The sequence below is a fragment of the Jatrophihabitans lederbergiae genome, from assembly GCF_031845305.1.
Taxonomy (GTDB): Bacteria; Actinomycetota; Actinomycetes; order Mycobacteriales; family Jatrophihabitantaceae; genus Jatrophihabitans_A; species Jatrophihabitans_A lederbergiae.
This window is the reverse complement of record NZ_JAVREH010000008.1, coordinates 56,460-113,588: the sequence shown is the minus strand read 5'-3', so window position 1 is coordinate 113,588 and position 57,129 is coordinate 56,460. Positions and strand designations below refer to the sequence as shown.

Genomic DNA, 57,129 nt, shown 5'->3' with positions numbered 1-57,129 from the left:
GTCTGGCGGCCTCCGAGCCCGAGGCCCGTCCGGTCGAGGAGCCGAGCGGACGCGCGGGTGCCCGGGTCGCCAGCTACGCGGCCGCCGTCGCGGCCCGCGGGACGCTGGCCAGCCGGCTGCGGATGTCCAACCCGCTCGGCGAGGTTGTGTCCACCGCGTACCAGGCGCAGGCGCAGCGGCATCGCAACGGCCTGGGCATCAGCTCCATCGCCTGATTGCGCCACGCGCCGGCCGTAGTCGCCACCGGATCGGCAGCAGTGGCGCTGGTGATCAGCCGGAACCGGATGTTGGCGGATGTGCCGACCGCCGACGTCATCGTGGTGAACCCGACCCACGTGGCGGGCGCTGCGCTATGACCCGGTGCGGCGGCGCGCCGCGGGTGGTGGCCAAGGGGGCCGACCATGTGGCGGCGCGGATCCGGGAACTGGCGGACAAGAGCCGGGTTCCGATGGTGCAGGACATTGCCCTGGCCAGGACGCTCTACCAGGTCTGTGACATCGGGCAGGAGATCCCGGCCGACATGTACCAGGGCGTGGCCACGGTGCTGGCGTTCGTGCTGCGACTCAAGCGCCGCGGTTCGGCGGCCGGCACGCACCGGCTGCTGGCCGCCCGGTCTGAGCCCGGACGGGTTGGTCACCGCCTTATATCACCGGCCGTCCGGCCGGGCGCAGGCCAAGGACCGTTCCGCGCCGCAGGACGAGGCCGGCCAGCGGGTCCAGTAGTTCTCCGGCGTGCCACCTTCCGGCGGTAGCGACGGGGTGGGACAGGATGGGCGTATGACCGACGAGCCAACACCGCGCCGGACCAGGAGCTTCGGCCCGGCACTCACCTTCCCTGCCGCACTGGACGCCCTGCGAGCCATCGACGCCAGGGCCAAGCCGAACCTGAAGCGGGCCGTTCCCGCCGTCCTGATCGCGTTGGCGGCCTTCTCGATCGGCGACCACTTCGGCGGCGTCGAGCACACCAGACGCACCCACTTCGCCGTGTTCGGCCGGACGCTGGACCTCAGCAAGGGGCAGCTCTCGCTCGTCGTGGTGGGGCTGGCGGTCGTGTTCATCATTGCCGGGATCGTCGGTACCCGCTCGGTCGCCGGGGAGCTCGCCAGGGTGAGCGAGGCGCACGGCGGGGTGGCCGCGGGCTCGGCGGTGCGGCTGATCTGCATGATCCTGGGCTACGGCACGGTGCTGCTCGGCCTGCTCGGGCTGCTCAACGTGAACCTGGGAAACCTGCTGGTGGGCGGCGCGGTGACCGGCGTGGTCTTCGGTATCGCCGCCCAGCAGACCCTGGGGAACTTCTTCGCGGGCCTCGTCTTGCTGTTCGCCCGGCCCTACGTGCCGGGGCAGCGGGTGAAGATCCGTAGCGGTGCCATGGGTGGCCCCTTCGACGGCGTGATCCTCGGTGCGGGCTTGATGTACACCACCATCGACACCGACGAGGGCATCGTGTCGATGCCGAACTCGGGGCTGCTGGCCGCCGCGATCGGGCCGTCGGACCCACCGGAGCAGGCCGACGGTGGGCAGGCCGACGGTGGGCAGGCCGACGGTGGGCAGGCCGACGGTGGGCAGAAGGACGCCGGCCGGCTCAAGGATGCCGACCGGCTGAAGTAAGAACGAGCTGACGTGAGAGGGCCCGCGCACCCACGGGGGGTGGAGTGCGCGGGCCGTCTAAGCCCCCGTCGAGGCCTTGGGTGATTCTGCCGGTCGTAAGGGCCGTTCGTAAAGATCTGGCTGCAATCAATCTGTGCCGTTATCCATCCGTGACCTTTGGCTCACTACGCTCATGGCGGGTCCAGCCGCCGAGCTCAAAGGATCGCGACGCTGGGGTTCAATGCATTCCACTGCAAGCGTCAGGAGTCGGTCAGCGGATAGGTCGATCACCTTCAAGCCTCAGGCATGTCGTCTCTGGTCCGATAAGAACTGGTGTCCCACTTCCGTCGACTGATCGCGTTCCTGCTCGTTGCCGTGGTTGCCGTGACGGTCGCCTTACTGGGCGCCTTTCAGGTCCAGCGAACCGGGGCCACCCGCGCCGCCGCCCGTACTGACAGCGCGGTCGCCGTGCTGACCGCATGCTGGATCAGGAGACCGGCGTCCGAGGCTTCCTCTACACCGGCGAGGAGCAGTTCCTCGAGCCGTACCTGAGCGGGCGCGCGACATACGAGCAGGCCCGTATCGAGGTGATCCGCGCTTCGGCCGGCGATCCGGAGTCGACCAGCCTGGCGTCTGCCGAGGATAGCGCCGCGCGCAGATGGCAGGCGTACGCCGAGCAGACCATCCAGCGCCGGCGGGCGAACACGGCGGCGCACGTGCAGGTGGCCCAAGCGCAGCAGGGCAAGAAGGAGATGGACCAGTTCCGCGCCCTGAACGCCGAAGTCCGGAATCGGCTGGCCATCCGCCGGGACGCCTCGCTGCGCCGGTCGGCGTTGTGGTCGACCGCTGTCGTCGTCGTACTGGCAGCGCTGTTCGGCCTGGTCGGCGTGCTCGCGGTCCAGCGGGTGGCCAGGCGCGCACTGTCCTTCAGTGAGACCGAGGTGAAATACCGCATTCGTCAAAGGGAATTCTCTGACCTGATCCAGGCAGTCGACAGTGAGGCTGAGGCGCACCAGCTGGTTCGCCGGCACCTGCAACGCTCGCTGCCCGGCGCCAGCGCGACGGTGCTCATCCGCAACAACTCGGACAACAGGCTGGGCGCCGCCACGGAGTTGCCGGCGGGCTCGGTGCTCGCCGAACCGCTGGCTGCGGCGGAGCCCCGCGCGTGCCTGGCGATCCGGCTGGGACGGGCACACCAGGACGGCGCGGACCACGACGAGCTGATCTCGTGCGCCGTCTGCTCGAAGGTGCCCGGGACGGCGACCTGCGAACCCCTGCTGGTGGGTGGCAAGGTGATCGGATCGGTGCTCGTGGAGCAGGCAACGCCGCTGGCGGAATCGGACCGGCGCGGCCTGATCGATACCGTGGCTCAGGCGGCGCCGGTGCTCGCGAACCTCAAGACCATCGCGATCGCCGAGAGCCGGGCGTCGACGGATGCCTTGACCGGCCTGCCCAATCGTCGCTCGATGAACGACACGCTCAAGCGGATGGCCGCCCATGCCGGCCGCAGCAGTGAGCCGCTGGCCGCGATCGCCTTCGACCTGGACCACTTCAAGTCGGTCAACGACCGGTACGGCCATGAGGTCGGTGACGCGGCATTGTCGGCGGTGGGTGAGTGCCTTCGCGATCATCTGCGCGAGAGCGACTTCGCCGCACGCATCGGCGGTGAGGAATTCCTGGTGCTGGCGCCTGCCACGGACGTGGAGGGCGCGAGGGTGCTGGCCGAGAAGCTGCGCGAGGCACTCCTGCGGGAAGAGATTCCTCAGCTGTCGCAGCCGATTACCGCCAGCTTCGGTGTAGCGGTGCTGCCGCACCACGCCGGTAACGCCGAGGCGCTGCTCAGACGAGCCGACCGCGCCAGCTATCTGGCGAAGGAGCGCGGCCGCAATCGCGTCGAGGTGGCGATCAACGAGGAGCCCGCGCAGGCCGTCGTGGCCGATGTTCGGGAAGCCGGTGCTTGACGAAGCCGGTGCTGTCTGGAAGGAGTCGAGACTGGGGGCGCGCCCCGGAGTGGGAGAATGAGAGGTGTGAATTCCGAAGAGGACGTCTACCGCTCCGGCTTCTGCGCGTTCGTGGGACGTCCGAACGCCGGCAAGTCGACGCTGACCAACGCGCTGGTCGGCTCGAAGATCGTGATCACCAGCGACAAGCCGCAGACCACCCGCCGTGCCGTACGCGGGGTGCTCAGCCGTCCGGACGGCCAGCTCGTGCTGGTGGACACACCGGGCCTGCACCGCCCGCGCACGCTGCTCGGCCAGCGGCTCAACGACGTCGTCCGCGGCACCCTGGCAGACGTGGACGTGATCGGGTTCTGCCTTCCAGCGGATGAGAAAATCGGTCCCGGTGACCGATTCATCGCGGCCGAGCTGAGCCAGCTCAAGGCGCCCGTTGTCGCCATCGTCACCAAGACCGACCGGGCATCCAAGCCCCGCATCGCGGAGCAGCTGATGGCCGTCGGGCAGCTGGGGGAGTTCGCCGAGGTGGTGCCGGTGTCGGCCGTGGCCGGCGAGCAGGTGGACCTGCTGGCGGACCTCCTCATCGCGCGGTTGCCGACCGGACCGCAGCTCTACCCCTCCGAGGTCCGCACCGACGAGAGCGACGAGAGCAGGATCGCCGAGCTGATCCGCGAGGCCGCGCTGGCCGATGTGCGCGACGAGCTGCCGCACTCCATCGCGGTGACCGTGGAAGAGATGAACCCACGGGACACCGAGGGACGGCCGCCGCTGCTCGACATCTTCGCCACCCTGCACCTGGAGCGCACCAGCCAGCGGCCGATCATCCTCGGCGCCGGTGGCAGCCGGCTCAAGCGGATCGGCACGGACGCCCGCCACGGCATCGAGGAACTGCTCGGGCAGCGCGTGAACCTCAAGCTGCACGTGTCGGTCATGGGGGAGTGGCAGCGCGACCCGAAGAAGCTCGATCGGCTGGGTTTCTAGCGACCGTGCTGAACCGCTACCGCGCCGCCTTCGCCTTTCCCGGAGCCACCGCCTTCTCGGCGGCCGGCTTCCTGTCCCGGGCCTCGATGGCGATCTATCCCATCGCCATGGTCCTGATCATCTCGGGCCGCACCCATGCCTACGGTTTCGCGGGCCTGGTCAGCGGCAGCTACGTGATCGGCGGTGCCCTGGGAAACCCGATCGCCGGACGGCTGGTCGACCGGCTCGGCCAGCATCGGGTGCTGCCCCGCTTTCTCGCCGGGCACCTCGCCGCGACCGCCGTCTTCGCCGTGCTGATCACCGTCCGCACACCGCTGTGGACGTTGCTGCTTCCGGCAATGCTGATGGGGGCATCCCTGCTCAATATCGGCGCGCTGATCCGCGCCCGGTGGTCCTACGTCTGGCCGGCGGACCCGGGCCGGCGCTCGACCGCGTATTCGGTGGAATCGACCATCGACGAGGTCATCTTCGTGATCGGACCGCTGGTGGCCACCGTGCTGGCGACCCACGCCAGCCCGCTGGTCACCCTGGGGCTGGCGATGGCGCTGATCGCCGCCGGGTCGCTGTGGCTGGCCTCTCAGCGCGGAACCGATCCGCCGCTACGGGTCCGCGGTCCGGGCGAGCGGCCGACGTTTGCGCTTCGGAGCCGGGGCATGCTGCTCATCACGCTGGTGATGGTGTTCATGGGCGCCGTCTTCGGCAGCGCCGAGGTCGTCATGGTCGCCTTCTGCGGCCAGCACGGTCAGCGTGCCAGCGCCGGCTGGGTCGTAGCCAGCTTCGCGGCGGGTTCAGCCGCCTCGGCCATCCTGTACGGCAGCCGGCACTGGCGGACGCCGCTGCTGCGCCGGTTCGTACGGGCCGCGTTGGTGTTCGGTGTGCTGCCGTTTCTGTACCTGGTACCGACCACGCTGCCGGTACTGGCGGTCTGCACGTTCGTCGTGGGCATGGGCATCGCCCCGACCCTGATCAGCGGCTTCGGGCTGGTGGACTCGATCGTGTCGGCTGACTCGCTCACCGAGGGCTTGACCTGGATCGGCACCGGCCTGTCGGTCGGGTACGGCTTCGGTGCGGCCGCGGTGGGCGGGATTGCTGACCGGCACGGGGCGCACGTGGCGTTCTGGGTGCCGGTGGGTTGCGCGCTCGTCTCGGCCGGGTTCGCGCTGGCTCTCGCCACGCGACTGCGAGCTCCGGCCGGCCCCCCTGTAGCGCCGGCCGTCGACCGCCGCATCAGCGCCGGGTTGAAAGCCGATAGCCGGCGGCGCGGTTGAGTCGTCGGAGAACGGGATTGTCACCTGCTTCTGCCACCATGGTGGCGTGCCGCTCTACCGCGACGAAGCCGTTGTCCTCCGCGTCCACAAGCTGGGCGAGGCCGACCGGATCGTCACCCTGCTCACCCGCCGGCACGGCCGGATCCGGGCCGTGGGCAAGGGCGTGCGCCGGACGACCTCGCGGTACGGCGCCAGGCTCGAGCCGGGCAGCCACATCGACGTCCAGCTGCACACCCGCACCGCCGAGCCGGATGCCGAGCGCGGGCACGTCCGGCACAACGGGCTGGACCTCATCACGCAGGTCGAGAGCGTCGACAACTACGGCGCCCGGGTTGCCCAGGACTACTCCGCGTGGACGGCTGCTGTGGCCATCTGCGAGACCGCCGAGCGGCTCACCCCCGAAGAGGGCGAGCCGGCGCTGCGCCAGTACCTGTTGCTGGTGGGCGCCCTGCGCTCGCTCGCCGACCGGGACCACACCTCGTCGCTGATCCTGGACGCATTCCTGATCCGGTCGATGTCGCTGGCCGGGTGGGAACCCGCCCTGAGCGGCTGTGCGGTGTGCTCGGCGCCCGGGCCGCACGCCGCATTCAACGTCCCCGCCGGCGGAGCGGTGTGTCCGACCTGCCGGCCGGCCGGCTCGGTCCGTCCGCAGCCGGAATCGCTGCTGCTCATGTCGGCGCTGCTCGGCGGTGACTGGGCAACCGCGGACGCCGCGCTGGCCAGCCTGAGCCGCGAGGTCAGCGGGCTGATCGCCGCCCACCTGCAGTGGCACCTCGAACGTGGCATCCGATCACTGCCGCTGGTCGATCGCTGACTGCCCCTCCGGCCCCGCGGCCGGCAATGCCGGGGTGGAGCACGGGCCGTACTACGGTTGGCGGATGCCTCTGACCGCGACCTGGCCCGATCCGCCGGCGCACCCGTCGGGCGCTCGGCCGCCGGCCATCGATCCGCAGCTGGTGCCCCGCCACGTCGCGATCGTGATGGACGGCAACGGACGGTGGGCCAATGCCCGCGGGCTCCCGCGTACCGAGGGGCACCGTGCCGGTGAGGCCGCCCTGATGGACGTGCTCTACGGCGCCATGGAGCTGGGCGTCGAGGTGGTGTCGGCGTACGCCTTCTCGACCGAGAACTGGCGGCGGTCCCCGGACGAAGTCCGGTTTCTGATGGGCTTCAACAAGGAGGTCATCCGGCGCCGCCGCAACGAGCTGAACCAGTACGGCGTCCGTATCCGGTGGGCCGGCCGCCGTCCGAGATTGTGGCGCAGCGTGATCAGCCAGCTGGAGGACGCCGAGCAGTTCACCGAGCGCAATGACCGGCTGACCCTGCAGTTCTGCGTGAACTACGGCGGCCGAGCCGAGGTCGTGGACGCCGCCCGCCGGATCGCCGAGGTGGCTGCCGCGGGCAAGCTCAATCCCGCGAAGATCGACGAGAAGCTTTTCCAGCGTTACCTCGACGAGCCGGACCTGCCCGACGTGGACCTGTTTCTCCGGACCGGCGGTGAGCAGCGGACGTCCAACTTTCTGCTGTGGCAGTCGGCCTATGCGGAACTGATGTTCATAGACACCCCCTGGCCCGACTTCGACCGGCGGCACCTGTGGTCGGCCTGCGAGAGCTATGCCAACCGCGACCGCCGCTTCGGCGCGGCTATCGACGCGGCAGCGTCCGATGATCCCGGCGCGGCAGCGTCCGATGATCCCGGCGCGGCAGCGTCCGATGATCCCGACGCGGCAGCGCAGACGGCGGATCAGACAGTGAGTGGAGGCCGCGCGTGATCGCGATCCTGCAGTTCCGTCCGTCCGGGACCGCCGAGGAGTTCCTGGACTCCGCCCAGGCCGCGCTGCGGGCGCTCGCCGTCCGTCCCGGCTTTCTCCGGGGCAGCGTCGGCCGGGCCACCGATGACGAGAACGCCTGGGTGCTGCTGACGGAATGGGAGTCCGTCGGCGCCTACCGCCGCGGCCTCGGCGGCTACGACGTCAAGCTGATCGCGACCCCGCTGATGGCCCAGGCGCTCGACCAGCCCAGCGCCTTCGAGCCGCTGGTCAGCATCGACAGCGAAGGAGCGGAAACCTCCCAGGGCAGCGACCGCGCCGTGGACGCCGACTGGGTGGCGCGAACAGACGCGGCTGTGCGGACCGTCGACGGCTAGCGCCCACAGCCGGCTGCCAGCCAGTGAGGGAAAGCTCGGTAGCTTGTTCGCCAGGCAAGCAAGGCCGTTACCGAGAAGGCAATCCGAGGTGGGGGGTGAGTGGTGACCCGGGCAGCATCGCCTGAGCCAGGTCGTTCACCGCTGCTGTCCAGCCGCGCCCTCACCGTCGCGCGCCGGTTGGCGGTGTCCCTCTGGGCTGTCGCGCTGCTGTATTGGACGCATCGGGTCGGCATCACCTTCGATCGCAACACCGTGCTGATCTACGTCTGCGCCGGACTGTTCGCGGCCAGCATCGGCCGCCGTGGCGTGCTGAGCGTGCTCCGTGACTGGCTGCCCTTCGTCGCGGTGCTGGTGGCCTATGACCTCACCCGGGGCGCGGCGGAACTGCTGGGCCGGCCCACCGAGTGGCACCTGCAGCTGGATTTCGACCGCTGGCTGTTCCGGGTGGACCCGACTGTCTGGTTGCAGTCCCACTTGAAGGAGCCCTTCCCGCCCTGGTGGGAAATGGGAGTCAGTCTGGTCTACGTCTCGTACTTTCTGGCGCCCTACGCCGTGGCGGGGGTGCTGTGGCTGCGCGACCGGGCGGCCTGGCGCCGGTTCGCGTTCCAGTTCGTGGCGATCTCGCTGCTCGGCCTGATCGGCTTCATCGTCTTTCCGGCAGCGCCGCCGTGGGCAGCCGCGCAGTGCACCTCGGCCCAGGTGGCCGGCGGTCCGTCGGAGCCCAGCTGCATCGATGCCAAGGTCGGGACGGTGACGTCCGGCGGCATGCTCGGCTCGGTCCACCCCATCCACAGCGGCGCCGCCCCGTACGTCGAGCGGGTGGCCACTCGCGGCTGGAACCGGCTGGGCATTCCGCAGGCCAAGGCGCTGATCGACGAGGGCCAGGCGGGGGTTAATCAGGTCGCGGCGGTGCCCTCGCTGCACGCCGCGATCTCGGCCCTGCTCACGGTGTTCTTCTGGCCCCGGGTGCGCAGGCGCTGGCGACCGCTGCTGGCCTGTTACGCGCTGGCGATGGGGTTCTCGCTGGTGTATGGGGCTGAGCACTACGTCTTCGACATCCTGCTGGGCTGGCTGCTCACCGGGGTGGTGACGTTCGGTTTCCATCGCTGGGACGTCCGGCGGCGACGGGCCAGGGACCTCGCCGCGGCTGCACAGAACGAGCTTGGGCGTACCGATATCCTGGACGGGTCGCTACTCACCCATTCCTGATGGAGTTGCCCACAGTGCCCCTTGATCGAAATGATGCCGTCGTCAGCCTGTCGAAGCGTCGTGGCTTCGTCTTTCCGGCTGCCGAGATCTACGGCGGAACTCGCTCGGCGTGGGACTACGGGCCGCTGGGCGTGGAGCTCAAAGAGAACCTGCGCCGGCAGTGGTGGCGCACGATGGTCACCAGCCGCGATGATGTCGTCGGCCTGGATTCCTCGGTGCTGCTGCCGCCCGCCGTCTGGGAGGCCTCAGGCCACCTGGCCACCTTCTCCGACCCCCTGACCGAGTGCACGAACTGTCACCGGCGCTTCCGCGCGGACCACCTCGAAGAGGGCTACGAGGCCAAGAAGGGCCGCCCGCCGGAGCACGGCCTGGCCGACATCAGCTGCCCCAACTGCGGCAACAAGGGCACCTGGACGGAGCCGCGGCAGTTCTCCGGCATGCTCAAGACCCATCTCGGCCCGGTCGAGGACGAGTCGGGCCTTGCCTACCTGCGTCCCGAGACCGCGCAGGGCATCTTCCTGAACTTCGCCAACGTGATGACGACCTCGCGCAAGAAGCCGCCGTTCGGCATCGCCCAGACGGGCAAGTCCTTCCGGAACGAGATCACGCCGGGCAACTTCATCTTCCGCACCCGCGAGTTCGAGCAGATGGAGATGGAATTCTTCGTCGAGCCGGGCACCGACGAGCAGTGGCACGAGTATTGGCTGGACGCCCGCTGGAACTTCTACACCGACCTCGGCCTGAACCCCGAGAACATGCGGCGCTTCGAGCACCCGAAAGAGAAGCTGTCGCACTACTCCAAGCGCACCGTCGACATTGAGTACCGGTTCCGTTTCGGTGCCAAGGAGTTCGACGAGCTCGAGGGCATCGCGAACCGCACCGACTTCGACCTCAAGACGCACTCGAAGCACTCCGGTGTCGATCTGAGCTACTTCGACGCCAGCCGCGGCGAGAAGGGCGAACGGTACTTTCCCTACGTCATCGAGCCTGCCGCCGGCCTCACCCGGGCGACACTGGCGTTCCTGCTCGACGCCTATGTCGAGGACGAGGCGCCCAATACCAAGGGCGGTGTCGACAAGCGCACCGTGCTGCGGCTCGACCCGCGGCTGGCCCCGGTCAAGGCCGCGGTGCTGCCGCTGTCGCGCAACGCCGACCTGTCACCGAAGGCGCGCGATCTCGCCGCCGCGCTGCGAAAGAACTGGAACGTCGAGTACGACGAGACCCAGGCCATCGGCAAGCGCTACCGCCGCCAGGACGAGATCGGCACCCCGTACTGCATCACCGTGGACTTCGAGACCCTCGAGGACCAAGCCGTGACCATCCGCGAGCGGGATGCCATGACCCAGGACCGGGTGGCGCTGGACAAGGTCGAGGGCTACCTCGCCCAGCGCCTGATCGGCTGCTGAGCGGGCACGCATGACCATGACCGAGCCGGTGACAAACCGCGTCGAGCCAGTTTCGGTGCCGCTGAAGCTGGGCGACCGGATCACCGTCGACCCGCCGGTCGTCCTGGCTCCGCTGGCGGGCATCACCAATGTGGCGTTCCGGCGGCTGTGCCGCGAGTACGGGGCTGGGCTCTACATCTCCGAGATGATCACCTCCCGGGCGCTGGTGGAGCGCAATCCCAAGACGCTGCAGATGGTGGCCTTCGCCGAGGACGAGACGCCGCGCTCGATGCAGCTGTACGGCACCGACCCCGAGATCGTGAGTCGCGCCGTGCGGATGGTGGTGGCCGACGACCTCGCCGACCACGTCGACCTGAACTTCGGCTGCCCGGTGCCCAAGGTCACCCGGCGCGGTGGCGGCGCGGCGCTGCCCTGGCGGATCAACCTCTTCGACGACCTGGTCACCGCTGCCGTGAAGGCTGCCGACGGGCAGCTCCCGGTCACGGTGAAGATGCGGCTGGGAGTGGACGCCGATCATCTGACCTACCGCGACGCGGCCTTGCGCGCTCAGGACGCCGGCGTCGCCTACGTGGCCCTGCACGGCCGGACGGCGGCTGAGTTCTACGGCGGCCAGGCCGACTGGGGCCCGATCGCCGAACTCGCCGAGCTGCTGGACATTCCGGTGCTGGGCAACGGTGACATCTGGGAGGCGGCCGACGCCGTCCGGATGATCCGCGAGACCGGCTGCGCGGGCGTGGTCGTCGGCCGTGGCTGCCTGGGCCGTCCGTGGCTGTTCGGCGACCTCGCCGCGGTGTTCGCCGGCCAGCAGCAGACCTTCCTGCCGGGGCTGGACGAGGTTGCGAAGGCGATGTTCCGCCATGCCGAGCTGCTCGGCGAGTGGCTCGGTGAGGAGCGCGGCGTGGTCGACTTCCGCAAGCACGTTGCCTGGTACCTCAAGGGATTCTCGGTCGGTAGCGAACTGCGCAAAGCGCTGGCGATGGCCTCGAGCTTGCCCGAGCTGAGCGACCTGCTGCACCAGCTCGACCTGAGCCAGCCCTTTCCGGCGGACGTGCTCGGCCTGCCCCGCGGCCGGACGTCGGGCGCCCGCAAGGTGAGCCTGCCGGAGAACTGGCTGGCCGACCGGGAATCGCGGGCGGTGCCGTTCGGTGCGGAGCTCCCCGACTCCGGCGGCTGAGCCGCCCAGTGGGCCGGGCCGGCTGAGCCGCCAGTGGGCCGGGCCGGCTGAGGACGGTCGAGACGATTGTCACGTCCGCGCAGTGTGCGCTGTGTCGTTAGCCTCAGACGAGCCACAGGTTGGTCTTCGGACAGCGACCGAAACCGCTTACCCCGCTTAGGGTTCGCCCAGGTGTCCGTCTAACGAATCGGTGGTGGTGGCGCGAGATGACCAAGTTTGTCTACGACTTCGCTGAAGGCAACAAGGACCTGAAGGGTCTGCTCGGCGGCAAGGGCGCCAACCTCGCCGAGATGACCAACATGGGCCTACCCGTGCCGCCGGGGTTCACCATCACCGCCGAGGCCTGCCAGGCCTTTCTGGCCAACGGTCGCGAGCCTGCCGAGCTGTCGGCCGAGGTCACCCAGCATCTGGCGGCGCTCGAGGTCCGGATGGGCAAGAAGCTCGGCCAGACCGACGATCCACTCCTGGTGTCGGTGCGCTCGGGTGCCAAGTTCTCGATGCCCGGAATGATGGAGACGGTCCTCAACATCGGCCTCAACGACCAGTCGGTGCGCGGGCTAGCCGCGCAGGCCGGCAACGAGCGGTCCGCCTTCGACTCCTACCGCCGGCTGATCCAGATGTTCGGCAAGACCGTCCTGGACATCGACGGCGACCACTTCGAGAACGCCCTGGACGAGGCCAAGACGGCCAAGGGCACCACCAACGACCTGGACCTGGACGCCGAGGATCTGCGCAAGCTGGTCGAGACGTACAAGCAGGTCGTCGTCGAGCAGGCCGGACGGGAGTTTCCGCAGCACCCGCGCGAGCAGATGGACCTCGCCGTCCGGGCGGTCTTCGACTCCTGGAACGCGCCGCGGGCCATCCTGTACCGCCGCCAGGAGCGCATCCCCGCAGACTTGGGCACCGCCGTCAACATCTGCTCGATGGTGTTCGGCAACCTCTCCGAGGACTCCGGCACCGGCGTCGCGTTCACCCGCGACCCGGCCTCCGGGGCCAAGGGCGAGTACGGCGACTACCTGCAGAACGCCCAGGGTGAGGACGTCGTCGCCGGCATCCGCAACACGCTGTCGCTGTCGGACCTCGCCCGGCTGGACCCCACGAGCCACGACGAGCTGATGGGCATCATGGCTCAGCTGGAGGAGCACTACCGCGACCTGTGCGACATCGAGTTCACGATCGAGCGCGGCAAGCTGTGGATGCTGCAGACCCGGGTCGGCAAGCGGACCGCGGCGGCCGCGTTCCGGATCGCCACCCAGCTGATCGACGAGGGCCTGATCGACGAGCACGAGGCACTGCAGCGGGTCACCGGAGCGCAATTGGCCCAGCTGATGTTCCCGCACTTCGACGACACGGCAGCGCACCGCAAGATCGCCCAGGGGATGAACGCCTCGCCGGGTGCGGCCGTCGGCAAGGTCGTGTTCGACTCCTACACGGCGGTCAAATGGTCCCGCTCCGGTGAGAAGGTCATCCTGGTCCGCCGCGAGACGAACCCGGACGACCTGAACGGCATGATCGCCGCCCAGGGCATCCTGACCAGCCGCGGCGGCAAGACCAGCCACGCGGCCGTCGTCGCCCGTGGCATGGGCAAGACCTGTGTCTGCGGCGCCGAGAGCCTGAAGGTCGACACCAAGGCGCGGCACTTCACCACCTCCGACGGCACCGTCTACGAAGAGGGCACCGTCATCTCGATCGACGGCACGTCGGGTGAGGTCTTCCTGGGCGAGGTCCCGGTGGTCGACTCGCCGGTGGTCCGCTACTTCGAGGGCGAGATCGATCCGGAGGGAACAGGCGCCGACGATGCGGGTGAACTCGTCAAGGCGGTGCACCGGATCATGCGGGTCGCCGACGGCGGCCGCCGGATGTCGGTCCGGGCCAATGCCGACACCGAGCCGGACGCCGCCCGGGCGCGCCAGTTCGGGGCGCAGGGCATCGGGCTGTGCCGCACCGAGCACATGTTCCTGGGCGACCGCCGCTCGCTGGTCGAGGCGCTGATCCTCGCCGACACCGACTCCGAGCGGGAGCGCCAGCTGGCCGAACTGCTGCCCCTGCAGCGCGAGGACTTCAAGGGACTGTTCGAGGCGATGGACGGCCTGCCGGTGACGATCCGGCTGCTGGACCCGCCGCTGCACGAGTTCCTGCCCGACATCACCGAGCTGTCCGTCCGGGTCGCCGTCGCCGAGGCGCGCGGGGAGCCGCGTGAGGGCGACCTGCGGATGCTGCAGGCGGTACACAAGCTGCACGAGCAGAACCCGATGCTGGGGCTGCGCGGGGTGCGGCTCGGCCTGGTCATCCCGGGCCTGTTCGCCATGCAGAGCCGGGCGATCCTCGAAGCGGCGGCCGAGCGGGTGCAGGCGGGCGGGGTGCCCCGGGTCGAGATCATGGTGCCACTCGTCGGCGCCGTCCAGGAGTTCGAATCGGTCAAGGACGACATCGTCAAGGTGGCCCGCGACGTCCGGGCCGAGACCGGCGCGCACCTGGAGTACCTGGTCGGAACCATGATCGAGCTGCCCCGGGCCGCGCTCACGGCCGACCAGATCGCGGAGTCGGCCGAGTTCTTCTCCTTCGGCACCAACGACCTGACCCAGACGACCTGGGGCTTCTCGCGGGACGATGTCGAGGCGGCCTTCTTCTCGCACTACCTGGAGAAGGGCATCTTCGGCGTGTCGCCGTTCGAGTCCATCGACCGGGAGGGGGTTGGCGAGCTGGTGCGGATCGCGGCCGAGAAGGGGCGCGAGCGCCGTCCGGGGCTGAAGCTGGGCGTGTGCGGCGAGCACGGCGGCGATCCGGAATCGGTGCACTTCTTCGACGAGGTCGGCCTGGACTACGTGTCCTGCTCGCCGTTCCGGGTGCCGGTGGCGCGGCTGGAGGCCGGCCGGGCGAACGCGCAGGCCGGCGCCGGAAACGGCCGGGACTCTCGCTGAACCGCGGGGCGTTGCGGGTAATCTCGGCATCGTGCCCCGTCGTCTGTCCCGAATCGCTGCCGCGGCGGTCGCCGCGGCACGTGCCGGTGTCGAGCAGCGGCGAGCGCCGGATGTGCCGCTGGGCCGGCGCGAGGGGCCCACTGTGCTGCCGGGCAACCAGCTGCTCAAGACGATCCTGAACGAGTACGGTCTGCGCTCGATGATCGACGACGACGGCGACCTCACCGTCCGGTGGGAGAACTTCAGCGTCTACTTCTTCCACTACGGGCAGGACGAAGAGGTGCTGCAGGCGCGGCTGTACCTGAACCGCCGGTTCGATGTGGAGCTGCGCCCGACGCTGGCGCTGGTGCTGGACGACTGGAATCGCAGCAAGCTCTTTCCCAAGGCTTACACGGTGCTGCCCGATGACGGGCTGGTGGGCATCTGCGCCGAGCAGGCCTTCGACTTCGAGGGCGGCATCAGCCGGCAGCAGCTGAAGTTCACGGTCGGCATGTGGCTGCAGAACCTGCAGCAGTTCGCCGACTGGACCGAGGAGCACGTCTGAGGACGTCTCGCTTCGGCCGCTTCCGCTACGACGACCTCGACCAGGCCCGCTGGCTGGTGGAGTCGCCCAAGCGCGGACAGGTCGGGGCCGACTACCCGGACAAGCGGAACGCGGACGAGCGGGGTCCCTTCGAACGCGACCGTGCCCGGGTGCTGCATTCCTATGCCTTCCGGCGGCTGGCTGACAAGACACAGGTGGTGTCACCGGGTCAGGATGACTTTCCCCGTACCCGGCTTACCCATTCCCTCGAGGTGGCCCAGATCGGGCGCGAGATGGGTGCCGAGCTAGGGTGCGATCCCGACATCACCGACGCCGCCGGGCTGGCGCACGACCTCGGGCACCCACCGTTCGGGCACAACGGTGAGGACGCTCTCAACTCGGCTGCGGCCGGAGCAGGTGGCTTTGAGGGCAATGCCCAGACACTGCGGATCCTCACCCGGCTCGAGGCCAAGACGGTGTCCGACGACGGCAGGTCCGCCGGCCTCAACCTGACCCGGGCGACGCTGGACGCTGTGTGCAAGTACCCCTGGGCCGCCCGCGAGGGCACCCGCAAGTTCGGCGTGTACGGCTCGGACCTGCAGGCCTTCGAATGGTTGCGCGACGGCCGCGAGCCGGGCCGGCGCTGCCTGGAGGCCCAGGTGATGGACTGGGCCGACGACGTGGCCTACTCCGTCCACGACGTCGAGGACGGCGTGCACGCCGGTCACATCCGGCTGGCCGACCTCGACGACTCCGACGAGCGGCAGGCGCTGTGCGAGCAGGCCGCCGAGTTCTACTCCGCGCGACCGGCCGCCGAGCTGGCCCCGATGCTCGAAGGCTTGCTGCGGCTCGAACCGCTGCGCGACCTGGCCGGCTACGACGGCTCGTTCCGCGCGCAGGCGGCCGCCAAGCGGGCCACCAGCGAGCTCACCGGGCGGTTCGTCGGCGCCGCGGTCGGCGCCACCCGCGCCGCGTTCGGGGATCCACCGTTCGGCCGGTACCGGACCGATCTGGTCGTCCCGGCCGAGGTGGCCGCGGAGTGCGCACTGCTCAAGGCCATCGCGCTGCGCTACGTGATGCGGCGCGCCGGCGTCGAAACGGTGCTGTTCCGTCAACGGGTGATCCTTCTCGAATTGGTCGAGGAATTGCTGCGGCTGGGGGAGCGGGGCCTGTCGCTGGCGCAGCGGGACAGCTGGCGAGCCGCCGCCGACGATGCCGAGCGGCTGCGGGTGGTCATCGACCAGGTCGCCCAGCTCACCGACTCGTCCGCGCTGGCCTGGCACGAGCGGCTGTGCACAGCACGGGGTCGCTAGCCGGGCTGCGAGCCTAGACTCAGACGCATGGCCGGACGGATTCGCGACGAGGACGTCGCGGCGGTCCGCGAGCGTTCCAACATCGCCGATGTGATCGGTGAGCACGTGCAGTTGCGCAACGCAGGCGGTGGCAACCTCAAGGGAATCTGCCCCTTCCACGACGAGAAATCCCCTTCACTGTCGGTGTCGCCGGGGCGCAATTTGTTCCACTGCTTCGGGTGTGGCGCCGGTGGCGACGTTATCCGGTTCGTGGAGCGGATCGAGCACCTGTCCTTCACCGAGGCGGTCGAGAACCTCGCCTCCCGGGCCGGCATCCAGCTGCGTTACGCCGAGGGGAGCACGGGCGCCGGCCGGCCGGCCGGCCAGCGCGCCCGGCTGGTCGAGGCGCACACCCAGGCGGCGGCGTTCTATGTCGAACAGCTGGGTACGCCCGATGCCAAGCCGGCGCGCGACTTCCTGATAGAGCGCGGCTTCGACGCCCAGGCCACCCAGCAGTTCGGCTGCGGCTACGCCCCCGGCGGCTGGGACACGCTCAGCAAGTACCTGCTCGGACGGGGCTTCTCGCCGGCGGAACTGACCCTGGCCGGCCTGTCCCGGGAGTCCAACCGGGGCTCGCTGATCGACCGCTTTCACCGCCGGCTGCTCTGGCCGATCAAGGACGTCAGCGGGGACGTCGTCGGCTTCGGGGCGCGTCGCATCCACGACGACGACAAGATCGAGGCCAAGTACCTCAACACCCCCGAGACGCCGCTCTACAAGAAGAGCCAGCTGCTGTACGGCATGGACGTCGCCAAGCGAGAGATCGCCAAGCAGCACCAGGCGGTCATCGTCGAGGGTTACACCGACGTGATGGCCTGCCACCTCGCCGGAATCACGACCGCGGTGGCGACCTGCGGCACCGCGTTCGGGGCTGAGCACATCAACGTGATCCGGCGGCTGCTGATGGACAACGATGCCTTCTCGGGTCAGGTGGTGTTCACCTTTGACGGCGACGCAGCTGGGATGAAGGCTGCCGAGCGGGCGTTCGCCGACGAGCAGAAGTTCATGGCACAGACGTTCGTGGCGGTCGAGGCCAGCGGCAAGGACCCGTGCGAGCTGCGGCAGAGCGGTGGTGACCCCGCGGTGCGGGCGCTGATCGAGGCCCGCATTCCACTGGTCGAGTTCGTGCTCCGCACCACGGTCACGCGCCACAACCTGGACTCCGCCGAGGGACGGGTTGCGGCGCTGGACAAGGGGATTCCGCTGGTCGCCATGATCAAGGACCATGCGCTGCGGGACGAGTACGCACGGGTGCTGGCCGGCCTGGTGGGCGTGGACGATCCGATGCGGGTGGTCGGCCGGGTGCGGGGCCAGGTCCGCTCGGCCGAGCGCGGCGGTCAGAGCAGTGGCGGCGGCACTCACGCGGGCGGTAACCATGGCGGCAGCAATCGTGGGGGCGACGGCGGGGGTGGCCGTCAGCCCGTCCAGTCCCAGCAGACGTTCGACCGGCCCGCTGTGACCGGGGTGCCGCCGAAGATGACGCAGTCCGAGCGCGAGGTGATCAAGGCCGCGCTGCAGCTGCCGCAGGTGGTCGGCAAGCAGTTCGACGAGCTGGGCTCGCTGGCCTTCATGGTTGCGGTGCACCAGCAACTGCAGGCCGCGATCGCGGCGGCCGGGGGAGCGGCGGCGGCGGCCACCGGGCCGACCTGGGTGGCCACCGTGGCCGAGCACCTGCCGCCGGACTCCGAGGCCAGGGCTGCGGTGAACGCGCTCGCCGTCGAGCCGCTGCGCTCGGGCGCCGACGCCCAGCCCCGCTACGCCGAGGCGATGGTCATGAACCTCGCCGAGCAGGTGGTCGCCCGCGAGGTGGCACAGTTGAAGTCCAGGATGCAACGGCTCGATGCCGTCGCCGATGCCGAGGAGCAGGGCCGGTTGTTCGCGCAGTTGATGCAGTTGGAACAGCGACGCCGCGAGATGCGGAACCGGGCTATCGGCGGCGGCTCCTGATGGCGCTCTTGCCGCGGCGGGTCAAGCCGCCGGCTGCCCTGCGCAAGCTGCTGGACTCCGACGAGCGCATCCTCGCGGTGGCCGACCTCTCGGGCTCGCCGGCAGTGGTCGCCACCCAGCGAGGACTGTGGCTGCCGGTCGAGACCGGTTGGCGGCGGGTGGACTGGGACCAGGTCGTCAAGGCGACCTGGTCCGAGGACGGCATGCACGTGATCGAGGGCGTGGTGGACGAGCAAGGCATCGTGTCCGACCTTCCCGAGGCCACCATCCGCTTCAGCGAAGCCCGGAACCTGCCGACGGTGGTACGTACCCGGGTCGAGAGCAGCATCGGCCGCTGGGAGCAGGTACGGGTGCCCGGTGGAACCGGGCGGCTCGTGGGACGGCGGGTGCCCGGCGCCGACGGCTTGCGCTGGACCGCTCGGCTCGACACCGGGACACCGAACTCGCCGGCTGCCCGAGAGGCCCTGGTCGACTACCTCGGCCAGGTCGCCCGGATGACTCCTGAACAGCTGTTCCCCGGCGGCTGATCTGGGGGTGCCGTTCCAGGAGCGGTGCCGGTGTGACGGTGCCGTTCTAGGCGCGGTGGCCGTTCGAGCCGACGCTGTCCGACATCGCCTCGTCGGAGGGGTACCCACCCTGCGTGGTCCGGCCGGACATGCGGGCCCGGGAACCGCCCTTGAGCTGGCGCTTGGCCCGCTCGGCCGCCTCGAACGCCTGTGCTTGCAGCACTCCGGCGGTGGCCTGGATCGTCTGGCTGCCGGCCACCCGGCGGGCCACGGCGACGATGTTCTCGTAGCGTTCGCGGCCGGCTCTGGCGCCCAGGACGTAGCCGATGATCATGCCGATGATGAGCGAGGGCTTCATGGTCTGGCTGCCTTTCGTCGTGTCGCGGTCACCCAAGTCTGCCTCTGCGGCGGGGGGCGGCGCGAGGCCGGGTCGGGATGCGATATTCTTCTCCGCGTTGCCTGTTCGGCCCCGGGCCGGACGAGCAGCACGCGTGGTCCCCCGTAGCTCAATTGGCAGAGCATTCGACTGTTAATCGAAGGGTTACTGGTTCGAGTCCAGTCGGGGGAGCTGAAGGCCCCGGAATCCGGGGCCTTCTTGCATTCCGGACTCGATCAGTCATCTTTTAGTGATGACGGAGGTGATCTGTTGGTCGTCCACCGCTGCCGGTGGGAACCACCGGCAAGACGCTGTTCGTCTCGATGTCCAAAGGCCAGATCCAAGCCCGCGCGAAGTTCCGGGACTTCGACGGCCGCATCCGGCTGGTCGCCAAGCACGGCCGCACGCGCGCCGCGGCGGAGCGGGCGCTGAAGATTGAGCTGACGAACCGGCAGACGCCCGGCGGCTCCAGCGTGATCGCCGTCGCTGCTAACCCGGTCCGTGACTCGTCCGCGCGGATCAGCGTCGGCAAGAAGTCGCCCGGGCTCTGACGCCGGAGGAAACGACGACGCTGGTCGGTTGGCTGCGGCGAACCAGTGTGCCGTCGCTCTCGGCATCCCCGACCTCGTCGACTGGATGCTCGCGACGGGCTGCCGCATCGGCGAGGCCCTCGCGCTGCGTCACACCCTGGCCACCCAAGCGATCAACCGCGGGATGCGCCTGGAAGCGATCGCCGCGCTGCTCGGACACCGCAGCATGGAGATGACCCTCGTCTACGCCCGCATCGCCAACCGCGTCGTCGCCGACGAACACCAAGCCGTCAGCGCGAAAATCGACACCCTCTACGGGCCGCAGATCGGACAGGATCGAATCGAACTCATACGCCTGCGCCACATTGCGCGGAGACCCATCCAACTGGCTACCCAGATCGGACAGGATCGCTCAGGATCACCAGTGGAGAGACCGCCAGAGGAAGGACCACCGGCAGGGAATCGGGGAAGGTCAGTTTGTTCTGGGCGCGACCGGGTAGGGCGCGAAGTCGGTCCGGTTGCGGTCGATGGACAGGGTGTGTCCGAGGGGCGGGAAGGCCCGCTGGGCGCAATCGGGACGCTCGCACATCTTGCATCCCATGCCGATCGGCGTCACTGCCTGCTTGTCGTCGAGATCCAGTCCCGCGGAGTAGACCAGCCGCCCGGCGTGCCGAACCTCGCAGCCCAGGCCGACCGCGAACGTCTTGGACGGGGCGCCGTACCGGCCGGCGCTGCGGGTCACCACCCGTGAAACCCACAGGTAGCGACGGCCGTCCGGCATCTCGGCGACCTGGGTGAGCACCTTGCCCGGCTGGGTGAACGCCTCGTACACGTTCCAGAGCGGGCAGGTTCCCCCGGTCCGCGAGAAGTGAAAGGGCGTCGCCGAGATCCGCTTGGATACGTTTCCGGCCCGGTCCACCCTGACGAACGAGAAGGGCACGCCGCGGTCCTTCGGCCGTTGCAACGTGCTGAGGCGGTGGCAGACCGTCTCGAACCCGACCTCGAAATATCTGGCCAGCCGTTCGATGTCGTAGCGGTATTCCTCGGCCTTGGTCCGAAAGGCCTCGTAGGGCAGGATCAGCGCCGCGGCGAAGTAGTTCGCGAGCCCGATCGTCATCAGGGCATGGGTGTCCGCGCCCATCATGCCCGCGTTGTCGGCAAGTTCGGTCAACATCCGCTCGAACTCCAGCAGGGCCAACTGCCGGGCCAGCCGAAACGCCTGCTGGTTGGGACGCAGGTTGGCCGCCACGGTGAGTACGCCGGACTCCGGGTCGAAACGGTGCAGGGCGCCGAGGGACTCCTGATCCCCTTCGACCAGACGCAGCCGGTGTTGCTGCTTGAGTCGGTTCGCCAACGCCGACAGCAGCTCACCCCGGCGTGCCGAGAGCTCGTTGGCCAACCGTTCGGCCGCGGTGTCCAGTGACCCGATGTAGGTGTGGCTGTAGAAGTAGTCGCGGACCTGCTCGTACGGCAACAGCGGCGCGGATTCCTCGGCGCTCAGCTGACCCAACTGTTCGAGCGCCTGCTGATGGAGCCGGTGCAGCTTGACCAGCGCCTGCGCGATCTTGGGCTGTGACCCGACCAGCTCGCTGACCTCGCGGTCGTTGGCGGTGAGGCCGAGATCGTTGCCGATCAGGGTCTCGTGCACCTCGGCGATCAACCGGGTCGTGTCCTGGGCCGAGAAGAAGCTGGCCTCGATCCCGAAGACGTCCGAGATCCGTAGCAGCACCGGCACGGTCAGCGGGCGGGCGTTGTGTTCGAGCTGGTTGAGGTAGCTCGGCGAGATCCCAAGCGCTTTCGCAAGGTCGACCTGCGTGAGATGTCGTTCCTCGCGCAGCTGACGTAATCGCCCGCCCACCATTGCCCGTGCCATTGACGAATGGTAGCCCGCACTCTGCAAAACACAAGCTTCGCAAGATTGGCAAATCTGGCGATGCAATTGGAGGAATTTCGCAAGCGGCACACCTTTCGCCTGCGCGGCCGGAGATCGCATGCTGTTCCCATGCCGACGGCGATCAGCCGTCCCACCAAGGAGGATCAGCATGACACTCGACGCCGACAAGCTCACACGCCGCTGGCAGGACGAGCCGCGCTGGGCCGGTATCCGCCGCGACTACACCGCCGCCGACGTGGTGCGTCTGCAGGGCAGCGTCATCGAGGCCCGCACCCTGGCCGACCTCGGTGCGCGTCGGCTGTGGGATCTGATCCACGACGAGGACGACTACGTCCACGCGCTCGGCGCCTCCACCGGCAACCAGGCCGTGCAGAGCGTTCGTGCCGGGCTGCGGGCCATCTACCTCTCGGGCTGGCAGGTCGCGGCCGACGGCAACAGTGCCGGCCAGACCTACCCGGATCAGAGCCTGTACCCGGTCAACTCGGTCCCGGACCTGGTGCGCCGGTTGAACAACGCTCTCGTGCGGGCCGACCAGATCGCGGCCTCCGAGGGCGACGAGTCGGTGGAGAACTGGTTCGCCCCGATCGTCGCCGACGCCGAGGCCGGCTTCGGCGGACCGCTCAACGCGTTCGAACTCATGAAGGCCATGATCGTGGCCGGTGCGGCCGGCGTGCATTGGGAGGACCAGCTGGCAGCCGAGAAAAAGTGCGGTCACCTCGGCGGCAAGGTGCTGATCCCGACCAGCCAGCACATCCGCACCCTGAACGCGGCCCGGCTCGCGGCCGACGTGAGCGACGTGCCCAGCGTGATCATCGCCCGCACCGATGCCGAGGCGGCGACGTTGCTCACCAGTGACATCGACGAACGCGACGCGCCCTTCGTCACCGGCGAGCGGACGGCCGAGGGTTACTACCGGGTCCGCAACGGGCTCGCGTCCTGCATCGCCCGCGGCATCGCCTATGCGCCCTACTCGGACCTGTTGTGGATGGAGACCTCGACCCCCGACCTCGAGGTCGCACGGAAGTTCGCCGAGGCGGTCAGGGCCGAGTACCCGGACCAGCTGCTGGCCTACAACTGCTCGCCGTCCTTCAACTGGCGGGCCAACCTCGACGACGCCACGATCGCCAAGTTCCAGCGCGAACTCAGCCACATGGGCTACAAGTTCCAGTTCATCACGCTGGCCGGATTCCACGCGATCAGCCACTCGATGTTCGACCTCGCTCGTGGCTACGCCGAGACCGGCATGAGCGCCTACGTCCAGCTCCAGGACCGCGAGTTCGCGAGCGAGCGGGACGGCTACACGGCGACCCGCCACCAGCACGAGGTGGGCACCAGCTACTTCGACCTCGTCAGCACCGCGCTCAACCCGGCCGGTGAGACCACCGCGCTGCACGGCTCGACCGAAGAGAGGCAGTTCGTCTCATGACTCTGACCAGCACGATCCAGGTCGCGCCTCCCGACGACAGTCGGCTGGCCGAGATCCTCTCCCCCGAAGCCATCGAGTTCGTCACGACGTTGCACAACCGGTTCGCGGCCTCCCGCTGCGATCTGCTGGCCGCGCGGCGCGAGCGACGGGCCGAACTGCTCGCGGGTGGGACCCTCGACTTCCTTCCCGAGACGGCAGTCATCCGCGAGGATCCGTCCTGGCGGGTGGCCCCGCCCGCGCCGGGACTCGTCGACCGCCGCGTGGAGATCACCGGTCCCACCGACCGGAAGATGACCATCAATGCGCTCAACTCGGGCGCCAAGGTGTGGCTGGCCGACTTCGAGGACGCGAACTCGCCGACCTGGTCCAACATGGTCGACGGCCAGCGGAACCTGCGTGACGCGGTGAGTCGCCACCTCGAGCTGGTCAACGACGACGGCCGCCGCTACGTCCTCGGCGACGACCTGTCCACGATCGTGGTGCGCCCGCGCGGGCTGCACCTGGTGGAGAAGCACGTCCTGATCAACGGCCACCCGATCTCGGCGAGTCTCTTCGACTTCGGCCTCTATCTCTTCCACTGCGGCCGCCTGCAGATCGACGCCGGCTGCGGGCCCTACTTCTACCTGCCCAAGGTGGAGCACTACGAAGAAGCCCGCTGGTGGAACGAGGTCTTCGTGATGGCCCAGGACATGCTCGGGCTGGCGCAGGGCACCATCCGCGCCACCACGCTCATCGAGACCATCACGGCCGCCTTCCAGATGGAGGAGATCCTCTACGAGCTGCGCTACCACTCGGCCGGCCTGAACGCCGGGCGGTGGGACTACATCTTCAGCATCATCAAGAACTTCGGTGACCGCCCCGAGTACGTGTTGCCCGACCGTGCGGCGGTCGTGATGACCGTCCCGTTCATGCAGGCCTACACCGACCTGCTCGTGGCCACCTGCCACCGTCGCGGCGCGCACGCGATCGGAGGTATGTCCGCGTTCATCCCGAGCCGGAACGCGAAGGCGAACGCGGTGGCCTTCGCCGCGGTCCAGCAGGACAAGCAGCGGGAGGCCAACGCCGGTTACGACGGGTCCTGGGTGGCCCACCCGGGGCTGGTGCCGGTGTGCCGGGAAGCGTTCACCGACGTGCTCGCAGACACCCCGAATCAGCTCCAGCGCCAGTTCACGCCCGAGGTGACCGCGACTGAACTGCTGGCCATCGACCAGACACCCGGGCAGGTCACGGACGCGGGCGTGCGGCAGAACGTGACCGTCGCGTTGCGCTACCTGCAGGCGTGGCTGCAAGGTGCCGGTGCCGTGGCGATCGACCACCTGATGGAGGACGCCGCCACCGCGGAGATCTCACGCTCGCAACTCAGGCAGTGGGTCAGGCTGGAGACGGCGCTACCCGACGGCCGGCCGATCACGGCGGAGCTCGTGAACGAGATCATCGACACCGAGTTCGACCGGCTCACCTCGGCCGGGGAGCAGGGCATCACCGGGTCACCGGTCGGCCTGAGCAAGGCCCGCGAGCTGTTGCGCACGCTCGTCTTCGCCGACCAGTCGACCGAGTTCTTCACCACGGCGGCCTATGGCGCGAACCTGCTCGACCAGCCAGCGTCGCGCCGGCGTGGGGCCGCCTGACCTCGGGGCTCTCGGGACAGGTCCCGGCTCGGCAGCACGATCAGATCGGGTCGTGCCTGCCCGATGACCTCCACGCTGACGGGCGAGGCGATGAAGACTTGCGGGCCGATCACCGGGGCTGATCTCGGATTGGCTGGAGAACACCATGTGAAGCTGGTAGTTCACCTTCCCGGCGCCCGTCGACGACGCCCCGGGGGTGGGTGGCTGCCGAAGTTGGCGACGACGATGGGGACGTGCCTGCGCTGGATCCACACGCGGCCAATAGGAGCGCGGCTGCGGCGTTGGGGTGTCGCGGCATTGCGTCTCCGTGTTCGAGTGGACGCGCAGGCCGCCCAGAGCGTCTCTATTTCTTCAGTCGGCGGCTGCCGCCGTGCCAGTCCTCCTGAGCGCCGACAGCGCCCTCGGTGACCCCGAACGCGGCCAGTTGCGGCTGTTCCCGCAGGCTCCGTTTCAGCTCGGCGAAGCCGGGAAAGGATGCCAGGCCCACGACGTGATCCCACAGGCGTACCGCGTCGTCCTCGTTCGGCAGGCGGCTGATCACCGGGCCGAAGAACGCCACACCCGTCGGCGGCTGGAAGTGAATGATCGGTGTCCCGACGTCCTTGCCGGTCAGCGACAGCGCCTCGTCGGTCTCTGAGCGGATCACCGCATCGAAGCTGGTGTCCTCCAGGGCGTCGGCCAACGAGGTGGGCACGCCGGCTTCGGTGAGGATCGGCTCGAGGAACGAGCGTGTGCCGCGACGTTCCCGTAGATCCGTCTCATTCACGGCTTCCGGCGGGGTGTCGAAAATGTGCGCCCCGTACGCCTCATACAGCCGGCCGACCGCGGAGGGACCGAACTCGGTCCGGGTAGCCGCAGCGACCCGCAGTAACCGCAGCCCAGCGGTGTGCCCGGCCTCGTACTCGGGCGGGAACTGCGCGTCATAGTCCACGTCGGCGTTGATGAGACGCAAGGAGATGAACCGCCACTGAACGGCGTAGTCGCGTTGACGCATCACGCTGCGGACCCATTTGCTGGTCATCCACGCGAACGGGCAGACCGGGTCGAAGTAGAAGTTGATGTCGGGGTTGCTCACCTCGTCGAGGCTAGCGCGCAATGCAGGCCGCCGGCTCCGCAGGTCGGTATTCACGCGGCGCGGCCTACGGCGCCTGCCGCGTGGTCAGCGCGTCAGGACGGCGTGAAGCTAGGGCGTCAACCTCCGGAGCGGACTCGGCATGGCGGTGGCAGGCCCCTGACACGCCTGTGAGGTCGTCCGGCGGGTGCCGCCGTTGGCTCAGCGGATGGTTCTGCGGTAGAGCTTCAGGAGGTCGTGTCGGCTCGTCGAGTCCCGATCGCCGGGCCAGCCCTGCCAACGACGTCGATGGTGGTGCGGATCTGGGCGAGGTACTCGGCGCAGTGCGGCAGCCTGCGAGATGCCTCTCCAGCCGCGGCCGCTGATCTGTCGGGAGCGCGTCGTCGAGGTAGGCGGTGCGCGGCCGAGGCCGACAGCGAGCAGGCGCCGCAGCGCCAGATCGCAGCGCTCCACGCCGAGCTCGCCGGGGTCAAGGCGCTGCTCAAATCGTGAACCGCTTCGCCGTAGTACCCGCCACCTCGACGCAGTGAGCGATAGCGGTAGGCCCCGAACCGTCGGTGAAGACCGCAACTTGCTAGCAGCGGGGTGCATGTGCCCGGAGCAGGACATCCCCAGCTGGCGAGCGAGCACGGCATGCTGGTGCCATGCCAACGATGCCGCGGTTGCCGCGTTACCGCCTGGGCGCGCGGGTCTATGACGTCGTGTCGATGGAGCAGTTGGTGTACCGGCCGGGCCGGCGTGCCGCGATCGAGGCGCTTGCGCCGGGGGCCGGGGCGCGAGTGCTGGACGTGGGGTGCGGGACAGGACTGAACCTCCCGTTGCTGGCGGACGCGGTGGGGCCGGCGGGTGAGATCGTAGGCGTCGATGCCAGCGCGGCGATGCTGCGCCAGGCCGGCAGCGGATCGCACGACACAGCTGGTCGAACGTGACCCTGTCCGTGGGCGACGCGGCCCAAGTGGGCACGCTCGTGCATGGTGACTTCGATACGGTTTTGTTCACCTACTCGCTGTCCGTGATCGCCGATTGGCGGGCGGCGTGGCAGCAGGCGTGGGCGCTGGTGCGTCCCGGCGGACGGGTCGCAGTCGCCGACACGTCCCTGCCGATCGGTCCGTGGTCGCTGTTGTCTCCGCTGGCCAGGCTGGCGTTGCTCAGCGGCGGCGTGGACGCATCCCGGCAGGTCTGGCAGCAGGTTCTCACCGACACCGAGCACACGACGCACCGGGTGATGACCGGCGGCCACGTCCATGTCGCGGCCGGGACCAAGCCTTCGACGACAGCACGGGTGGCCCGGTGATGTGGTTCGGGAAGGGTCGCCCGCGCCCACCGGGTTGCCCTGGTGTGATCAGCGCGCCGACGGACAGCCCCGCGCAGCGTCAGCATGCGTTCCGCACTTACGTCGAACCTGAGATCGAAGTGCTGTTGCGGGTGGCACAGACCCTGACCGGGTCGTGGGCGGACTCGGAGGACCTGGTTCAGGACACCCTGATCCGGGCCTACCGGGCCATCGAGGGCTTCGACGGCGCGCACCCGCGGGCGTGGCTGCTGACGATCCTGCGTCACACCTACCTCAACTCCCACCGCAGGCAGCGTCCTGATCTGGCGCCGGAGATCACCGACCTGGACGGCCAGCGGCCGGCGTTCGGCGCTGCCATCGCCGCTAGCCCGGAGCAGACCGTGACTGACCAGGTCCTGGATGACAGCGTCGAGACCGCATTGGCAGCGCTGGATCCGAAGTTCCGGACGGTGCTGCTGCTGATCGACGTCGATCAGCTCACCTACGCCGAGGTCGCCGACCTGCTCGACATGCCGGTCGGCACCGTGATGTCGCGGCTGTCCCGGGCCCGCGACCGGGTCCGCACCGACCTTCGTTCCAACCCCGAATTCCGGAGAAGCCGATGATGTCCTCGCTTTCGACGATGCTGACCTGCCACTGGTCGGCGCGCCGCATCCAGCGCTACCTCGACGCCGACCCTGCCGCCCTGCTCGAACCGGGCGAGGTGCAGCGTCTGGAGGCACACCTGGCGACGTGTGAGAAGTGCGCGGCCGCAGCAGAGGAGTACCGCGGTGTCCGCCGCGCACTGACCCGCTGGTCCCAACGGCGGATGCCCGCCCCGGCGATCACGGCCCGGGTGCGGCTGGCTGCTGAGCGGTTGATGGCTGAGGACGCGGGATGACCTTCGATGTCGCCACGCTGCCCGAGCCCGCGCTGAACCCCTCACACTGGGAGTCGGACGACCTGATCCCGCCGGACGGCAGCGCGTGGGACCTGTTGGTGATCGGGGGCGGAACCGCAGGCCTTGTCGCTGCCAAGACCGCGGCCGGCTTCGGCGCTAGCGTGCTGCTCATCGAGCGGGACCGTATCGGTGGGGACTGCCTGTGGACCGGGTGCGTGCCGAGCAAGGCGCTGCTGAGCGCTGCGCACGCCGCTCACGACGCGCGGACCTCGACTCGCTACGGCATCCACGTCGACGGTGTCACGGTCGACTTCCCCGCGGTGATGGCCCATGTCCGTCGCGCGATCGCCACTATCGAACCGACCGACTCGCCTGCGGCGATGCGCGCCGCCGGCGTCTCGGCGGCGCACGCTTCGGCCCGGTTCACCAGCCCGCAGGCTGCGATCGTCGACGGTCACCAGGTCCAGTTCCGGCAGGCCTTGGTCGCCACCGGCGCCGCGCCGGTGATGCCCCCGATCCCCGGCCTGGCCGACGCCGCTCCCCTGACCAACGAGTCCGTGTTCGGCCTGACGCAGCTGCCGGGCAGGTTGCTGGTGCTCGGCGGCGGCAGCATCGGCTGCGAGCTCGGCCAGGCCTTCGCCCGCCTCGGGTCCCGGGTGAGGATCGTCGAGGCCGCCGAACGATTGCTCGTCCGGGAAGACGCCGACGCCGCGGCGCTGGTCACCCAAGCGCTGGCCGGTGACGGAGTCGAGGTGCGAACCGGGGTCGCGGTGACCGCGGTCCGCCCGGATGGCTCGGCCTGGGTGGCCGAGCTCGACGACGGCACCGAGATCGGCTTCGACGCGGTGCTGGTCGCGGTCGGGCGGCGCCCACGCACGTCGTCCCTCGGCCTGGACGTCGCCGGCGTCGAACTGGATGAACGGGGCTTCGTCCGGGTCGACGCGCGGCTGCGGACCACGAACCCGCGGATCTGGGCGGCCGGGGATCTCACCGGTCATCCGCAGTTCACCCACACCGCCGGGGTGCACGGCAGCCTCGCCGCCAGCAACGCCGTGCTCGGCCTACGCCGCCGGGCGGACGTCGCGAGCCTTCCCCGGGTGACGTTCACCCAGCCCGAGGTGGCCGGGGTCGGGGTGAGCTTGGAGCGGGCCCGGGCGCTGGGCCTCACGATGCGCACCCTCGGTCATGTCGAGGTCGACCGGGCCATCACCGAGCAGCAGACGGCCGGATTCTCCCGGCTCGTCCTGGACGGCAAGGGCCGCGTAGTCGGCGCCACGATCGTCGGTCCGCGGGCCGGTGAGTCACTTCCCGAAGCTGTCCTGGCAGCACGGCACGGCCTGCGGGCCCGCGACCTCGCCGCCTCGACGCACGCCTACCCGACCTACTCCGACGGGCTGTGGAAGGCCGCCATCGCCCAGGTCCAGGCGCAGCTGACGGGCGGCGTCACCCGCCGCGCGACGCAAGCGCTGACCTCGGTACGACGTTTGACGCTGCGCTCCAGGTAACCGAAGGTTTCAGGCGAGGACATCCTGCAGGCGTACCGCGAACGCGGCCAGGCTAGCGGCCGATGCGGATCGTTGTCAGGCCAACGTTTCCTCAGTTGCAGGGCTTCTCCGGGGGTCGGCTGAGGCCGCTGACGGCACGGTTGAGCAGCGTTCGCAGAGCTGTGGATGCTTGCGATGTCGGCGGCTGCTCCGATTCGTGTCAGAGCATCGATCCGAGGTCGGACCCGGCGGTCGGGTAGGCGGCGGTCATGGATTTCAGCTGGCGGGTGGTGAGGTTGAGCTTGATGGCGAGTCCGAGGAGGTTGACCAGTTCGCCGTACTCGGGTCCCAACAGATGTGCGCCGACGATCTGGTCGCTGGCGCGGTCGATGAGGATCTTGGCGGCGGCCGCGGTCTCGCCGATCCGGTAGTTGGAGTACCAGCCGCTGGTGTCGTTGTAGCGGACGTCGACGTCCAGGCCCTGATCCTTGGCGTCTTGTTCGAGCAGTCCGACGCGGGTGAGCTCGGGGATCGTGAACACCGCGGTCGGGACCCCGGTGTAGTCGGGGACGGTCGTGGTTGCTTTGAGCATGTTGGAGGCAGCGACCTTGCCCTCGGACACGGCGATCGGGGTCAGCGGCATGCCTGGGGTGTCGGCGGAATCACCGGCGGCATACACCGCCGGGTTGGTGGTGCTCTGCAGGTGACCGGCCACGCGCACACCCTGCTCACCCCACGCGATGCTGGCGACGTCGAGGTCCAGCCCGGACAGCTCGGGTATCCGGCCGGCGCCGTGGACGACCAGGTCGACCTCCATCGTCTCGGTCCGGCCGGATGATTCGAGGCTGACCTGGTAGCCGGAGCGGGTCGGCTCGACCGCGGTGATCGTGGTGGAGCGGCGTACCTCGATCCCGGCGTCGGTGCCGCGGGTGATCAGGAGTTCGACGAGGTCCGGGTCGAAGGCCTTCAGGGGGTGTGATCCGCGGTCGATGATGACGGGGGAACTGCCTGCCCTTGCGGCGATGTGGGCGAACTCGAAGGAGATGAAACCGCCACCGACGAACAGGATCCGCGGCGGGAGCGCGGGCAGGTTCAGGAAGTCGGTGCTGTCGATCAGGTGCTCGTGCCCGGGGAACTCGAGCGGTCGTGGGCGTGCGCCGGTGGCGATCAGGAAGTGCGCGGCTTCGTAGGTGGTGCCGTTGATCTCGATGCGGTTCTTGTCGGTGAACCTCGCCTCTCCGTGCAGGGTGGTGACACCGTTGCCGGTCAGTCCATCCTCCATGTTCTGCGGCACCTCGTCGGTGAAGCCGTGCTTGTGCTTCATCAGGTCGGCCCAGTTGATCGTCAGGTCACCCACGTCGATGCCCTTGCCGCGCATCAGTCGGGCGCTGTCGATGATCTCGGCACCCCGCCGGAGGATCTTCTTCGGGTCACATCCGCGCAACGCGCACGTGCCGCCGTAGGGCAGAGCGTCGACGATCGCGACGTCCCAGCCCCGCGCGGCGCACTTGTCGGCGGCCGACACGCCGGCCATGCCAGCGCCGATCACGATCAGGTCGTGCTGCTTGGTCATCTCAGAATCCCCTCGTTGGGGCGCACCCAGGTCTTCGTATTCATCGCGATGTCGTTTCTCGTGCTGCGCCGTGCGTGGGCGGTCGGTGACGTCGTTTGTATCGCCGCCTCAGTGCAAATGCGACGGTTACGAGGCCGAGGACGATCAGCACCCAGCTGCCCACCGAGATGCCCGCGGAGAGGCCGAGGAACCCGAGCGAGAGCAGGACCGGAAGTCCGCAGCAGAGGCCGAACGCGCCCACGACGGCTCCTGCCGCCCCGGCAATCGAGAGGCGATCACGCATCGGTGAGCACTGCGCGCAGCTGTTCGAGCGTCGGTGCGCCCGCTGGCCCGTCCGGGGTCGCGTACACCCGACACGCCAGCCCGATTCCGGCGTCCCCGTCGGCGAAGGCATCGACACCGTCGATGAGAATGCTCGGTGACCCGTGGAAGCCGACCCGCTCGGCTTCCACGCTCGTGTCCACCCGGTGCCGGGTCACCGTGATGTCGGGACGCTCCTTGACGATCTCGGTGAGACGTTCGTCGGCGAGTTTCCAGTTCGGGCAGCCAGCGAAATACAACAAGTCGATGTTCACGCCAGCGACACTAATCCTTGATCTGTACTACAAGGTCAAGCGTTAGACTCGCCCAATGTTGATCGGAGACGTCGCCAACGCTGTCCGGCTGCCCAGCCAGACCATCCGATTCTACGAACGCGAAGGGCTGCTGCCCGCACCATCACGAGCCGCCAACGGGTACCGCATCTACGACGAACCGACCGTCACCCGGGTGAAATTCATCCGCGCCGCCCAAGCCGCGGGCCTCACCCTCGTCGAAATCCGCAGCATCATCGACCTCCGCGACGACGGCCACATCCCGTGCACGCACGTAACAAACCTGATCGACGGCAAGCTCGCCGACGTACGAAGACGCCTGAGTGAGCTCGCCGGCTTGGAGACAGAACTCACGCACCTCCGCGACCGCAGCCGTCGGCTGGATCCGGCTGACTGCACTGACGCCGAAATCTGCCACATCCTGTCGCCGACCACATAACTGCGTCGCGGGTGAACACGACGACGAGCCATCGGTAGGAAGGCGTGGGGCGGGGCGCCCTCGCAGCCAACTGACTACCGACGACTGCTCGATCCACGCTTCGCGCCAGGTAATTGGCTGTCTCAGGCGAGGGCCTCCCGCAGGCTGCTGGAGTAGCCGCCGCCGGTGGTCTCGAGGATGATCCCGATCTCGACCTCCCACCCTTCGGGGTCCAGTGGACGTCGCTGGCCAGCGGCAGCGGGCGCACGTTGGCTTCGCGCAGCTGATGCCAGTCAGGTTCGGTCAGCACCGCATCATCGCGCAGGATCTGCCGTCCGAGCCGTCAGGTCACGTTGCGCTGTTGCCAGCGGTGCCGCAGCCCGGTCACCGCACCGGCACCCGTGAGCACTGCCAGGGCGTTGAGCGCGGTCCAGAACGGCCACGAACCGGGTTGGGAGCCGTACGCGCCGAGCGCGACGTAGGCCGTGGTGGCGGGCAGGATGCCGAGCGCGGTCGCGGTCAGGAACACCCGCAGGCGCAGCGCGGTGACGCCAGCTAGGTAGTTCACGACCGTGAACGGCACGACCGGAATCAGCCGGGCGACCAGGACGGTGAGGAAGCCACGGCGGGCGAGCTGGGCATCCAGCCGGTCGCCCCGGACGCCGGTCAGGCGGTGCAGCCCGTCACGGCCGAGCGCACGGGCGAGATAGAACGCCAGGACCGCTCCGCCGCAGGCGCCGGCGACCACCACGATCAGGCCTTCGGCCAGGCCGAACACGGCGCCTGCCGCGAGGGTGAACACCGACTTCGGCAGCGGGGACAGGGTCGCCGCCGCATACAGCGCCGCGTAACCGGCACCCGCCCACCAGCCCAGCCCGGCGAACCGGGCGCGCAACTGAGCCAGGTTCGGAATGCCGATGACATGGGCCACGAGCAGCACGGCGGCAGCGATCAGCACCATTAGCGCTGCCAGTCTGAGGACAGCCGCCCGGCGGGTCATGCGATGTCCGTGGGGACGTCCGCGGCGAAGACCGTGCACGCCGCGAGCGGGAACCGGACGTCGACGTCCTGGCCGACGGTGACCGGCTCATCGAGAGGCGCGTGCACCCGGATCCGCTGATCGGCGAGCTCGACCTCGACGGCGAGGTGGCTGCCGGCGAACTGCGCCCCGACGACACGGCCGCGGACCTTCCGGGCCTGCGCATCCGAAACGCCACCGAGGCGGACCGCCTCGGGGCGGATGACCAGCACCGCCGGGCCGTCGGACGTGTCGGTGGGGATCCCGAGGGTGCCGTCGGCGGCGGTGAACCTGGCGCCGCGAACGTGGCCGCTGATCTCGTTGGTCACGCCGAAGAACCGGGCAGCCGCGAGTGACTCCGGTCGGGTGTAGAACGACTCGGGGGTGCCGTGCCCGGCCAGGGTGCCGTCGAGCATCAGCGCGACCGTGTCGGCGACCTCGACCGCTTCGGCCTGGTCGTGCGTGACGAACACGGTGGTGACATCGGAGTCGTCGTGCAGCTGCCGCAGCAGGGTGCGCATCCGAGCCCGCAGCGCGGTGTCGAGCTGGGAGAACGGCTCATCGAGCAGCAACACCTTCGGCTCGAGCACTAGGGCGCGGGCGAGCGCGACCCGCTGCTCCTGCCCACCGGACAACTCGCCGACCCGACGGTCACCCAGCCCGGCCAGCTGCACCCGGTCGAGCATCTCGGTGACCCGCAAGGCTCGTGATCGGGCGCTCACGCCGCGCATCCGCAGGCCGAAGCCGACGTTGTCGGCGACCGACAGGTGCGGGAACAGCAGCGGCTTCTGGAAGACCAGGCCGACTCCTCGGCGCTCCGCGGGCACGCCGAGGATGCTGTCACCGTCGAACTGGAGGTATCCGGTGTCCGGCTCGGTCAGACCGGCCAGCATCGACAGCGTGGTGCTCTTTCCGCATCCGGACGGTCCCAGTAGCGCGGTGAGCGAGCCCGCCGCGATGTCCAGCGACAGGCGTGTCACCGCAACCGTGTCGCCGAAGGACTTTCCCACCACCCTCAGGGTGATGGCGGTCGCGGTCACAACCGTCCCATCCCGACGACCGCCCCGGAACGGGCCGACAACAGGCGCGCCGAGGCCAGGACGAGCAGCAGCGGAGGCCCGATCACCAGCAGCGCCAGGGCAGCGGCGGCGGTGGTGTCGGAGGAGGAGATCGCGGCGAACAACAGCAGCGGCAGGGTGGTGACCTGCCCACCGCCGATGAGCAGCGTCAGGACGTACTCGCTCCAGGAGATCAGGAACGCGAACAGCCCGGCGAGCACGAGCGCCGGCCGCAACAGCGGCACAGTCACGAACAGCAGGACCCGGAGCGGGCCGGCGCCCAGCGCACGCGCCTGACGCTCGTAGTCGGTGTCGAGGTTGGCGAACGCGGCCGCAAGTACCGTCGCGGCATAGGGAACGGTCGGCGTCAACTGCACCAGCACCACGCCGGGCGCGGAATCGGCCAGGCCGAAGCGGATGAAGAACACCTGCAGCCCGACCGCCGAGGCCAGTCCCGGCACGATGACCGGCGCCAGCAGCAGGAACTGTGCCAGCCGCCGTCCCCGGAAGCGGTAGAGGCCGAGCGCGCGGCCGGCCGGCAAGCCGATCACGCATGCCAGGATGGCCACCGACGTTCCGATCAGGGTGGAGGTGAGAAGGGCCTGCGGGATCTGCGATCGCGGGTCGGTCAGCAGCCGTAGTCCGTGCAGGCTCGCCTGCTGTGGTCGCAGGGCCGGGTAGCGCCACTGGCCGGCGAACGCCCACACGGCCAACGGCAGCAGCGGTAGCAGTGCACCCGCCAGCAGCAGAGTCGCACCGAGTCGCCGGCCGGCAGCGGTCGCGAAGCCAGTCGAGTGTGATCGGGCGGCAACGATGCCGCTCACAGCCTCCGCCTCGCGAGCCGGGACGCGAGCAGCAGGTAGCCGCCCACCGCCAGTCCCGACAGGGCGGCGATCAACACGGCGACGGCCATCGCCTGCGGACGCGTCGTCAGATCGGTGGCGTCGTAGTACTGCAAGGCCACCACGGGCAGGGTCGCCGGGTACGGCCTGCCGAGCAGGTAAGGCACCTCGTAGGAGCCCGCCGCGAACGCGAACACCAGAATCGACCCACCCGCGAGCGGCGGGGCGAGCAGCGGCAGGGTGACATGGCGCAGCCGCTGCCAGGGACCCGCGCCGAGGATCCGCGCCGCCGCTTCGAGGTCGGCGACTCCGCGGCTCAGCGCGGCGAGCACGAGCACGGCCAGGAACGGCGTTTCCTTCCACACGTATTCGGCGACGATCGCGATCCCGAACCGGTCGTTCGTCACCGCCGGAAACGTCGCCGGCGTCGCAGTCAGTCCGGCTGCGTGGCTCAGCCGGGACAGCAGACCGCCTTGGGACAGCAGCAGCAGCATGCACAGCGCCCCGACCAGGTGGGGTACCGCGAGCGTGGCCTGGAACGCGCCGGCGACCCAGGCCTGGCTGCGGCCCAGCCGACCAAGCAACAGCGCCACCGCGACCGCGAGCACCGCGGCGAGCACGGTGGACAGCAACGCGACGCGCAGGGTCAGCACCAGCGACTCGCGGACAGCCGGGTCCCGCCACAGTGACCGGTAGGCATCAGCCGAGAGGTGGCTGCCCGCGAGGTAGGGCTGGTAGCCGAAGCTCTGCGCCAGGGCCTGTGCCACACCGCCGAGGAAGAAGACACCGATGACGAGCAGGGCGGGAGCGAGCAGCAGGCCGATACGGACCCGCTGCGGCAGAGCGTGCCGCGTACGGCGTCGACGGATCGGGCCCGGGTCGCAGGGACGTCCCCGTCCGGTGGTGAGGGTGCGGGTCATTGCGGTCAGTGTTGCAGGACCTTCGTCCTCCAGTCCTTCTCCAATCGGGTGACGTAGCCGCTGGCCAGTTCCGGCTGGGCGTGCGCGGTCAGCTCGGACAGCGGTAGGACCGACGCGCTCACCTGCACCGCGGCGAACGCCGCGCGGGTGGCGGCATCGGTCTTGGCGGCGTCGATGCCGGGGTAGATCCCTTCGGCCTTGTACAGCGCGAGCTGGGTCTGCGGATCCTCCAGCACGTTGGCCAGCATCAGGGCCGCGGCCTTGTGGGCGGCGTTGCCCGGGATCGCTAGGAAGCTGTTGTTGCTGATGTTGCCCGGTGACGGCACGGCCTCACGGGTGGATTTCGGGTACAGCCCGGCGCGGACCTTGTCAGCGACCGCGCCGGGCCCGTAGGTGAAGTAGGCGCTGATCTCGCCGTCGCCGTAGAGCCTCTCGACCGCGTCCTGGGTTTGGGGGTAAGTGCTGCCGCCCCGCCACAGGGCCGGTTCGAGCGCGTTCAGCCGTGCCCAGAGCGCGCTCGCTGCGGGCGCGTACTTCGCGGCGTCGAATGCCCCGGCCAGCGGAGCCGGGGCGCCGAGGCTGTCGTAGAGGATGGTGCGCACAGCCATCGAGCCGGTGAAGTCCGGCAACGCCGGGTAGCTGAAATGCCCCGGGTGCGCTGTGGCCCAGGCCAGCAACGCAGACACCGACGCCACGTCCGTGCTCGACAACTTGCTGCTGTCATAGACGAGGGCGGAGTCGGCCTGCTGCCAGACCGCCTCGCAGCCGTTGACGGGCACCCCGAAGTCGCTGCCGACGGCCGCGTTGGCGAAGTCGACGTAGCGGGAGTTCGGCAGGGCCTTGTCCCAGCCGCAGTACCAGAGTTTGGCCTGCACACCGGTTGCGAAGTTCTCGCCGTTGATCCAGATCGCGTCGACCGACCCGCCGGTGCTGCGTCCGGCTTGCTTCTCGCCGAGGACCTTGTTGACCGCGTCGACGGTGTCGGTGATCTTGACCTGCTTCAGCGTCACGCCCTGCATGGCGAGGGCGTCGGTGACGTAGCCGGACAGGAAGCTGTTCAGGACGGTGTCGCCGCCGTAGGCGTAGAAGTTCACAGTCTGGCCCTTGGCCTGGGCGAGCACCGCGGGCCAGTTGCCGGGGTCGAGAGCCGTGGGTGCGGCAGCGCCGCTGTTACCGCTGCAGGCGGTCAGCCCGAGCAGCGCGGCGCCGGCGAGCGCGGCGAGTACGGCCCGGCGCCGGTGGACGCGTCGGGCACGCACGGGGGTGGGTGTCGGGCGACTCATCGGATCTCCTGGGGCAGGACCGCGGCGGGCGCGGCCGGTTCGGCGGGGACGCGGCGGGGTGCGGCGGGGCGGTGCAGGGCGTGGACGCCGAGGGCGATGCGCTGCACGGCGGTGATCGTAACGGCGGCGGTGAACAGCCACGCGATCAGCGCGGCCCGGTCGGGCAGCAGGCACAGCAGCACGTAGACAACGACGGTTTCGGTGCCTTCGGCCAGGCCCCCGACGAACCGCAGCGATCGGCCGTCGGCGGCGAGGCTGGTGCCGCGCCGTTCCAGGAGGGAGGACAGTGCCAGGAAGGCGGTGCCGGAGAGGTAGTAGGCCGTCAGCAGTGCCAGGCACGCCAGCCGGGCGCCGGGCTGCGCGATCGCGACCGCGACGATGAACCCGGCGTAGATGCTGAAGTCGGCGACGATGTCAAGGAACCCGCCCAGGTCGCTGGCGCCGTTGCGGCGCGCGACGGGTCCGTCCAGCCCGTCGAGGAGCCGGTTGGCCAGCCACAGCGCCAGCGCCCACAGCCACGCGTGCGCGAGGACCGCTGTGCAGGCGGCGAGGCCGGCGACCCACCCTGCGGCGGTCAGGGCCAGCGCAGGGACACCGGCGTCGGAAAGCCGGGTACCGACAGCGTCCAGCGCCGGCGACAGGACGCGGCGGGCTCGCGCGTCAAGCATCCGCGCCTGCCTCCGCCCGCCGGTGGCTGACCGGGGTGAGTGGCAGCAGGGCCCGCAGCGCGACGTTCTCGGCCGGGCCCAGAACGCTGTGCTGCACGCACGCCGGCACGAGCTCGCCGGTCTCGGGGTGCGCCATCGCATAGGAGCACGCGGCCAATCGCTGCTGGGTCTCAGCGATTCGCGGGTCGTCGCTGATCTGGCCTTGCTGCATTGCCCGCCACGCCGGGGCGACGTCGGCGGCGTCCATGAACGAGTGCATCACGAACGTCACCGGCCGGATGCTGCGATGGCGCAGCAGCCGCCGCAGGCCGACGGCGCGAGCGGTGCGGGCCAGCCACCCCGCGAAGGGAGCCACCGAGCGTGGATGCCGCGCCACCACGCGCGCCACCTTGGCCAGCAGCAGCGGCACCGGCGTACCCGAGAAGCTGATCCCGCCGAAGTACCTCAGGAACGCATCCCGCACCGCCAGATCCGCCGGGTCCTCGTCATCGAGGATCGGGAAGTAGTCCGCACCGACGTAGAAGCCGTAGGTCGTGCGATTGCACCGCTCGTCGCCGACCTGCAGCGCGCGGAACGGCAACCGGGACCCGGCACCCGCCTCGACCTGGGCCCAGACGGTGTCGGCGGTCGTGTCGCGGTAGCCCTCGTGCCAGCGGCGATCGTCGCCGATGAACGCGGCCGGCTGGAAGGAGAACAGCCCGAAACCGTAACTGTTCGTGTCCCTGATGACCGAAGCGATCTGCTCGACGTTCCGCGGGGTCACGGTCATGTTGTGCGCCAGGAAGAACCGGACGCCGTGCTCTCGGCGCAGCCGGGCGAACATCCCCGCGAACCGCTGCCGGTACGGATTCAGCGCGGCCTCGTCGGCGGGACGCTCAATGCCACGCCGGCCGAACATCAACGAATCGAAATGCCCGGCGAACGAGAGCCGGTCCAGCCGCCGTTTCCCGTCCGGCCCGAGGGCGAGCGCCGTCAGGTAGTCATAGTCGAAATCGCCGTGACTCATGCTCATCGGCTCCCGGCCGTGCTCGCGCATGATCTGCAACGTCGCGGCGTGATCGTCCGGTGGCAGCAGCGACACCTCACCGCCGATCAGCTGCGCGTGCGCCCGCGGGCCACGTCGCCGGCGCAGCAGACTCATCTGTGCGCGGACCTCGCTCTGGGTGTGGCTGCCGCTGACCGCGACCCGGTTGGCGTCGCGGGAGTGGTAGCAGGGGGTGCAGGCCAGGTTGCACTTCGGGAACACCCCGTGCGTACCTTCGCAGCCCACCGCGTGCTGGCCGAGGGTCTGGGACGGGGTACGGACATGCTTGGGCAGCCCGTGCCAGCGGTCCGCGAGGGCGGCCGCGGTCTCCTCGTCGACGGGCCGGGTCAGTCGTTCGAGGTCACGCAGGCGGTCACTCAGCAGGTCAAGATGCCGCGGGGTGAGCCTCATCCGGCATCGGTGTCGCGCACGGTGACGTCGCCCCAGAACGCGATGTGGTTCTTGATGGACCGCGCCAGCGGTGACGGGTGCCGGTAGGTCCAGGCGGCATCACGGCCGCCCGCGTCGTCCACTTCGACGGTGTAGTAGGACGCAAGGCCCTTCCACGGGCACACCGACTTCATCCTGCTGCGACGCAGGTACTGATGGTCGACGTCGCCGGGCGGGAAGTAGTGGTTGCCCTCGATCACGACCGTGTCCTCGCTGCGCGCGATGACCTGGCCTTCGAATACCGCCTCGACCATGCTCACTCCAGTAGTTCGGTGCTCTCGGGCGTGCGGATGCCGCCCGGTTCTGTGCAGGAAACCCGGTAGGCGCCGCGGAACCTTCCCGATTGCGCGAAGTTTCAGTCGCCCTGCTGCGCGTCCTGGGCCGCGGGTGCGCGGCAGCCGCCGAGGTAGCCGAGACTGACCACGAGAAACGGGGTGGCGTAGTTGACGGCGATCCGCGCCCAGGTCGCCCACCCCGGGTGGCCGCCGAGCAGGACACCGCCCTGGTTGACGGTCACGGCGTGAGCGCCGGGGCGGCGGGCAGGTCGAGGTCGGTGCGGGCGTAGTGGTTGAAGAAGTTCGTGAACAGGTTCACCGCGAGGTGCGCGAACGCCTCCGACAGCTGCACGTCGCTCCAGCCGGCCTGCTGCGCGGCCGTCCAGGTGGCATCGGACACCTCGCCGACATTGGCGGCGGCTTCCCGCACGACGGCCAGCAGCGCCGCGAGTTTCGGGTCGAACGCGAGCTCGCCGCGGCGGATCGCGATCGTCTGGGCCTCGCTCAGGCCGGACTTGATGGCCGAGGGGGTGTGCGCGGCCTGACAGTAGTCACAGCCGTCCTGCGCACCCACCGCGAGCGCGATCGCTTCCCGGGTGCGCGCATCGAAGCTGGACTGCTCGGCCAGTGCCTCGGTGATGCCGGCGTAGGCGGCGAGCACGACGGGTGCGTGGGCCATCTCGGCGTGGATGTTGAGCAGCTTGCCCGTGCGTCGAGTCAGTCGTTCCAGCGTCGGGCGGGTCTGCTCCGGCGCAGTGTCGAGGGTCTGGACGGGGATGCGGGACATGGATGAATCCTTCAGTTAGACAACGAGGTACCTTGGGGAACCCGGTCACGGGGCCAGATCCTTCCCGTGTCGGGCAGTGACTTGTCAGTCATCGCCACACCACCCCTACCGGCCTACCCTGACCAGCATGGTCATCGTCCTCGGTGTGCTCGTCGCTGTGTCTCTGGCCGCGCTGCTGATCGGGGCGGTCACCGGCCGGGTGAAGCTGACCTCGTGCTGCGCGGTGGCCGACCCGCGCTGCGATGCCCGGATGAGGTCGGCCTTCGAATCCCCGGCCGAGCTGAATGAGCGACATTGACACCCGGGGACGCCAGCCAGTCCGAACGGCCGACGCTTCGAGATCGGCTCGTCGCCCACGCCGCCAGTGTCGGCGTGGTGAGTTCCGGACGGCCTGCCGGGGATCGACCGGCGCGATCAGTGGATGCGTTGATCATCGGCGCGGGGCAGGCCGGTCTCGGGGTGGCCTACTGGCTGCGGCGCATCACCGGCCTCGAGGTGCAGATCATCGAGCGGGCCGCGGTGGGCAACAGCTGGCTCGAGCGCTGGGACAGTCTGCGACTGTTCACCCCGCGACGGTTCAGCGCCCTGCCGGGAATGCCCTTCCCCGCCGGTGAGGACTTCCCTAGCAGGCTCGAGGTCGCCGAGTACCTGCGCTGCTACGCCGACCGGTTCCGGCTGCCGGTGGAAACCGGTCATCAGGTGCGGCGACTGACGAAGTCCGGCGGCGTCTTCTGCGCGGAAACCAATCGCGCCGACATCCGGGCACGTCACGTCGTCGTAGCCGGCGGACCGTTCGCCCAGCCCTATCTGCCTCCGGCCAGCCGGAAACTGGATGGCGTGGTCTTTCAGTTGCACTCCGCCGACTACCGGCGCCCCGCCGACGTCCCCGATGGGGAGGTTGTCGTCGTCGGCGGCGGGAATTCCGCCGCGCAGCTGGCCCTCGAGCTGTCGCCCACGCACCGGGTCACGATGGTCAGCCCACGCCCGCCATGGTTCCTTCCGGTCACGCTGCTCGGCGCAGATCTGTACTGGTGGCTATACCTGACCGGGACGCTCAATGCCCGCACGTCCTCACCGGTTTCCCGCTACGTGCGTCGCCGCGGCGATGCCATCATCGGGACCGACCTGCGACGTCAGGTTCAGACCGGCCGCGTTCGCCTGCTCACTCAACGCGTCACCGGAGCCAGCGGCCAGGACCTAGTGCTTGCCGACGGGTCACTCGTCCCTGCGCCGAACGTCCTATGGTGTACGGGCTACCGGCCGGATCTGAGATGGATGGATCTCGCCGGCGCGCTCGACAGGAGCGGCGAGCCGGTGCATCGGCGCGGCGCCAGCCCGGTGCCCGGGTTGCACTGGATGGGGTTGCCCTGGCAGACCCGGCTGAACTCCTCGATCATCAACGGCGTCGACCGCGACGCTCACGCCACCGCGAAACGGATCCGCGCGATGTCGACCGAGGTCGGACGCAGCCCGCGAGAGATCCGACAAGCTCAGCGCGACCTCGGTTCACTTCCTCCCGATCAGCCCGGCCACGATCGCACCGGACGGCGACCTGGCCGTGCCCGCTGACGCTTGGTCGTGACTCGTGCCGCGGTATGCCGAGGCAGCGACGTGGAGTCTCATTGTCTTCGCGCCCAGTCTCACCGGACGCACGGCTTGGAGGCGGCCCTGTCCGCCTATACGCCGCCCGTGATCGGCGACTGGCGGGCGGCCTGGGAGCCCGCATCGGAGCTCCTACCGCCCAGCGCAACAGTCGCCTCGTCCACACCACGCTGCCGTGCGCTGGCGGCGGCTGTTGTCTCCGCTGAATGTCGATGCTGTCGAGCAAGACGTACAGCTGTGCGACGCTGCCGGCCAGGGCTCGCGTGGCTGCCCGGTCCGCGCTGCCGGTCGTGCAGGGCGGCACAACCGCTACTGCGTGGCGCCCGGACTTGACCCGTCGGACGGCAGGTCGGCGGACGTGGTGAGCCCGGCCAGTCCCGCAGCCAGCAGCAAAAGCCCGCCGCAGTAGTACACGGCTCGGATCCCGAACGCGTCCGCGAGCACGCCCCCGAGCAGCAGGCTGGCCAGTCGCATCGCCTGCCAGATGAGGTCGAACGCCGAAAACACCCGGCCGCGCAGCTGCTCGGGCACGTGGGACTGGATGACGGAGGAGAACGTGACGTTGCCGCTCGATGTGCCCATCCCGTAGCACACCAACGCTGACAGCGCGACCGGCAGCGTGGTCACGCTCGCCAGCACCACGTCGACCACGCCGCGCAGACCGAACGCGGCGAACACCAGCCGCGGCTGCCGCGCCCGGGTCCCCAGACGGGTCAGCAGCAGCGGCCCGCAGAACGCGCCCACACCGATCCCGGCGAGCATCAGCCCGTACCCGCCGCCGCCGGCATGCAGCCGCCGTGCCGCCAGCAGCACGAGCAGGGCGCTGGTCGCCCCCGCAGACAGCGCGGCAAGAGCCTGCGCGAGCGCGAGCGCCCGCAGCAGCCGGTCACGCCCGAGCAAGCCGAGCGCCTCTCTGCCCTGCACCCAGATACTGGCTGTCACCAGCGGCCGGGCCGCCTCGCTGGCCCGCAAACCCCGCAGCAGCAGCGCACTCACCCCGAAGCTTCCAGCGTTCATGGCGAACGCCCACCCGAACCCTGCGGTCGAGGCCAGCAGCCCGGCCACCGGTGCCAGCAGGACCTGGCTCAGCACGGCCGCCGACCAGATGCCGGAATTCGCCGCGACCAGCTCCTCCTCACCGACCAACGACGGCAGCAGCGACCCGGCCGCCGGATTGAAGAACACCGACCCGGCCGACAGCCCAAACGCGACCGCGTACACGACACCAATGTCGGAATGCCACAACGCCAGGGTCGCCGCGAGCACCAGCCGCGCAAGGTCGGCGGCCACCATCACGCGAACCCGGGGCAGCCGATCGACCAACGGCCCGGCGACTGGTGCGAGCAGCAGCACCGGCACGATCTCGGCCAGCACCGCCCCGGAGACCCCCAGACCAGAGCCGGTCAGGCGCAGCACCAGCAGCGCCAGCGTCGTGAACTGCGCGACGTCACCCCACTGCGACACCGTGCGGGCCGCCCATAGCCGTCGGTATTCGGGCCGGGCCATGACCGTACGCAGGCCGGCCCTGTCAACGGCACGCATCCGTTTGCTGAACAGTCCCCTAAATCCCAGTCTGCTGACGGGTGGCGCGCTCATTTTCGTTTGTGGCGTTGTAGGAGGCGAGGAGGGCTAGTTTCTCTGCGCTGTCGCTGCCGGCGTCGGGGTGGTAGATGGCGAGGATGAGGCCACCGGAGCCGCCGTCGATGGCGAGCTTTTCCCGGTTCAGGGAGAGTTGCCCGACCGTGGGGTGGTCGAGGGTCATCGGCCGACCTTCCTGGGCTTGGACGTCGTGGCGTGCCCAAAGTTGTCGGAATCGTTCGCTGGCGAGGGAGAGTTCTCCGACGAGTTCGATCAACCGGGGGGCGTCGGTGTCGGTGCCGACGGAGGCGCGGAAGCCGGCGACGAGACGTGCGGTCGCGTCGTCCCAGTCGGGGTAGAGCGCCTGCTCGGAGGGCTCGAGGAATACGGCGCGGAGCCGGTTCTCGCCGACGGCCAGCCGCGGTGACAGCGCCAGGGCGAACGGGTTGGAGGCGAGGACATCGAAGTACCGGCCTTCGACGAAGGCGGGTAGCTGCAGCGTCGCCAAAAGCTTCTGGATGCCCTGCAGGACGTGTTCGCGACGCACCTTTCGGCGGGACCGGGTTGTTTTTGCGCCGACGAGGCCGAGGAGGTAGGCGGTCGCGGCGTTGTCGAGTCCGAGGACGCGGGCGAGGGATTCGAGGATCTGCGGTGACGGGTTGCGTTCCCGGCCTTGTTCGAGGCGGAGGTAGTAGTCGGCGCTCATGCCCGCCAGGAGTGCCACTTCCTCGCGACGCAGGCCGGTCACGCGGCGGAGCCCTACCGTGGGCAGGCCGACCTCGTCGGGGGTGACGAGTTCGCGTCGGGCGCGTAGGTATTCGCCGAGGGGTTGGTGGCGTCGGGGTGTTAAGTTCGTGTTGCAAAACAGTGAAGTGCATGTCATGGTTGTGGAGTCAACCGCTCACTGTGAGTAGTCGAACCGATAGCTAGGAATGGAATCTTGATGAATCGATCAGCACGCGCCGCGGGCACCGGTGTCGCTCTTCTCGCTGCCTGCGCGGTGATCGGCGGCGGGGGTGTTGCCTTCGCCGCGCCGTCGCACGCCAAGCCCGCAATTCACGCCTCCCACAAACCGGTCGACCACCTCGCCGGACAGCGCGCAGGTGCTGGTCACGCGCTGGCTGCTGACACCGCCCGGGTGACCCGGATCGCCTCGGCCGAGACGGCCTCGTCGGTGCTGTCCGTCGTGAACAAGGCGGCCCTTGCCACCGCATCCTCCGCCGATCTCGCGGCGCTGAGCACCGATAAGGGCACTGTCGCGAGCGCGACGACGGCAGCTCAGATCCGGGCCGCGATACTGGCCGGCGCGCGGACCGCCCGGGGCGCGCAGCTTCAACTGCAGCTCCTGACCTCGGCCGACCAGGCCCAGCTCAGCGTCGCGACGCTCACCTCAAGCGCCGCCGCCTTGGCCGCCCAGGCGCAAACCCTGCAAGACAATGGAACTGACACCAGCACTGTCACTACTCCGCTTGCCGACCTCGCCACCGCGCTCGCCCAGGCCGACGCCGACATCCAGACCGCGACGGCCACCGCCCTCGCGGTTCCCGCGAGCCCGACGGACGCGCAGCTGCACACAGCCACCGTGACCGCCCGCCAGCAACTCGCCGCCGCAGCCACGGCGCTGGACGTCGCGACCCAGGACCTGTCCACCGCCACCGACGCCCTCACCGCGCTGCAGACCCCGACGGCCTGACCGCGCCGGGGCCACCTGGTCACCGATCAGGTGGGATTCACGGACACCTTGCCCCTGGTCCCTTGCTTTCGGTTCGGCTCGGGCTTCGAGCCAGAGTCAGCGGGCAGGGGACAGGGGGCAGGGGGTCAAAGTTCGGATGCCGCGCGGGTCAGGATTCACGTGCCTCGACAGGGGCCGGGATGAGCTTCCGCCGCGCACCTATCTGATCGGCGCGACCAGCGCGGCACCTTGATCGCAAGTTGCGGCCGACGGATTCGGCACGGCTGCCACAACGCGTGGGCAACTACTGTGTGTGACGGTTGTTAGAGGGGTAGGTCCGCGGTTTCGCCGCTGGCCGACCCGCCCGGCGTCACGGAAGGTGACCGGGGAGCAGAGATGAGGCGCTCGGTGACCAGATGTAATTGCTATTTCCGCCGTTTGCTGGTGGTCATCGTGACGTTTCTTATGCTGCTACCTGCGGGGGGAGTGGCGAGGGCTGCCGTCGCGGCGCGGCCGGGCACCAAGGTTGCATCGACTCATGCTGGCGCTGTTGCCGACAGCTTGAAAGGTCACCACCGCAGCCGTGTCTGCGCGTCAGCGGTAAGGGGACGGGCCGCGTGCCAGGCGGTTGTGGACTTAGATGTCACTGGCCCGGTTTCGGCGACGCCGGCCGGGTATGGGGCGGCCGACCTACAGGCGGCGTACCAGTTTCCGGCCAGCACCGCAGGAACGGGGCAGCTCGTTGCGGTGATCGACGCCTACGACGCGCCGAGCGTAGCAAGCGACCTTGCTGTATATCGAGCGCAGTACGGCCTGGCGCCGTGTGTCGTTGGTTGCTTTCTGAAGGTCAATCAGACCGGCGGCGTCACGATGCCGCCCGCAGATCCCTCCTGGGCGCAGGAGACGTCGCTGGATGTGGAGATGGTTTCCGCAGCTTGTCCGAAGTGCCGGATTTTGCTGGTCGAAGCGGAGTCCGCTTCATTGAATGACTTGGGAACGGCGGTGAACACCGCGGTCCGGATGGGGGCGGTGGCGGTGTCCAACAGTTACAGTGCTCCGTCTTCGGCTGATGACAGCCAGTACGACACCCAGTACTACAACCACCCGGGGGTGGCGATCACGGCCAGTAGCGGGGACACCGGTTACGGGGTGAACTATCCCGCCTCCTCCCCCCACGTCACCGCCGTCGGCGGCACCAGCCTCGTCGCGGACTCGAGTCTTCGTGGCTGGAGCGAGAAAGCGTGGGGCAGCACGACGCCCGGGGCGGGCGCCGGAAGCGGTTGCTCAGCCTATGACGCCAAACCCGCCTGGCAACGGGACAGCGGCTGCGCCACACGCAGCGTCAGCGATGTCTCAGCGGTGGCAGATCCAGCTACCGGGGTCGCCGTGTATGACAGCACCGCGAGCAGCGGGGTTAGTGGCTGGTTGGTGTTCGGCGGCACCAGTGTTTCGGCCCCCCTCATCGCCGCCGCCTACGCATTGGCCGGTTTACAGGTGCCGAGTACTGGTTATCCCGCTGCCTTTCCCTACCGAGCCACCATGGCGTTCAACGATGTCACCAGCGGAGCGAACGGCTCATGCGGGGGCACGTACCTGTGCACGGCGGTGCAGGGTTACGACGGGCCCACGGGAGTCGGTACGCCCAATGGCGTAGCTGGCTTCGTCGGTGACTGCGAGCGCGCCGGTGTCACCTGCCGCCCGGCGCTGCCCGGCTCGTGCACCCACAACACCTCCCAGACGACACCCCCGGCGACCATCCGGGTGTACGTCCCGAGCGATACCCAGACCCCGATTCACACCGTGGACTTCAAGACCTACGTTAAGAACGTGCTGCCCAACGAGTGGGTGCAGAGCTGGGACGGCGACGCGCTCAAAGCCGGCGCTGTTGTGGTGAAGTCATACGCCTGGTACTGGGTGAGTCACTTCGGCGGCTACCTCAACGACGATGCCACGCAGTGTTTCGACGTCACCGACGACGCCGACTTCCAAGTCTACAAGGCGGCCAGCGCGGCCCCGCGCACTAGCGCGGCCGTAGACGCCATCTGGCCCTACGTCGCCCGCGACGCCTACGGGGCGGTACTGCAGACCTCGTACCGCCGTTACCTAATCTCGCCTTCTGAGGGCTGCGGCGCCTACGCCGACGGCACCACGCTGAGCCAATACGGCAGCCAGACCTGCAACGAGAGCAACACCGGCAACAAGTGGAACGTGATCCTGCAGAAGTACTACACCGGCGTGCAGCTCGCCACCGCGCAGCAACTGCGAACCGCGCACGACTTCACCTACTCCCAAACCAGCAGCCGCGCCACCTTCGCCGCCGGCCGGTGGGCGATCAACGACGGCTACCCGACCACGTTCAACTTCGGCCTGCCGGGCGACCTGCCGGTCATCACCGACAGCGGCGACGGCTTCGCACACGCCGCGGTGTACCGGCCGTCGACCGGCACCTGGTATGTCGCCAGTCCGACCGGGACCATCCAGTCCTCGGTGCAGTACGGGCTCAATGGCGATATCCCGGTGCCCGGGCACTGGAACGGCCGCGGGCGCGCGACGGTGCTCGCGGTGTACCGCCCGGCCACCCGCTACTGGTACGTGCAAGGCCGCTCACCGGTCCAATACGGCCTGACCGGCGACATCCCCGTACCCGGTGACTACAACGGCGACGGAACCACCGAACTCGCGGTGTTCCGCCCGTCGACCGGCGTCTGGTACGTGCAAGGCCGCTCACCGGTCCAATACGGCCTGACCGGCGACATCCCCGTACCCGGTGACTACAACGGCGACGGAACCACCGAACTCGCGGTGTTCCGCCCGTCGACCAGCGTCTGGTACGTCCGCGGGCACAACGGCGTGCAATGGGGATTGAAGGGCGACATGCCGGTGACCGGAGACTACACCGGCGACGGCAAGGTTGACTTCACCGTTTACCGGCCGAGCAACCACAGCTGGTACGTGTACGGACGCCCCGGTTCGGTGGTGTTCGGATCGGCCGGCGTCACGCCGATCGGGGCGGCACCGTACCGCGGCTGAGTGAAGCGCCTGCTGCGGACATCGCCTCGAACAGGATGCTCGCCCCGTTCCGCAGCGCTCGGAACTGCGCTGAACACCCACGGCGACCAGCCAGCCGCGGACGCGGGCTTACGAACTGCTAACCGGATACCGTCTCGATTCCGCGGAGCATCCTTACGTGCTCCGGCCAGCGATGACGGCCGGCGCTCCCAACTGCTCTTGCGGCCCAGCACCGACGAACCGACCGCGGTAAGTCACGCAAGGCACCGCCTTCACCCGAGTGCTCGATCCGAATGCGGGACGACACCGATCAGCAGTGGTGGCCGGACCCCGCACCGCCGAGCCGACCGTGATCCAGCTCAGTGGCAGCTGGCGTCAGCGATGCGGACGTCGAGCGGCCGGACCAACGGCTGGCGAAGTACCACGGGTGTGCCGGTACCCGCGGGCTCGGTGAGGGTCAGCAGGATGGTGCGTGCCGTGCGGCGGGGCAGCTCCAGATCGACCGTGTAAACCGGATGTCCATGCTCGGTGCCGATGCCTGCGGTGCCAGGACGGCCATCGACGTTGACCGCGCGCAGCAGGGCCCGGCCGGTAGCCAGGTAGCTCACCTCGAGCCTGTTGTCGCCAGGCTTGACCGGGTAGGCGTGCCGGTCGCTTCGGCCGGTGACATAGGAGGACAGGCCACTGGTCGGCGTTGTTCGGCGAAGCTGATCTGGCGCGCCCGCCAGGCGGGGAAGTGGCGTTCCTCAGCGGTGAACCAGGCTGGGAGAAGAACGTCGGTGGGTGTTGCGTTCAGCGTGGGCAGCCAATCGCGAAGTGCGGTGGTCACGGAGCTGACGTGGTCCAGGAGTGTGCCGTCGAGGCGAAAATTACGGCGCGGATCGGCGGCATCACGGTCGAAGGTTATGGGTTGGTCGTGGCTGCCTTGAACCGGCCGTGGCGAGGTGGGATCTGACGGACCCATTTCGGTTACTTGCCGACCTCGCCGCCTGCACCGCCGCGCATGGTGTCAGTAACGATCGTGCCTGACACCAACTTGGTCGCCGCTGTCGCTTTCGCTGTGCTTGCGATCACCGCGCTGGCCCACGTACTAATGATCTGGCTTCTGCTGGCCATGGGAGTCGTGTCTGGCGCGGCCGGTTCACTGGTAGGGCCCAGCGAACGCGGCTGCGACCCGGGTCGTCGTATCGAAGGAACAGTCGTCCGAGGCGTTGGCGCAGAGCCAGGCGCGCTGCGCGGCGGCACGGATCGCCGGGCCATCGGCTTGGTGTCGACAGCGACGTTGCCGCGGGGGCGCGCTCGGCCAGGCGGCAAGACCTGCCTCTGCAGGTCCTTACGCCCGGGAGGCCGACTTCCCGCCGAGGGGCGTCGGCGAGGGCCTGGCGATCGCCGAAGCGGGGCTCCCGGGTCTGACCGCCAGGCGGAGAACATTGTGGGGGCACCGATCAGCACGGTCGGGGCGTCTGGGTTGCCTCCGATGCGGGTTGCTCCTGGCGGAGACCGGTGACGAGGAGGGTGACGATCCGTCGGACGTCGTAGTCCGGGTCCTGCGGGGTCCACGCGACCAGGTCCCCGACCGCGCGTACGAGCTCGTACGCGCCGATGTCCGCGACCACCTCTCCGGACGCGCGCGCCGCCGCGAGCAGGTCGGCCAGGACCGGGACGAGCCGCTCCAGGAACATCTCGTGCAGGACGGTGAACCCGGCTGAGTCGCCCTGCCACACCCTTGCCAGCCCGTGCTTGGTGCCGAGGAAGTCCACGAAGAGGTGTAGCCACTCCAGCACGGCCGCGAACGGTGACGACGCCGACGCCATCAGGGCGGGGCCCGCCTCCGCGCACGCGTCGACCTGGTGCCGGTACACCGCCACGACGAGGTCCGCCCGGGTGGGGAAGTGCCGGTAGAGCGTCCCCATCCCGACGCCCGCGGCCGCGGACACCTCCCGCACGGTCGCGTCGACACCGGAGGCGGCGAACACCTTCGCTGCCGCGTCGAGCAGGGCGCGCTCGTTGCGCTCGACGTCGGGGCGCCGCCTCGGGATCTCCGGCGTCGGTCGGGCCGCGGGCATGGGGTCGATCCTCGCACAGAGCAGGACAGGCGGAGCACGGCTCGAGGTCGCTTACAATACGGAGCGTTGCTCCATATAGTAGAACGGAGCGTTGCTCCGTTTCTCAAGCACGCGCCGCCGCCCCACCGGCTCACCTGCCCCGGAAGGACATCCAATGCCTGCTTTCGACGCGGTCACTCCCCGCGCCAGCACGACGCCCGCCAACCAGATCCTGTCCGTCAAGCCCGTCGTCCTCTCCGCGCCCGGCCGTGGCGACGATCTGCAGGTGCGGGTGACCGCCCCGGCGGACGGCACCGACCTGCCGGTGATCGTGTTCGCGCACGGGTTCGGTCTCGCGATGGACTCCTACGACCCGCTCGTGGACTTCTGGGCCGCCAACGGGTTCGTCGTCGTCCAGCCGACGTTCCTCGACTCGCTCACCCTGGGCTTGACCCCCGCGGACCCGCGCTACCCGAACATCTGACGCACCCGCGTCGAGGACATCGAGCGGGTCATCGACGACCTCGGCACGGTCGTCGCCGCGGTTCCGGGCCTCGCCGACCGGGTCGACCGGAACCGCCTCGCCGTCGCCGGCCACTCCTGGGGCGGCCAGTCGGTCGGCATGCTCCTCGGCGCCCGCGTCGTCGGCGCGGACGGCCAGCCCGGCACGGACGCGACCGACGCGCGGGTCAAGGCCGGCGTGCTGCTGGCGACGACCGGTGTCGGCGGGCAGAACCTCACCCCGTTCGCGCAGGAGCGCTTCTCCTTCATGAGCCCGGACTTCGCCCGGATGAACACCCCGACCCTCGTCGTCGCCGGCGACCACGACCAGTCGCCGCTGTCCACGCGCGGCCCGGACTGGTTCACCGACGTGTACACGCTCAGCCCCGGCGCTCAGAGCCTCGTGACCCTGTTCGGCGGGGGACACTCCCTCGGCGGCGTGCACGCCTACCAGGCCACCGACACCACCGACGAGAGCCCGGAGCGCGTGGACCTGGTCCGCCGCACCTCGACGGCGTTCCTGAAGAAGGCGCTCAACATCGACGGCGCCGCCTGGGACGAGGTGACCGCCGGCGCGTCGACGGAGCCGGCGGGCCGCATCGACTCGAAGTAGCCCCCCCGCACCGCCCGGGACCGGGCCCCGCACACCGCGGGCCCGGGCGCTCCCGGACAGACGGCCACGACCTCACCCCCGCCGGAAGGACACCCGCTATGAGAGACCAGCAACGCCCGCTCGGCTCCGGATTCACCGCCGCGTCGACTGCCGACGACGTCCTCGCTGGCGTGGACCTCGCCGGCGTCAACGCGATCGTCACCGGCGGGCACTCCGGCATCGGCCTCGCCGCAACCCGCCCCCTGGCGCGGGCCGGCGCCTCCGTCACGGTGCCCGCCCGCAACCCCGACCGCGCCGCGCAGAACCTCTCCGGGATCAACCGGGTCGAGGTGCACCGCATGGACCTGCTCGACCCGGACACGATCAACGCGTTCGCTGACGCCTGGAACACCACCAGCCGCCCGCTCCACATCCTCGTCAACAACGCCGCCGTCCCCACACCCGACAGCGTCGTCCGCGACAGCCGCGGCTTCGAGGTGCAGTTCGCCACCAGCCACCTCGGGCACTTCCAGCTGACGCTCGCCCTGCACGACGCGCTCCGCGCCGCCCACGGCGCACGGGTGGTCAACGTCTCCTCGGGAGCGCACCGCTTCGCCGGCATCCGGTGGGACGACCCCAACTTCACCAAGACCTACGACCCCGGCCTGTCCTACGCGCAGGCGAAGACCGCGAACGTCCTCTTCGCCTTCGCCCGCTGGACCCGTCGGACAACGACCCGCCGTTCGCCCGGATCGCGCGTGCCGCCCTGCACGACCTGCAGCTCCGCGCCTGCGGCTTGGGCCAACAGCTGCGGGTCTGACTGCGCGTTGGTCGGCAGCAAGCTCGGCATCGTTGCACGACGAGCTCGACCGATGGCGGGAGCTCTCCCTCAGCACCGAACTGCCCGGCCGATGCCTCTTGACTCTCACGGTCGGGGGACGACCCCGCTGCGGAGGGCGTCGAACAGCCGCTCGAAGCGCGCGCGGTGGTCGTCCATCACGGCGCTCGGAGCCTCCTCGGCGATGAGGCGACGCGCGGTCTCCACCATCACGGTGCCGTAACCGGCGATGAAGAAGGCGGCGAGCAACGTCGCATCGCCCTCGAAGGTCGGGTCGCGTTCGAGCTCCTCGGCGAGGGTCCGCTGAAGATCGGCGGCGATCTCTCTCGCACGCGCGACCAGCGCGGGCGAGGCCGCGACGGTCCGGAAGAAGGGGATGGATCGGTCGTTGACGCCGGAGAGCGGGTGACGGGCGCCGACGAGACGGAGGGTCATATCCCGCAGGGACGCCAGCACGTCGACGCCCGGGGCGCGGTCGCGCACCGCCGAGCGCAGGAGCTCGACGGCGTCGACCGAGCGATCCAGGAAGAGGTCCTCCTTGCGCGGGAAGTGCTTGAAGACCGTCACGCTCGAGACCCCCGCCTCCTGCGCGACGTCGGCGACCGTGACCGTGTCGAACCCGCGCTCGAGGAACAACCGAGCCGCGACCTCCGCGATCATCGCCCGTGTCTGCGGCCCGCCTCGCGCTCCGGTCCTGGACATCCGTTCCCCACTCTCTTGTGTGATTAAGCTTAGTGTACTAACATACTCGCATGTTCTCCGAAAACACCACCGTCAACTCTCCGCGTTCTCCTCAATCGTTGCGGGAAGTATGGGTCGCCTTGGCGGGACTGTCCGCAGTGTTTCTCTTCGAGATGCTGGACAACTCGATCCTGAACATCGCGTTGCCCACGATCGGACGTGAACTCCACGCTTCGACGACCGCGTTGCAGTGGGTGACCGGCGCATACGCGGTCGTGTTCGGCGGGTTGATGCTGGCGTTCGGCGCGATTGCCGACCGGCTGGGTCGGCGACGGATCATGCTCATCGGGCTCGTCCTGCTCGGGGTAGCGAGCCTGGCGACCGCGTTCGTCACGACTGCCGAGCAGCTGATCGCCGTCCGGGTGGTGATGGGCATTGCGGCCGCGATGACTACCCCAGGATCGATGGCGCTGGCTTTCCGGCTGTTCGCCGAGGACGGCCTCCGCGTGCGTGCGATAACGCTCATCTCGACCGTGGGTCTGGTCGGGCTCGCGATCGGCCCGACAGTGGGTGGCTTCGTGCTCGCGATCGCACCGTGGCAGGTCCTGCTGCTGGTGAACGTGCCGATTGCCGTGCTCGCGATCATCGGCATCCGAGCAGGCATCGCTTCGGACGAGGCGGCTGAACTCCACCGCGAGCCGGTGGACGTCCTCGGAGCGGTGCTGGGCACCGCGACGATCGTGCTCGTCCTCGTCGGCCCCCACCCTGTTCGTCAACGAAGGCGCGGGTGGGTGGGCGCCGTGGACGGCCACCGCTGCGACCGTCATGGGCGCGATTCTCTTCATCCGCCGCGAGCGTTCAGCGCGTTACCCGCTTCTCGACCTGAAGCTCGTTGCTCGCCCACTGGTCTCGAGCGGGCTGGCTTATAAGGCCGCCGCCGGGCTGGCGACCGCCGGTCTCGGTTACCTGGTGACGCTGCAGCTGCAGCTCGACTGGGGGTGGACGCCCGCACACGCCGCCATCGGGATGCTGCCGCAGGTCATCGTCCTCGTCGCAGCCGGCCCTTTCGTCAGTAAGTTCGTGGAACGGGTTGGTTTCGACCGGGCCGCATGGCTCAGTGCCGCAGCGGTCGTGTTCGGGCTTGCCGTCTACGCCGTGTTGGGTAGCTTCGGATACCTGTGGATCGCGATTGCCCTCGTGCTCGTGGCTGCTGGGATTCGCGTGAACGGCGTCGTCGCGGGGACCAACGTGCTCCGTGGTCTGCCCGAGAACCGGACCTCGATCGGCGCGGCGCTCGTCGACACCGCATCCGAAGTCGCTACCGGCGTCGGCATCGCCGCCTCCGGCACCATCCTCGCGACGCTATTCACCGGCCGAATTGCCACATCGAACTGGAGCATGCACCAAACCGCGCAGTTCCGGGAGGCGGTCACGATTGCCGGCCTCGCACTCACGGCTGCGGCTGCAGCGCTCGTCGGCTGGGGGATCGTCCGCGTGCGAAGCGCCGCGGACGGCCAGCCAACTATGTCCGTCGACGACGTGGCCATGTCGACCTAAGACCTGAAGCTGCTCAGGTGTAGCGAGGGCTCGTAGTAGTCCGGCGCGGGAGAGCCGCGCACAGCAGTGCGAACGGTGGCGTCGGATGGTCGCGTCCCGCCTTGCCCGGCCAGCGGTGAGGGTGTGTGGGAGCCGGCGCACCGGGTGCCTGCAGTCGGCGACGGCCCGCCGGAGGTTCGGCGGGCCGTCGTGTCGTGCGGTTGTCAACTATCTGTGTGGCAGACCCTCAGTTCGAGTCCGAGCTCGGGAGGTAGCCACCGGGAACCTGGGACGGGGCGTAGATCTTCGGGTCGCCCGGGTAGGGGTGCTTCCATCCGTGTGTGCGGTACCAGGTGTAGCGGTTCATCTGCTCCGGGTTCGCGTAGTCCGGCACGGCGGAATCACCGGTGAAGCGCTGCTTCTGTGCCCATGCCGTCCATTGTGCGGCGACCTCCTTCTTGGCGGCCGGAACGGCGACCCGCTTCGCCACCTGCGCGTTGAGGTTCTTGGCGGCGGTGCCGGTGAGACCCAGGGTGTCCGGGCCGCAGTCGGGTGCGGGGGTGACGCCCTCGGTGAGCGGGACCTGGTTCGGCACCGCGAGGAAGGGGGTGTAGTCGGGCTTCTTGGTGAATGCGCCGTACATGGGGGTCGCCGCGGCGAGCTTCTGGTTCAGCGGCTGGGCACCGAGGATCTGCTCGATGGTGCGGACCATGTTGAGCTGCGAGTAGTAGGTGCTGTCGACCGCGCCGTGCTGCGCCCAGGGGCTGATGATCTGGATGGGCGCCCGGTGGCCGTCGACGTGGTCGGCACCGTCCTGGCTGTCGTCCTCGGCCACGAAGATCGCGGAGTCCTTCCAGTACTTGCTGTGCGCGATCTCCTGGACGATCTTGCCCACGGCGAGGTCGTTGTCGGCGACCTGGGCCTCGGGGTCGGGCGTACCACCGGTGTGGTCGCTGGAGAGCCAGAACATGTTGAGGTTCGCGGGGCCGTTCTTCTCGAAGTTCTGCTTCCAGATCTGGTAGCGGTAGATGTCGGGGATGTTGGTGTCGAACTTCGGGTAGTCGTGGTCGGTGATCGCGTTCAGGGACGGGATCGGGGACTCGGTGTCCTGCCGGACGGACGGGTCCGTGAGCGCGCTCGGGTTTCCGCCGTTCTCGACGCCCGTGGTCGTGCAGTAGTACTTCTGCCACGTCGCGCCGGCCGGCTTGGTCTCGAACTGGGTGAACTCCCCGAAGTTGCGCGCGGTCTTGCCGGCGGACTCGGCAGCGGTCCACAGGAAGCCCGAGCGCTGGTGGCCCAGCACGTCGTCCTCGGTGTCGTAGCTGCGGGTGTACTCACCCGCGGAGGACTCGGTGTACTCGGGGTTGTCACCCTGCATCATCCAGTTGTGCCCCTCGGCGGAGTTGGTGCCCACGTCGTAGGTGTTGTCGTACAGGCCGAACTGCTTGGCCAGCGCGTGCTGGTTGGGCGTGACCTTCTCGCCGAACTGCGTGAGCGAACGGTCGCCGTTGCCGCGGCTGTCGTCGCCGTAGACCTGGTCGTAGGTGCGGTTCTCCTTCACCAGCAGGAAGACGTGCTTGATGGTCGACGGGGCGCCGAGCCGGGTCGGCACCGCAACGGCCTTCGTCCTGCCGTGCTTGGCCTCCTTGACGTCCTTCCTGCCCCAGCCGTTCTGGGCGAACACGGTCGAGGTGTAGCGCGCGATCTGCCGGTCGCTCGGCAGCATGAAGCGCGTCAGCGTGGCGGTGGTGCTGTGCGTGCCGTGACCGACGGCCGGCGCGGTGCCCGGGCCCTTGTTGTACGTGAGTTCGGGGCCGCGTGCGTCGATGCCGCGGGTGTTCGTGACGACGATCTGATCGCCGACCGCGGCCACTGCGGCCGGGTAGTAATCGGTCGGCAGCAGGCCCAGGTAGCTCACCGGCTCCTGTGGCGTGCCCTCGTAGCGGTACACCGCCACGGCGTTGGCCCGCCCGAGCGTCACCAGCAGGTGACCGTCCTTGGTGAGGGCGATTCCGGTGGGCTGGTAACCGACCTTGGACGATGGCCACGGCTGGGTGGCGATCGTCTGCACGACCTTGTCGTTCTTCGTGTTGATCACCGAGACGGTGTCGCTGTTGGTGTTGGCGACGAACAACGCGTTCCCGCTGTTGTACAGCGCGGTCGGGTGCAGACCGACGTCGATCGAGTTGACCGGGGTGGACGGGGCCGAGGTGTCGATGACGCTGACGGTGCCGGTGGTCGAGGTGCCCAGGTACGGGTTGGCGGGCACCTGCGTGCCGTAGGAGTTGATCGTGGTGTCACCCGGCTTCGCCTGCCGGCCACCCTCGTTGCTGACGTAGAGCTTGTCGCCCACGAGGTCGAGCTCGCGCGGGGCGATGCCGACGTTCCAGGTCTGCTCGACGGCGCCGGTCGACGGGTCCAGTGCCTTGACGGTGTTCTGCCCGTTGACCGCGACGTAGAGCGTCGAACCGTCGGCGGAGTAGACGGATTTGCCCGGCAGCGCGGACGCGCCGTTGACCTTGGGCAGCGGGACGGACGTCGGCGTGCCCAGGGTGCCGTCGCTGTTGACCGGGAAGCGGGTCAGCCCGTTCGCCTGCGACATCCAGAG

At 69.3% G+C, this 57,129-nt stretch carries 51 protein-coding genes, 1 tRNA gene and 5 pseudogenes (2 of these 57 running past the window's edge); 35 read left to right on the top strand and 22 right to left on the bottom strand.

All coding sequences use genetic code 11. The annotated features are described in order from the left end of the window. The 17 genes and pseudogenes from RM423_RS09080 to RM423_RS08995 form a co-directional block, all read left to right on the top strand. Positions 1-215: the 3' portion of a sigma-70 family RNA polymerase sigma factor gene (locus tag RM423_RS09080; protein ID WP_311422699.1), read on the top strand. It extends 772 nt beyond the left edge of the window; 215 of the gene's 987 nt are visible here — the last part of the coding sequence; its start codon lies beyond the left edge, outside the window; it ends in the stop codon at positions 213-215. 48 nt (positions 216-263) lie between these two features. Next, positions 264-751: pseudogene (locus tag RM423_RS09070) on the top strand (EscU/YscU/HrcU family type III secretion system export apparatus switch protein); the annotation flags it as partial. Positions 752-776: 25 nt separating this feature from the next. After that, the gene (locus tag RM423_RS09065) at positions 777-1,607 is read left to right on the top strand and encodes a mechanosensitive ion channel family protein (protein WP_311422696.1); all 831 of its coding nucleotides are present in this window, start codon (positions 777-779) and stop codon (positions 1,605-1,607) included. A gap of 458 nt (positions 1,608-2,065) precedes the next feature. Next, positions 2,066-3,547, top strand: coding sequence for a diguanylate cyclase (locus RM423_RS09060; protein WP_311422695.1), 1,482 nt, complete (start codon positions 2,066-2,068; stop codon positions 3,545-3,547). A 57-nt stretch (positions 3,548-3,604) separates the two neighbouring features. Beyond that, entirely contained in the window at positions 3,605-4,522 is a 918-nt protein-coding gene (era, locus tag RM423_RS09055) for a GTPase Era (RefSeq protein WP_396327655.1), read from the top strand. Positions 4,523-4,527: 5 nt separating this feature from the next. Further along, positions 4,528-5,790: an MFS transporter gene (locus tag RM423_RS09050; protein WP_311422693.1), complete on the top strand. Its 1,263-nt coding sequence runs from the start codon at positions 4,528-4,530 to the stop codon at positions 5,788-5,790. Positions 5,791-5,836: 46 nt separating this feature from the next. Further along, positions 5,837-6,604, top strand: a complete 768-nt coding sequence (gene recO / locus RM423_RS09045) for a DNA repair protein RecO (protein ID WP_311422692.1) — start codon at positions 5,837-5,839, stop codon at positions 6,602-6,604. A gap of 64 nt (positions 6,605-6,668) precedes the next feature. Then, positions 6,669-7,562 (top strand): isoprenyl transferase, encoded by an 894-nt coding sequence (locus tag RM423_RS09040; protein ID WP_311422691.1) that lies wholly within the window; start codon positions 6,669-6,671, stop codon positions 7,560-7,562. Next, a complete protein-coding gene (locus tag RM423_RS09035) occupies positions 7,559-7,936 on the top strand; it encodes an antibiotic biosynthesis monooxygenase family protein (protein WP_311422690.1) in 378 nt (125 codons plus the stop codon). The genes RM423_RS09040 and RM423_RS09035 overlap by 4 nt, the downstream gene beginning before the upstream one ends. 102 nt (positions 7,937-8,038) lie before the next feature. Then, complete coding sequence (locus tag RM423_RS09030; RefSeq protein WP_311422689.1) at positions 8,039-9,145, top strand: phosphatase PAP2 family protein; 1,107 nt, start codon at positions 8,039-8,041, stop codon at positions 9,143-9,145. Next, positions 9,145-10,551 carry a glycine--tRNA ligase gene (locus RM423_RS09025; protein ID WP_311422688.1) on the top strand — a complete coding sequence of 469 codons (1,407 nt, stop codon included), beginning with the start codon at positions 9,145-9,147 and terminating at the stop codon, positions 10,549-10,551. Before RM423_RS09030 ends, RM423_RS09025 begins: the two co-directional genes overlap by 1 nt. Positions 10,552-10,567: 16 nt before the next feature. Next, positions 10,568-11,725, top strand: coding sequence for a tRNA dihydrouridine synthase DusB (gene dusB, locus RM423_RS09020; protein WP_396327661.1), 1,158 nt, complete (start codon positions 10,568-10,570; stop codon positions 11,723-11,725). Between the two features lie 206 nt (positions 11,726-11,931). Then, entirely contained in the window at positions 11,932-14,646 is a 2,715-nt protein-coding gene (ppdK, locus tag RM423_RS09015; RefSeq protein ID WP_311422686.1) for a pyruvate, phosphate dikinase, read from the top strand. A gap of 31 nt (positions 14,647-14,677) precedes the next feature. Beyond that, positions 14,678-15,190: a YbjN domain-containing protein gene (locus RM423_RS09010; RefSeq protein ID WP_311422685.1), complete on the top strand. Its 513-nt coding sequence runs from the start codon at positions 14,678-14,680 to the stop codon at positions 15,188-15,190. After that, positions 15,187-16,482, top strand: a complete 1,296-nt coding sequence (locus RM423_RS09005) for a deoxyguanosinetriphosphate triphosphohydrolase (protein WP_396327660.1) — start codon at positions 15,187-15,189, stop codon at positions 16,480-16,482. The genes RM423_RS09010 and RM423_RS09005 overlap by 4 nt, the downstream gene beginning before the upstream one ends. A gap of 27 nt (positions 16,483-16,509) precedes the next feature. Beyond that, a complete protein-coding gene (gene dnaG / locus RM423_RS09000; protein ID WP_311422683.1) occupies positions 16,510-18,468 on the top strand; it encodes a DNA primase in 1,959 nt (652 codons plus the stop codon). Beyond that, positions 18,468-18,995, top strand: coding sequence for a hypothetical protein (locus tag RM423_RS08995; RefSeq protein ID WP_311422682.1), 528 nt, complete (start codon positions 18,468-18,470; stop codon positions 18,993-18,995). The genes dnaG and RM423_RS08995 overlap by 1 nt, the downstream gene beginning before the upstream one ends. A 46-nt stretch (positions 18,996-19,041) precedes the next feature. On the opposite strand, the gene RM423_RS08990 is transcribed toward RM423_RS08995, so the two are convergent. Then, the gene (locus tag RM423_RS08990; RefSeq protein WP_311422681.1) at positions 19,042-19,332 is read right to left on the bottom strand and encodes a hypothetical protein; all 291 of its coding nucleotides are present in this window, start codon (positions 19,330-19,332) and stop codon (positions 19,042-19,044) included. 137 nt (positions 19,333-19,469) lie between these two features. On the opposite strand from RM423_RS08990, the gene RM423_RS08985 reads away from it, so the two are divergent. The 3 genes and pseudogenes from RM423_RS08985 to RM423_RS25545 form a co-directional block, all read left to right on the top strand. Further along, a tRNA-Asn gene (locus RM423_RS08985) sits at positions 19,470-19,542 on the top strand. Between the two features lie 98 nt (positions 19,543-19,640). After that, entirely contained in the window at positions 19,641-19,901 is a 261-nt protein-coding gene (locus RM423_RS08980) for a hypothetical protein (protein ID WP_311422680.1), read from the top strand. Between the two features lie 85 nt (positions 19,902-19,986). Then, positions 19,987-20,085 (top strand): annotated as a pseudogene (locus RM423_RS25545) (hypothetical protein); the annotation flags it as partial. A 267-nt stretch (positions 20,086-20,352) separates the two neighbouring features. Here RM423_RS25545 and RM423_RS08970 read toward each other — a convergent pair. Next, a complete protein-coding gene (locus RM423_RS08970) occupies positions 20,353-21,753 on the bottom strand; it encodes a short-chain fatty acyl-CoA regulator family protein (protein ID WP_311422678.1) in 1,401 nt (466 codons plus the stop codon). Positions 21,754-21,922: 169 nt separating this feature from the next. Between RM423_RS08970 and aceA the strand changes: the two genes are divergently transcribed. Together aceA and aceB are read left to right on the top strand one after the other, a co-directional pair. Then, positions 21,923-23,200: an isocitrate lyase gene (gene aceA, locus RM423_RS08965; protein ID WP_311422677.1), complete on the top strand. Its 1,278-nt coding sequence runs from the start codon at positions 21,923-21,925 to the stop codon at positions 23,198-23,200. Then, entirely contained in the window at positions 23,197-24,828 is a 1,632-nt protein-coding gene (aceB, locus tag RM423_RS08960) for a malate synthase A (protein WP_311422676.1), read from the top strand. Before aceA ends, aceB begins: the two co-directional genes overlap by 4 nt. A gap of 343 nt (positions 24,829-25,171) precedes the next feature. On the opposite strand, the gene RM423_RS08955 is transcribed toward aceB, so the two are convergent. Together RM423_RS08955 and RM423_RS25540 are read right to left on the bottom strand one after the other, a co-directional pair. Beyond that, positions 25,172-25,903 (bottom strand): mycothiol-dependent nitroreductase Rv2466c family protein, encoded by a 732-nt coding sequence (locus RM423_RS08955; protein ID WP_311422675.1) that lies wholly within the window; start codon positions 25,901-25,903, stop codon positions 25,172-25,174. 64 nt (positions 25,904-25,967) lie between these two features. After that, positions 25,968-26,345: a zf-HC2 domain-containing protein gene (locus tag RM423_RS25540; protein WP_396327659.1), complete on the bottom strand. Its 378-nt coding sequence runs from the start codon at positions 26,343-26,345 to the stop codon at positions 25,968-25,970. Positions 26,346-26,544: 199 nt separating this feature from the next. Here RM423_RS25540 and RM423_RS08945 point away from each other — a divergent pair, with 199 nt between their 5' ends. Genes RM423_RS08945 through RM423_RS08925 form a run of 5 tightly spaced genes read left to right on the top strand, consistent with a single transcriptional unit; the run spans position 26,545 to position 29,579 of the window. After that, on the top strand, positions 26,545-26,829 hold the full coding sequence (locus tag RM423_RS08945; protein WP_311422673.1) for a methyltransferase domain-containing protein: 285 nt from the start codon (positions 26,545-26,547) through the stop codon (positions 26,827-26,829). After that, positions 26,826-27,194: a class I SAM-dependent methyltransferase gene (locus RM423_RS08940; protein WP_311422672.1), complete on the top strand. Its 369-nt coding sequence runs from the start codon at positions 26,826-26,828 to the stop codon at positions 27,192-27,194. Before RM423_RS08945 ends, RM423_RS08940 begins: the two co-directional genes overlap by 4 nt. 47 nt (positions 27,195-27,241) lie before the next feature. Further along, positions 27,242-27,799 carry an RNA polymerase sigma factor gene (locus RM423_RS08935; RefSeq protein ID WP_396327658.1) on the top strand — a complete coding sequence of 186 codons (558 nt, stop codon included), beginning with the start codon at positions 27,242-27,244 and terminating at the stop codon, positions 27,797-27,799. Next, positions 27,796-28,074 carry an anti-sigma factor family protein gene (locus tag RM423_RS08930; protein ID WP_311422670.1) on the top strand — a complete coding sequence of 93 codons (279 nt, stop codon included), beginning with the start codon at positions 27,796-27,798 and terminating at the stop codon, positions 28,072-28,074. Before RM423_RS08935 ends, RM423_RS08930 begins: the two co-directional genes overlap by 4 nt. Continuing rightward, on the top strand, positions 28,071-29,579 hold the full coding sequence (locus RM423_RS08925; RefSeq protein ID WP_311422669.1) for a dihydrolipoyl dehydrogenase family protein: 1,509 nt from the start codon (positions 28,071-28,073) through the stop codon (positions 29,577-29,579). Before RM423_RS08930 ends, RM423_RS08925 begins: the two co-directional genes overlap by 4 nt. Before the next feature lie 199 nt (positions 29,580-29,778). Here RM423_RS08925 and RM423_RS08920 read toward each other — a convergent pair whose 3' ends face one another. Continuing rightward, positions 29,779-31,131 carry a dihydrolipoyl dehydrogenase family protein gene (locus RM423_RS08920; protein ID WP_311422668.1) on the bottom strand — a complete coding sequence of 451 codons (1,353 nt, stop codon included), beginning with the start codon at positions 31,129-31,131 and terminating at the stop codon, positions 29,779-29,781. Between the two features lie 275 nt (positions 31,132-31,406). Beyond that, positions 31,407-31,706: a thioredoxin domain-containing protein gene (locus RM423_RS08915; RefSeq protein ID WP_311422667.1), complete on the bottom strand. Its 300-nt coding sequence runs from the start codon at positions 31,704-31,706 to the stop codon at positions 31,407-31,409. Positions 31,707-31,761: 55 nt separating this feature from the next. On the opposite strand from RM423_RS08915, the gene RM423_RS08910 reads away from it, so the two are divergent. Further along, positions 31,762-32,163 carry a heavy metal-responsive transcriptional regulator gene (locus RM423_RS08910; protein ID WP_311422666.1) on the top strand — a complete coding sequence of 134 codons (402 nt, stop codon included), beginning with the start codon at positions 31,762-31,764 and terminating at the stop codon, positions 32,161-32,163. A 322-nt stretch (positions 32,164-32,485) separates the two neighbouring features. On the opposite strand, the gene RM423_RS08905 is transcribed toward RM423_RS08910, so the two are convergent. From RM423_RS08905 to RM423_RS08860, 10 genes are all read right to left on the bottom strand, one after another. Next, positions 32,486-33,142 carry a TVP38/TMEM64 family protein gene (locus tag RM423_RS08905; RefSeq protein ID WP_311422665.1) on the bottom strand — a complete coding sequence of 219 codons (657 nt, stop codon included), beginning with the start codon at positions 33,140-33,142 and terminating at the stop codon, positions 32,486-32,488. Continuing rightward, a complete protein-coding gene (locus tag RM423_RS08900; RefSeq protein ID WP_311422664.1) occupies positions 33,139-34,200 on the bottom strand; it encodes an ABC transporter ATP-binding protein in 1,062 nt (353 codons plus the stop codon). Before RM423_RS08900 ends, RM423_RS08905 begins: the two co-directional genes overlap by 4 nt. Beyond that, a complete protein-coding gene (locus RM423_RS08895; RefSeq protein WP_311422663.1) occupies positions 34,197-35,042 on the bottom strand; it encodes an ABC transporter permease in 846 nt (281 codons plus the stop codon). The genes RM423_RS08900 and RM423_RS08895 overlap by 4 nt, the downstream gene beginning before the upstream one ends. Next, complete coding sequence (locus RM423_RS08890; protein WP_311422662.1) at positions 35,039-35,980, bottom strand: ABC transporter permease; 942 nt, start codon at positions 35,978-35,980, stop codon at positions 35,039-35,041. Before RM423_RS08890 ends, RM423_RS08895 begins: the two co-directional genes overlap by 4 nt. A gap of 5 nt (positions 35,981-35,985) precedes the next feature. Beyond that, a complete protein-coding gene (locus tag RM423_RS08885) occupies positions 35,986-37,263 on the bottom strand; it encodes an ABC transporter substrate-binding protein (RefSeq protein WP_311422661.1) in 1,278 nt (425 codons plus the stop codon). Then, positions 37,260-37,931 carry a CDP-alcohol phosphatidyltransferase family protein gene (locus RM423_RS08880; RefSeq protein ID WP_311422660.1) on the bottom strand — a complete coding sequence of 224 codons (672 nt, stop codon included), beginning with the start codon at positions 37,929-37,931 and terminating at the stop codon, positions 37,260-37,262. Before RM423_RS08880 ends, RM423_RS08885 begins: the two co-directional genes overlap by 4 nt. Continuing rightward, the gene (locus tag RM423_RS08875) at positions 37,924-39,366 is read right to left on the bottom strand and encodes a hypothetical protein (protein ID WP_311422659.1); all 1,443 of its coding nucleotides are present in this window, start codon (positions 39,364-39,366) and stop codon (positions 37,924-37,926) included. Before RM423_RS08875 ends, RM423_RS08880 begins: the two co-directional genes overlap by 8 nt. After that, on the bottom strand, positions 39,363-39,659 hold the full coding sequence (locus tag RM423_RS08870; protein WP_311422658.1) for a DUF427 domain-containing protein: 297 nt from the start codon (positions 39,657-39,659) through the stop codon (positions 39,363-39,365). The genes RM423_RS08875 and RM423_RS08870 overlap by 4 nt, the downstream gene beginning before the upstream one ends. Positions 39,660-39,760: 101 nt before the next feature. Further along, the gene (locus RM423_RS08865; RefSeq protein WP_311422657.1) at positions 39,761-39,922 is read right to left on the bottom strand and encodes a hypothetical protein; all 162 of its coding nucleotides are present in this window, start codon (positions 39,920-39,922) and stop codon (positions 39,761-39,763) included. After that, positions 39,919-40,467: a carboxymuconolactone decarboxylase family protein gene (locus RM423_RS08860; RefSeq protein ID WP_311422656.1), complete on the bottom strand. Its 549-nt coding sequence runs from the start codon at positions 40,465-40,467 to the stop codon at positions 39,919-39,921. The genes RM423_RS08865 and RM423_RS08860 overlap by 4 nt, the downstream gene beginning before the upstream one ends. Before the next feature lie 127 nt (positions 40,468-40,594). Between RM423_RS08860 and RM423_RS08855 the strand changes: the two genes are divergently transcribed. Both RM423_RS08855 and RM423_RS08850 read left to right on the top strand, forming a co-directional pair. Beyond that, positions 40,595-40,765, top strand: a complete 171-nt coding sequence (locus RM423_RS08855; RefSeq protein WP_311422655.1) for a hypothetical protein — start codon at positions 40,595-40,597, stop codon at positions 40,763-40,765. Further along, positions 40,762-42,036 (top strand): flavin-containing monooxygenase, encoded by a 1,275-nt coding sequence (locus RM423_RS08850; protein WP_311422654.1) that lies wholly within the window; start codon positions 40,762-40,764, stop codon positions 42,034-42,036. The genes RM423_RS08855 and RM423_RS08850 overlap by 4 nt, the downstream gene beginning before the upstream one ends. A gap of 342 nt (positions 42,037-42,378) precedes the next feature. Here the strand turns inward: RM423_RS08850 and RM423_RS08845 are convergent, their stop codons facing one another. Together RM423_RS08845 and RM423_RS08840 are read right to left on the bottom strand one after the other, a co-directional pair. After that, a complete protein-coding gene (locus tag RM423_RS08845; protein ID WP_311422653.1) occupies positions 42,379-43,665 on the bottom strand; it encodes an MFS transporter in 1,287 nt (428 codons plus the stop codon). After that, positions 43,631-44,530 carry a helix-turn-helix domain-containing protein gene (locus RM423_RS08840; protein ID WP_311422652.1) on the bottom strand — a complete coding sequence of 300 codons (900 nt, stop codon included), beginning with the start codon at positions 44,528-44,530 and terminating at the stop codon, positions 43,631-43,633. The genes RM423_RS08845 and RM423_RS08840 overlap by 35 nt, the downstream gene beginning before the upstream one ends. Before the next feature lie 60 nt (positions 44,531-44,590). On the opposite strand from RM423_RS08840, the gene RM423_RS08835 reads away from it, so the two are divergent. Both RM423_RS08835 and RM423_RS08830 read left to right on the top strand, forming a co-directional pair. Further along, entirely contained in the window at positions 44,591-45,340 is a 750-nt protein-coding gene (locus RM423_RS08835; RefSeq protein WP_311422651.1) for a hypothetical protein, read from the top strand. 981 nt (positions 45,341-46,321) lie between these two features. Next, entirely contained in the window at positions 46,322-48,349 is a 2,028-nt protein-coding gene (locus RM423_RS08830; protein WP_311422650.1) for a SpoIID/LytB domain-containing protein, read from the top strand. Between the two features lie 338 nt (positions 48,350-48,687). Here RM423_RS08830 and RM423_RS08825 read toward each other — a convergent pair whose 3' ends face one another. Continuing rightward, positions 48,688-48,936, bottom strand: coding sequence for a hypothetical protein (locus RM423_RS08825; RefSeq protein WP_311422649.1), 249 nt, complete (start codon positions 48,934-48,936; stop codon positions 48,688-48,690). Positions 48,937-49,773: 837 nt separating this feature from the next. Continuing rightward, entirely contained in the window at positions 49,774-50,394 is a 621-nt protein-coding gene (locus RM423_RS08820; protein WP_311422648.1) for a TetR/AcrR family transcriptional regulator, read from the bottom strand. 154 nt (positions 50,395-50,548) lie between these two features. Between RM423_RS08820 and RM423_RS08810 the strand changes: the two are divergent. After that, positions 50,549-51,487: pseudogene (locus RM423_RS08810) on the top strand (alpha/beta hydrolase family protein). 98 nt (positions 51,488-51,585) lie between these two features. Then, positions 51,586-52,146, top strand: a pseudogene (locus tag RM423_RS25535) (SDR family NAD(P)-dependent oxidoreductase); the annotation flags it as partial. A 245-nt stretch (positions 52,147-52,391) separates the two neighbouring features. Here the strand turns inward: RM423_RS25535 and RM423_RS25530 are convergent. Next, complete coding sequence (locus tag RM423_RS25530; protein ID WP_396327654.1) at positions 52,392-53,006, bottom strand: TetR/AcrR family transcriptional regulator; 615 nt, start codon at positions 53,004-53,006, stop codon at positions 52,392-52,394. 50 nt (positions 53,007-53,056) lie between these two features. Here RM423_RS25530 and RM423_RS25525 point away from each other — a divergent pair. Continuing rightward, positions 53,057-54,542 (top strand): annotated as a pseudogene (locus RM423_RS25525) (MFS transporter). Positions 54,543-54,768: 226 nt separating this feature from the next. Here the strand turns inward: RM423_RS25525 and RM423_RS08785 are convergent. Beyond that, positions 54,769-57,129: the 3' portion of an alkaline phosphatase family protein gene (locus tag RM423_RS08785; protein WP_311422644.1), read on the bottom strand. The gene runs 450 nt beyond the window's last position; the window shows 2,361 of its 2,811 coding nt (coding positions 451-2,811); the start codon falls outside the window, past its right edge; it ends in the stop codon at positions 54,769-54,771.

What these genes read in the sequence shown, in the direction of transcription:
- RM423_RS09060 (WP_311422695.1), top strand. Translation starts at nt 2,066, where the DNA reads ATGCTGGATCAGGAGACCGGCGTCCGAGGCTTCCTCTACACCGGCGAG.
- RM423_RS08905 (WP_311422665.1), bottom strand. Translation starts at nt 33,142, where the DNA reads ATGACCCGCCGGGCGGCTGTCCTCAGACTGGCAGCGCTAATGGTGCTG.
- RM423_RS25530 (WP_396327654.1), bottom strand. Translation starts at nt 53,006, where the DNA reads ATGTCCAGGACCGGAGCGCGAGGCGGGCCGCAGACACGGGCGATGATC.
- RM423_RS08925 (WP_311422669.1), top strand. Translation starts at nt 28,071, where the DNA reads ATGACCTTCGATGTCGCCACGCTGCCCGAGCCCGCGCTGAACCCCTCA.
- RM423_RS08910 (WP_311422666.1), top strand. Translation starts at nt 31,762, where the DNA reads ATGTTGATCGGAGACGTCGCCAACGCTGTCCGGCTGCCCAGCCAGACC.
- ppdK (WP_311422686.1), top strand. Translation starts at nt 11,932, where the DNA reads ATGACCAAGTTTGTCTACGACTTCGCTGAAGGCAACAAGGACCTGAAG.
- aceA (WP_311422677.1), top strand. Translation starts at nt 21,923, where the DNA reads ATGACACTCGACGCCGACAAGCTCACACGCCGCTGGCAGGACGAGCCG.
- RM423_RS08990 (WP_311422681.1), bottom strand. Translation starts at nt 19,332, where the DNA reads ATGAAGCCCTCGCTCATCATCGGCATGATCATCGGCTACGTCCTGGGC.
- RM423_RS08870 (WP_311422658.1), bottom strand. Translation starts at nt 39,659, where the DNA reads ATGGTCGAGGCGGTATTCGAAGGCCAGGTCATCGCGCGCAGCGAGGAC.
- RM423_RS09065 (WP_311422696.1), top strand. Translation starts at nt 777, where the DNA reads ATGACCGACGAGCCAACACCGCGCCGGACCAGGAGCTTCGGCCCGGCA.
- RM423_RS09040 (WP_311422691.1), top strand. Translation starts at nt 6,669, where the DNA reads ATGCCTCTGACCGCGACCTGGCCCGATCCGCCGGCGCACCCGTCGGGC.
- RM423_RS08890 (WP_311422662.1), bottom strand. Translation starts at nt 35,980, where the DNA reads ATGACCCGCACCCTCACCACCGGACGGGGACGTCCCTGCGACCCGGGC.
- dusB (WP_396327661.1), top strand. Translation starts at nt 10,568, where the DNA reads ATGACCGAGCCGGTGACAAACCGCGTCGAGCCAGTTTCGGTGCCGCTG.
- RM423_RS08820 (WP_311422648.1), bottom strand. Translation starts at nt 50,394, where the DNA reads ATGCCCGCGGCCCGACCGACGCCGGAGATCCCGAGGCGGCGCCCCGAC.
- RM423_RS08945 (WP_311422673.1), top strand. Translation starts at nt 26,545, where the DNA reads ATGCCAACGATGCCGCGGTTGCCGCGTTACCGCCTGGGCGCGCGGGTC.
- RM423_RS08855 (WP_311422655.1), top strand. Translation starts at nt 40,595, where the DNA reads ATGGTCATCGTCCTCGGTGTGCTCGTCGCTGTGTCTCTGGCCGCGCTG.
- dnaG (WP_311422683.1), top strand. Translation starts at nt 16,510, where the DNA reads ATGGCCGGACGGATTCGCGACGAGGACGTCGCGGCGGTCCGCGAGCGT.
- RM423_RS08995 (WP_311422682.1), top strand. Translation starts at nt 18,468, where the DNA reads ATGGCGCTCTTGCCGCGGCGGGTCAAGCCGCCGGCTGCCCTGCGCAAG.
- RM423_RS08840 (WP_311422652.1), bottom strand. Translation starts at nt 44,530, where the DNA reads ATGACATGCACTTCACTGTTTTGCAACACGAACTTAACACCCCGACGC.
- RM423_RS08920 (WP_311422668.1), bottom strand. Translation starts at nt 31,131, where the DNA reads ATGACCAAGCAGCACGACCTGATCGTGATCGGCGCTGGCATGGCCGGC.
- RM423_RS08845 (WP_311422653.1), bottom strand. Translation starts at nt 43,665, where the DNA reads ATGAGCGCGCCACCCGTCAGCAGACTGGGATTTAGGGGACTGTTCAGC.
- RM423_RS08875 (WP_311422659.1), bottom strand. Translation starts at nt 39,366, where the DNA reads ATGAGGCTCACCCCGCGGCATCTTGACCTGCTGAGTGACCGCCTGCGT.
- RM423_RS08930 (WP_311422670.1), top strand. Translation starts at nt 27,796, where the DNA reads ATGATGTCCTCGCTTTCGACGATGCTGACCTGCCACTGGTCGGCGCGC.
- RM423_RS08880 (WP_311422660.1), bottom strand. Translation starts at nt 37,931, where the DNA reads ATGCTTGACGCGCGAGCCCGCCGCGTCCTGTCGCCGGCGCTGGACGCT.
- RM423_RS08860 (WP_311422656.1), bottom strand. Translation starts at nt 40,467, where the DNA reads ATGTCCCGCATCCCCGTCCAGACCCTCGACACTGCGCCGGAGCAGACC.
- RM423_RS09025 (WP_311422688.1), top strand. Translation starts at nt 9,145, where the DNA reads ATGGAGTTGCCCACAGTGCCCCTTGATCGAAATGATGCCGTCGTCAGC.
- RM423_RS08835 (WP_311422651.1), top strand. Translation starts at nt 44,591, where the DNA reads ATGAATCGATCAGCACGCGCCGCGGGCACCGGTGTCGCTCTTCTCGCT.
- era (WP_396327655.1), top strand. Translation starts at nt 3,605, where the DNA reads ATGAGAGGTGTGAATTCCGAAGAGGACGTCTACCGCTCCGGCTTCTGC.
- RM423_RS08970 (WP_311422678.1), bottom strand. Translation starts at nt 21,753, where the DNA reads ATGGCACGGGCAATGGTGGGCGGGCGATTACGTCAGCTGCGCGAGGAA.
- RM423_RS08885 (WP_311422661.1), bottom strand. Translation starts at nt 37,263, where the DNA reads ATGAGTCGCCCGACACCCACCCCCGTGCGTGCCCGACGCGTCCACCGG.
- aceB (WP_311422676.1), top strand. Translation starts at nt 23,197, where the DNA reads ATGACTCTGACCAGCACGATCCAGGTCGCGCCTCCCGACGACAGTCGG.